The sequence below is a fragment of the Pseudomonas sp. CDFA 610 genome (assembly GCF_021147865.1).
GTDB classification, from domain to species: Bacteria; Pseudomonadota; Gammaproteobacteria; order Pseudomonadales; family Pseudomonadaceae; genus Aquipseudomonas; species Aquipseudomonas alliivorans.
In genome coordinates, this window is the sequence record NZ_JAGTPM010000001.1 from 228,453 (window position 1) to 286,123 (window position 57,671).

At 59.8% G+C, this 57,671-nt stretch carries 43 protein-coding genes, 1 tRNA gene, 2 pseudogenes and 1 riboswitch (2 of these 47 cut by a window edge); of the genes and pseudogenes, 20 read left to right on the plus strand and 26 right to left on the minus strand.

All coding sequences use genetic code 11. The features are described from left to right. Positions 1-618, minus strand: partial view of a nitrite reductase large subunit NirB gene (nirB, locus tag KDX39_RS01090; RefSeq protein ID WP_231658906.1) — the 5' portion only. 1,944 nt of this gene lie to the left of the window's left edge; the window shows 618 of its 2,562 coding nt (coding positions 1-618); its start codon is at positions 616-618; its stop codon lies beyond the left edge, outside the window. A 564-nt stretch (positions 619-1,182) separates the two neighbouring features. Here nirB and KDX39_RS01095 point away from each other — a divergent pair. Beyond that, positions 1,183-1,707 carry a GNAT family N-acetyltransferase gene (locus KDX39_RS01095; RefSeq protein WP_184323015.1) on the plus strand — a complete coding sequence of 175 codons (525 nt, stop codon included), beginning with the start codon at positions 1,183-1,185 and terminating at the stop codon, positions 1,705-1,707. 27 nt (positions 1,708-1,734) lie between these two features. Here the strand turns inward: KDX39_RS01095 and KDX39_RS01100 are convergent, their stop codons facing one another. The 5 genes from KDX39_RS01100 to KDX39_RS01120 form a co-directional block, all read right to left on the minus strand. After that, on the minus strand, positions 1,735-3,741 hold the full coding sequence (locus KDX39_RS01100; protein WP_210043395.1) for a peptidase U32 family protein: 2,007 nt from the start codon (positions 3,739-3,741) through the stop codon (positions 1,735-1,737). A 118-nt stretch (positions 3,742-3,859) separates the two neighbouring features. Continuing rightward, on the minus strand, positions 3,860-4,651 hold the full coding sequence (locus KDX39_RS01105) for an ABC transporter ATP-binding protein (protein WP_231658907.1): 792 nt from the start codon (positions 4,649-4,651) through the stop codon (positions 3,860-3,862). Beyond that, a complete protein-coding gene (locus tag KDX39_RS01110; RefSeq protein WP_231658908.1) occupies positions 4,648-5,670 on the minus strand; it encodes a FecCD family ABC transporter permease in 1,023 nt (340 codons plus the stop codon). Before KDX39_RS01110 ends, KDX39_RS01105 begins: the two co-directional genes overlap by 4 nt. After that, the gene (locus tag KDX39_RS01115; RefSeq protein WP_231658909.1) at positions 5,667-6,680 is read right to left on the minus strand and encodes an ABC transporter substrate-binding protein; all 1,014 of its coding nucleotides are present in this window, start codon (positions 6,678-6,680) and stop codon (positions 5,667-5,669) included. Before KDX39_RS01115 ends, KDX39_RS01110 begins: the two co-directional genes overlap by 4 nt. 133 nt (positions 6,681-6,813) lie before the next feature. Continuing rightward, positions 6,814-7,010, minus strand: a riboswitch (cobalamin riboswitch). Positions 7,011-7,028: 18 nt separating this feature from the next. Continuing rightward, complete coding sequence (locus KDX39_RS01120; protein ID WP_210075721.1) at positions 7,029-7,745, minus strand: FadR/GntR family transcriptional regulator; 717 nt, start codon at positions 7,743-7,745, stop codon at positions 7,029-7,031. A 108-nt stretch (positions 7,746-7,853) separates the two neighbouring features. Here KDX39_RS01120 and KDX39_RS01125 point away from each other — a divergent pair, with 108 nt between their 5' ends. Beyond that, complete coding sequence (locus KDX39_RS01125) at positions 7,854-8,588, plus strand: FadR/GntR family transcriptional regulator (protein WP_099226609.1); 735 nt, start codon at positions 7,854-7,856, stop codon at positions 8,586-8,588. Positions 8,589-8,792: 204 nt separating this feature from the next. Here the strand turns inward: KDX39_RS01125 and KDX39_RS01130 are convergent, their stop codons facing one another. The 9 genes from KDX39_RS01130 to KDX39_RS26330 all read right to left on the minus strand — a co-directional run bounded on the left by KDX39_RS01130 (position 8,793) and on the right by KDX39_RS26330 (position 17,179). Beyond that, positions 8,793-9,515, minus strand: coding sequence for an oligogalacturonate-specific porin KdgM family protein (locus KDX39_RS01130; RefSeq protein ID WP_184323011.1), 723 nt, complete (start codon positions 9,513-9,515; stop codon positions 8,793-8,795). Positions 9,516-9,641: 126 nt separating this feature from the next. After that, a complete protein-coding gene (locus KDX39_RS01135; protein ID WP_231658910.1) occupies positions 9,642-10,406 on the minus strand; it encodes an ABC transporter ATP-binding protein in 765 nt (254 codons plus the stop codon). A gap of 10 nt (positions 10,407-10,416) precedes the next feature. Then, the gene (locus tag KDX39_RS01140; protein ID WP_004881922.1) at positions 10,417-11,256 is read right to left on the minus strand and encodes an ABC transporter ATP-binding protein; all 840 of its coding nucleotides are present in this window, start codon (positions 11,254-11,256) and stop codon (positions 10,417-10,419) included. A gap of 20 nt (positions 11,257-11,276) precedes the next feature. Further along, complete coding sequence (locus KDX39_RS01145; protein WP_025993532.1) at positions 11,277-12,182, minus strand: ABC transporter permease; 906 nt, start codon at positions 12,180-12,182, stop codon at positions 11,277-11,279. Next, on the minus strand, positions 12,182-13,219 hold the full coding sequence (locus tag KDX39_RS01150; protein ID WP_231658911.1) for an ABC transporter permease: 1,038 nt from the start codon (positions 13,217-13,219) through the stop codon (positions 12,182-12,184). Before KDX39_RS01150 ends, KDX39_RS01145 begins: the two co-directional genes overlap by 1 nt. A 41-nt stretch (positions 13,220-13,260) precedes the next feature. Continuing rightward, positions 13,261-14,883, minus strand: coding sequence for an ABC transporter substrate-binding protein (locus KDX39_RS01155; RefSeq protein WP_231658912.1), 1,623 nt, complete (start codon positions 14,881-14,883; stop codon positions 13,261-13,263). A 91-nt stretch (positions 14,884-14,974) separates the two neighbouring features. Then, positions 14,975-16,129, minus strand: coding sequence for a mandelate racemase family protein (locus KDX39_RS01160; RefSeq protein ID WP_210043387.1), 1,155 nt, complete (start codon positions 16,127-16,129; stop codon positions 14,975-14,977). A 252-nt stretch (positions 16,130-16,381) separates the two neighbouring features. Further along, entirely contained in the window at positions 16,382-17,041 is a 660-nt protein-coding gene (locus KDX39_RS01165; protein WP_269439792.1) for an SbmA/BacA-like family transporter, read from the minus strand. Between the two features lie 3 nt (positions 17,042-17,044). Next, entirely contained in the window at positions 17,045-17,179 is a 135-nt protein-coding gene (locus KDX39_RS26330) for a hypothetical protein (protein ID WP_257108365.1), read from the minus strand. A 436-nt stretch (positions 17,180-17,615) separates the two neighbouring features. On the opposite strand from KDX39_RS26330, the gene KDX39_RS01170 reads away from it, so the two are divergent. The 3 genes from KDX39_RS01170 to KDX39_RS01180 are packed head-to-tail and all read left to right on the plus strand — an operon-like array spanning position 17,616 to position 19,796. Beyond that, on the plus strand, positions 17,616-18,227 hold the full coding sequence (locus KDX39_RS01170) for a histidine phosphatase family protein (RefSeq protein WP_231659345.1): 612 nt from the start codon (positions 17,616-17,618) through the stop codon (positions 18,225-18,227). Continuing rightward, entirely contained in the window at positions 18,194-19,063 is an 870-nt protein-coding gene (locus tag KDX39_RS01175; RefSeq protein ID WP_231658914.1) for a phosphatase PAP2 family protein, read from the plus strand. Before KDX39_RS01170 ends, KDX39_RS01175 begins: the two co-directional genes overlap by 34 nt. A 16-nt stretch (positions 19,064-19,079) precedes the next feature. After that, a complete protein-coding gene (locus KDX39_RS01180) occupies positions 19,080-19,796 on the plus strand; it encodes a response regulator transcription factor (RefSeq protein ID WP_231658915.1) in 717 nt (238 codons plus the stop codon). Here the strand turns inward: KDX39_RS01180 and KDX39_RS01185 are convergent. Beyond that, the gene (locus KDX39_RS01185; protein WP_231658916.1) at positions 19,783-20,820 is read right to left on the minus strand and encodes an AraC family transcriptional regulator; all 1,038 of its coding nucleotides are present in this window, start codon (positions 20,818-20,820) and stop codon (positions 19,783-19,785) included. The genes KDX39_RS01180 and KDX39_RS01185 overlap by 14 nt on opposite strands. 8 nt (positions 20,821-20,828) lie before the next feature. Then, positions 20,829-21,743 (minus strand): GGDEF domain-containing protein, encoded by a 915-nt coding sequence (locus tag KDX39_RS01190; protein ID WP_099226621.1) that lies wholly within the window; start codon positions 21,741-21,743, stop codon positions 20,829-20,831. 393 nt (positions 21,744-22,136) lie between these two features. Between KDX39_RS01190 and KDX39_RS01195 the strand changes: the two genes are divergently transcribed. The 5 genes from KDX39_RS01195 to KDX39_RS01215 all read left to right on the plus strand — a co-directional run bounded on the left by KDX39_RS01195 (position 22,137) and on the right by KDX39_RS01215 (position 28,720). Next, the gene (locus tag KDX39_RS01195) at positions 22,137-24,653 is read left to right on the plus strand and encodes a TonB-dependent receptor (protein ID WP_231658917.1); all 2,517 of its coding nucleotides are present in this window, start codon (positions 22,137-22,139) and stop codon (positions 24,651-24,653) included. A 63-nt stretch (positions 24,654-24,716) separates the two neighbouring features. Continuing rightward, positions 24,717-26,633: a phytase gene (locus KDX39_RS01200; RefSeq protein ID WP_231658918.1), complete on the plus strand. Its 1,917-nt coding sequence runs from the start codon at positions 24,717-24,719 to the stop codon at positions 26,631-26,633. Between the two features lie 87 nt (positions 26,634-26,720). Beyond that, positions 26,721-27,419 carry a protein TolQ gene (gene tolQ, locus KDX39_RS01205; RefSeq protein ID WP_231658919.1) on the plus strand — a complete coding sequence of 233 codons (699 nt, stop codon included), beginning with the start codon at positions 26,721-26,723 and terminating at the stop codon, positions 27,417-27,419. A 9-nt stretch (positions 27,420-27,428) separates the two neighbouring features. After that, complete coding sequence (gene tolR / locus KDX39_RS01210; RefSeq protein WP_099226625.1) at positions 27,429-27,875, plus strand: protein TolR; 447 nt, start codon at positions 27,429-27,431, stop codon at positions 27,873-27,875. Positions 27,876-27,880: 5 nt separating this feature from the next. After that, the gene (locus KDX39_RS01215) at positions 27,881-28,720 is read left to right on the plus strand and encodes an energy transducer TonB (RefSeq protein WP_231659346.1); all 840 of its coding nucleotides are present in this window, start codon (positions 27,881-27,883) and stop codon (positions 28,718-28,720) included. Here the strand turns inward: KDX39_RS01215 and KDX39_RS01220 are convergent. From KDX39_RS01220 to KDX39_RS01230, 3 genes are all read right to left on the minus strand, one after another. Further along, a complete protein-coding gene (locus KDX39_RS01220) occupies positions 28,705-29,517 on the minus strand; it encodes a DUF6615 family protein (protein WP_231658920.1) in 813 nt (270 codons plus the stop codon). The genes KDX39_RS01215 and KDX39_RS01220 overlap by 16 nt on opposite strands. Positions 29,518-30,149: 632 nt before the next feature. Next, a complete protein-coding gene (locus KDX39_RS01225) occupies positions 30,150-30,479 on the minus strand; it encodes a sigma factor (RefSeq protein WP_231658921.1) in 330 nt (109 codons plus the stop codon). A 156-nt stretch (positions 30,480-30,635) separates the two neighbouring features. Further along, positions 30,636-32,261, minus strand: a complete 1,626-nt coding sequence (locus KDX39_RS01230; protein WP_231658922.1) for an NADP-dependent glyceraldehyde-3-phosphate dehydrogenase — start codon at positions 32,259-32,261, stop codon at positions 30,636-30,638. 173 nt (positions 32,262-32,434) lie between these two features. Between KDX39_RS01230 and KDX39_RS01235 the strand changes: the two genes are divergently transcribed. The 3 genes from KDX39_RS01235 (at position 32,435) to KDX39_RS01245 (ending at position 34,748) form a co-directional block, all read left to right on the plus strand. After that, positions 32,435-32,510: transfer RNA gene (locus KDX39_RS01235), tRNA-Asn, on the plus strand. 193 nt (positions 32,511-32,703) lie between these two features. Next, complete coding sequence (locus KDX39_RS01240) at positions 32,704-34,065, plus strand: MATE family efflux transporter (protein WP_231658923.1); 1,362 nt, start codon at positions 32,704-32,706, stop codon at positions 34,063-34,065. A gap of 32 nt (positions 34,066-34,097) precedes the next feature. Then, positions 34,098-34,748: a TetR/AcrR family transcriptional regulator gene (locus KDX39_RS01245; RefSeq protein ID WP_231658924.1), complete on the plus strand. Its 651-nt coding sequence runs from the start codon at positions 34,098-34,100 to the stop codon at positions 34,746-34,748. Between the two features lie 15 nt (positions 34,749-34,763). Here KDX39_RS01245 and KDX39_RS01250 read toward each other — a convergent pair whose 3' ends face one another. Then, positions 34,764-37,490, minus strand: a complete 2,727-nt coding sequence (locus KDX39_RS01250) for a beta-glucosidase (RefSeq protein ID WP_231658925.1) — start codon at positions 37,488-37,490, stop codon at positions 34,764-34,766. Beyond that, positions 37,487-37,729: a hypothetical protein gene (locus KDX39_RS01255; protein WP_231659347.1), complete on the minus strand. Its 243-nt coding sequence runs from the start codon at positions 37,727-37,729 to the stop codon at positions 37,487-37,489. Before KDX39_RS01255 ends, KDX39_RS01250 begins: the two co-directional genes overlap by 4 nt. Before the next feature lie 569 nt (positions 37,730-38,298). Here KDX39_RS01255 and KDX39_RS01260 point away from each other — a divergent pair. Beyond that, the gene (locus KDX39_RS01260) at positions 38,299-38,634 is read left to right on the plus strand and encodes a hypothetical protein (RefSeq protein ID WP_231658926.1); all 336 of its coding nucleotides are present in this window, start codon (positions 38,299-38,301) and stop codon (positions 38,632-38,634) included. Positions 38,635-38,648: 14 nt separating this feature from the next. Here KDX39_RS01260 and KDX39_RS01265 read toward each other — a convergent pair whose 3' ends face one another. Both KDX39_RS01265 and KDX39_RS01270 read right to left on the minus strand, forming a co-directional pair. Continuing rightward, positions 38,649-39,521, minus strand: a complete 873-nt coding sequence (locus KDX39_RS01265; protein ID WP_231658927.1) for a glycoside hydrolase family protein — start codon at positions 39,519-39,521, stop codon at positions 38,649-38,651. 168 nt (positions 39,522-39,689) lie between these two features. Continuing rightward, positions 39,690-41,363 carry an AMP-binding protein gene (locus tag KDX39_RS01270; protein ID WP_231658928.1) on the minus strand — a complete coding sequence of 558 codons (1,674 nt, stop codon included), beginning with the start codon at positions 41,361-41,363 and terminating at the stop codon, positions 39,690-39,692. A 250-nt stretch (positions 41,364-41,613) separates the two neighbouring features. Here KDX39_RS01270 and KDX39_RS01275 point away from each other — a divergent pair, with 250 nt between their 5' ends. Continuing rightward, complete coding sequence (locus KDX39_RS01275) at positions 41,614-42,855, plus strand: M20/M25/M40 family metallo-hydrolase (protein ID WP_231658929.1); 1,242 nt, start codon at positions 41,614-41,616, stop codon at positions 42,853-42,855. Positions 42,856-42,864: 9 nt separating this feature from the next. On the opposite strand, the pseudogene KDX39_RS01280 reads toward KDX39_RS01275, so the two are convergent. Then, positions 42,865-43,038: pseudogene (locus tag KDX39_RS01280) on the minus strand (ATP-binding protein); the annotation flags it as partial. 2 nt (positions 43,039-43,040) lie between these two features. On the opposite strand from KDX39_RS01280, the pseudogene KDX39_RS01285 reads away from it, so the two are divergent. Beyond that, positions 43,041-43,331, plus strand: a pseudogene (locus KDX39_RS01285) (efflux RND transporter permease subunit); the annotation flags it as partial. A 151-nt stretch (positions 43,332-43,482) separates the two neighbouring features. Here KDX39_RS01285 and mapR read toward each other — a convergent pair. Continuing rightward, entirely contained in the window at positions 43,483-44,892 is a 1,410-nt protein-coding gene (mapR, locus tag KDX39_RS01290) for a GntR family transcriptional regulator MpaR (RefSeq protein WP_231658930.1), read from the minus strand. 147 nt (positions 44,893-45,039) lie between these two features. Here mapR and KDX39_RS01295 point away from each other — a divergent pair, with 147 nt between their 5' ends. The 4 genes from KDX39_RS01295 to KDX39_RS01310 form a co-directional block, all read left to right on the plus strand. Continuing rightward, on the plus strand, positions 45,040-45,666 hold the full coding sequence (locus KDX39_RS01295; RefSeq protein ID WP_231658931.1) for a glutathione S-transferase: 627 nt from the start codon (positions 45,040-45,042) through the stop codon (positions 45,664-45,666). Between the two features lie 131 nt (positions 45,667-45,797). Then, on the plus strand, positions 45,798-46,574 hold the full coding sequence (locus tag KDX39_RS01300) for a thioesterase family protein (RefSeq protein ID WP_231658932.1): 777 nt from the start codon (positions 45,798-45,800) through the stop codon (positions 46,572-46,574). 170 nt (positions 46,575-46,744) lie between these two features. Next, positions 46,745-48,421: a ShlB/FhaC/HecB family hemolysin secretion/activation protein gene (locus KDX39_RS01305; protein WP_269439793.1), complete on the plus strand. Its 1,677-nt coding sequence runs from the start codon at positions 46,745-46,747 to the stop codon at positions 48,419-48,421. A 39-nt stretch (positions 48,422-48,460) separates the two neighbouring features. Next, positions 48,461-57,671, plus strand: the 5' portion of a protein-coding gene (locus KDX39_RS01310; RefSeq protein ID WP_231658935.1) for a two-partner secretion domain-containing protein. Its footprint extends 6,602 nt past the window's final position; only the first 9,211 of its 15,813 coding nucleotides appear in the window; the start codon lies at positions 48,461-48,463; its stop codon lies beyond the right edge, outside the window.

Genomic DNA, 57,671 nt, shown 5'->3' on the forward strand with positions numbered 1-57,671 from the left:
CGCTTCGATCCGGGCCTTCAAAGCAGCGCCGCCCAGTTCGTCGAGCTGGACGGGCATCAGGCGTGGTGCGAACTCCACGACATGGGCTTCAAGGCCCAGGGATTTCAGGGCGTTTGCGGCTTCCAGCCCCAGCAGGCCGCCACCGACCACCACGCCACGACGGGCTTTCGAGGCCGCGTAACGGATGCTGTCCAGGTCTTCCAGCGTGCGGTACACCAGCTTCGAATTGCCCTGCGCGCCTTCGATGGGCGGTACGAACGGGTAAGAGCCGGTCGCCAGAACCAGCTTGTCGTAGCTGAAGCAGCCTTCAGCGGTGATGATTTCGCGGCGGTCGCGGTCGATTTCCAGCACCGGCACGCCCAAGTGCAGGGTCAGGCCAGCCTGTTCGTAAAGCGCCATTTCGCTCATGGCCAGTGACTCGGCATCGCGTCCGGTGAAGTACTCGGACAGGTGCACACGGTCGTAGGCACGCTGCGCCTCTTCACCGAACACATGAATGCGATAGCGCTCAAGCGCGCCGCCTGCGATCAATTGCTCGACGCAATGATGACCGACCATGCCATTGCCGACGACGATCAGGGTTTTTACATCGTTGTGGGGGAAGACTGTGGTGTTCATGGCTAATCCCGGCCGAGGCCAATCAGGTTTTTTGAAGCAAAAAAAAAGCGCCCGGAACCTTTCGGTTCCAGGCGCCTTTGCCTGTTCTCTTATGGGTGTTCAAGGGTGCGGATCGAGCCACGTTGCCGGATGCACCTGATAGCCCTGTGGTCTCTGTGAGACTGGCGATCTGCGTCGATCAACCGGGGCGGCCCGACCACATTGAAGGCGGGGTTGTCTGGAATAATGCAGGGGTTGTGCCAGCTTGGCGTCGATCGTTGATGAGTGACCCCGAGCCTCGTGTTTCCGGGTGTCTGGCGCGACAGCAGGGATCCGGAGCGTGTGTCAGGGTGGCTTGGCAGGCTGCATTGCAATGGTGCGCAGCGGGCGGGTTGCGCTGTAAAGGTGTGCATGGAGGAGGATGGTCGGGGGGGTATAGAGCGTCGCTGGATCTATTCCCACGCGGAGCGATGGGCACGATCCTTACCCAAAAGACGCGATCAAGAGGTCTGCACGTTCGCCGCTCCCCTGAAGCTGGCGCATCATTTGTATTACCCTGCGCCTTCATTCACAAGATCCGTTGCCATGACCTTTACTATCCAGGAAGTCACCCGCGCCGAAATCCCTGAAACCATCGACTTCGCCATGCGTGCCCGGGCCGAGGTTTTCCCCATGCTCGATGCCACCGTGTTCCCTGCCGACCTGGCAGCTTTCGAACAGGTGTACCTGAACGGCAGCAGAGGCAAATTCCTGACTGCACGTCACGACGGGAAGATCATTGCTGCTGTCGGCTATCTGCCATTCGATCATCGCTTCCCACAACTGGACTATACCGGTCGCGATACGGTGGAGATCGTGCGCCTTTACGTCATGCCTCAGTTCCGAGGGGACGGGCTGGCCAGTCGCTTGTGTGAGGCGCTGTGGGCGCACGCCGAAGCCAGCGGGATAGAGGTTTTGTACCTGCACACCCATCCATTTTTGCCCGGCGCGATCCGCTTTTGGGAAAAACAGGGTTTCGCCGTGACAGACGTAGAAACCGACCCGGTGTGGAAAACCACGCATATGGAGTGCGTGCCTGACAGGCGGCACCGGAGTTCAGAGGGCAAGTAAGCGCCTGCCCTCAGGACGTGATTGACGTCAGCGCGGAGCGCGCTGGCGTGCGGTTTTCATCAGGTCTTCAGGCGTGATATGGCCGACGACCGCCTTGGCCGCAGCACTGCCCGGCAGCGGCAGGTCCAGAATGTGGCCTTTCATCTTGCCCACCACGTGCATTTCACACGGCTTGCAATCGAACTTCAGGGTCAGCACTTCGTCACCCTGAATCAGTTGCATCGGTGCGACCTTGGTGCGCACGCCGGTCACGCCCTTGGCCTGTTTCGGGCACAGGTTGAACGAGAAACGCAGGCAGTGCTTGGTGATCATGACCGGCACTTCGCCGGTTTCTTCGTGCGCTTCATAAGCCGCATCGATCAGTTGCACACCATGGCGGTGGTAGAAATCACGCGCTTTCTGGTTATAGACGTTGGCCAGAAACGACAGGTGCGACTCAGGGTAAACCGGAGGTGGCGTGGTTTCAGCCTTGCGTCCGCCCTGTGGATGCGCCTTGACGCGCGCTTCGGTGAGCGCTTCGATGGTGTCGCGGCGCAGGGTCTTGAGCTGGGAGTTGGGCACGAAGAATGCCTGGGGTGCGTCCAGCCTGATGTCCTGGGCGTGATAGATCGTGGTGCCCAGTTGGGACAGCAGATCGCGCAACTGGTCCAGCGCCTGTTCCGGCTTGTTCGCCGCGCCAAACGGACCGTCCAGATGAGTCGTGACGCTGACGCCCTCTTCGCTGGTCGCGGTCAGGTTCAGGCGCTCTTCGCGCAATTCGACCTGCCACTGAATGCCGATCCGGCGTTCGGCCGAGGTCTTCAGCAAGGCCTGTTGCCAGTTATGGTCCAGGTTACGGCTCAGCGGATGATTCGGACGCAGACGGGAGAGGGCGGCCGGCATTTCGTTGGGCTCGACGCGATAGCGCCAGCGTTTCTCACCGTCTTCCTCGAATTCGCCTTTGAGCTCCGCGACGTTGGCGCGGAAACCCACCACTTCACGTTTGATCAGCACGTTCAGCCCGTCGCCGTTGGACAGCGGCTCGTGAGTGACCGCGATCAGGTCGCGCTTGCCCAGTTTCTCCACGCTGCCGACCAGCAGGCCGGTGAAGGTCGGCGTGTCGAACGCACCAATGTCGATCTTGCGGTCGCTGACGAAGTAATCGGTGCTGCCGCGGTTGAAGGTCTTTTCCGGGTCAGGCACGAAGAAGTGTGCGGTACGGCCGCTGGAGGCACGCGCCAGATCCGGGCGGTCCTCCAGAATGTCGTCCAGACGCTGGCGGTAGTACGCGGTGATGTTCTTGACGTAGCCCGCATCCTTGTAACGGCCCTCGATCTTGAACGAGCGCACGCCCGCTTCAACCAGCGCGCGCAGGTTGGCGCTCTGGTTGTTGTCTTTCATCGACAGCAGGTGCTTTTCGAAGGCCACGACGCGACCCTGATCATCCTTGAGGGTGTAGGGCAGACGGCAGGCCTGGGAGCAGTCGCCGCGGTTGGCGCTGCGGCCGTTCTGTGCGTGGGAGATGTTGCACTGCCCGGAGAACGCCACGCACAACGCGCCGTGAATGAAGAACTCGATGGCCGCGTCGGTTTCGTCGGCGATCTCGCGGATTTCCTGCAGGTTCAGCTCACGAGCCAATACCAGCTGCGAGAAACCTGCCTGATCGAGAAACTTCGCCCGACCCAGAGTACGGATGTCGGTCTGGGTGCTGGCATGCAGCTCGATGGGCGGAATGTCCATGTCCAGAACGCCGAGGTCCTGCACGATCAGCGCATCCACGCCTGCATCGTAGAGCTGGTGGATCAGCGTGCGGGCCGGTTCCAGCTCGTCGTCATGCAGGATGGTGTTGATGGTGGTGAAGATGCGCGCGTGGTAGCGATGGGCGAATTTCACCAGTTCGGCGATATCGCTGACCTCGTTGCAGGCGTTGTGTCGTGCGCCGAAGCTTGGCCCGCCAATGTACACCGCGTCGGCGCCATGCAGGATGGCTTCACGGGCGATGCTCGTGTCCCGTGCGGGGCTGAGCAATTCCAGATGGTGTTTGGGTAGGGACATGGCTACGGCATCCGACGGCGGGCAAAGCGCGCATTGTAGTGCCATGGGCCGCGCTGCGCACCTGCGCTGATCGCTGCGGCGGCATTTACTGACTGTCGGTGGGGTTGAGAAGGGGGCTTCAGGGCGAGCGCAGACGCAGAATCCGTGAGCCATCGAACGGGTCGGTCAGCCAGCGGCCGATCACACCGAAGGTGTCCAGCAGCCGCTCGGGCGTCAGCACCTCGGCGGGTGCGCCCAGTGCGACCATGCGGCCTTTTTCCATTACGGCCACCCGGTCACAGTCCAATGCCTGATTCAAATCATGCAGGGCGATGACCGTGGTGACCGGCAACGCCTTGACCAGACCGAGAATGGTCAACTGATGCTGGATATCCAGGTGATTGGTCGGCTCGTCCAGCAACAGGATTCCCGGCCTCTGTGCCAGCGCCCGGGCGATATGCACCCGTTGCCGTTCGCCGCCCGACAAGGTATGCCAGGCGCGCTTGATGAAGGGCAGCATGTCCACGTCCACCAGCGCCTGACGAACGATCCGGTCATCGTTGTCACTCCAGGGCGCCAGCGCCGACAGCCAGGGCGTGCGGCCCAGTTCCACGGCGTCCAGTACAGTGATCGCGTCACTTGTTTCGGCCTGTTGCTCGACCACCGCCAGCGCCCGGGCGACGTCGCGCCGGTTCAGGCTCGACAGAGGACGTTCGCCGATGGTTACCTGACCGCTGGACGGCTTGTGGATGCCGGACAGCAATTTGAGCAGCGTCGATTTGCCAGAGCCATTCGGGCCCACAATACCCAGTGTCTCGCCTTGGGCGATGCTCAGGTCCACGTCGCGCAGCAGGGTCGCGCCGCGAACCGAATAGCCCAGTCCTGTGCAACCGAGCACCGAGGTAGCGACATCGGGACTGAAGGCGCTCATCGTGTCCTGTTCCCCTGAATGAGGATCAATGCAAACACAGGTGCGCCGATCAGGGCGGTGATCACCCCGATCGGCAGCGCCTGGCCTTTGATCAGCGTGCGCGAAAGAATGTCGGCCGCGATCAGGAATAGTGCACCGCTCAAGGCGCTCAGCGGCACCAGCCGGGCATGGCGTACGCCGGTGAGCATTCTTACCGCATGCGGAATCACCAGACCGACGAAACCGATGGACCCTACAATCGAGACCATCACCGCTGTCACCAGCGCCGCAGTGGCGATCAACACGATCTGCACCCGTCGCACGGCGATGCCGAGTGAAGCAGCGGAGTCGCTGCCAAAGGTGAACGCATCCAGCGCGCGACGATGCCAAAGGCACACCAGCATACCGAACAGAGCTGCGGGCACAGCCATCCACACCGAGGGCCAGCGTACGCCACTCAGATTGCCCAGCAACCAGAACATGATGCCGCGTGCCTGTTCGGAGCTGGCCGACTTGGTGATCAGGAACGAGGTCAGCGCGTTGAACAGTTGCGAGCCGGCAATACCCGCCAGAATGATTTGCCCGGCGGCCGTGTTGCCCCTCGATGAGTGGGCGAGCAGAGCGACCAGAGAGAACGCCACCAGCGCGCCGACGAAAGCGCCTGCCGACATGGAAATGACCCCGGCACCGAAACCCAGAATCGCCACCATGACTGCGCCGGTCGAGGCGCCGGCTGAAATGCCCAGCAGATAAGGATCGGCCAGCGGGTTGCGTAACAGCGACTGCAGCACCACGCCACAAATAGCCAGCCCCGAACCGCAGGCAGCGGCTACGATGGCGCGGGTCAGGCGGTAATTCCAGACAATGCCTTCATCGATGGGATCAAGCACATAGCCCGCCGCCCACAGCTTGTTGGCCAGTACCTGAAACACCACCTGCAGACTGATCGAGGTTTCGCCAATCGCGGCGCCGAGGATGATGGCCAGCACCAGCACCGCCGAGACCCAGATCACATGGCCGAGTGCGACAGGCAATCTCATTGAGTGGCATTGAAACGGTTGGCGGCAGCGGACAGCTCTTCGATGCCGGTGAACAGACGCAGGCTGGCCTGCATGCCTTCTGCGTCGATGATCACGATGCGGTCGTGCTTCACAGCGTCCATGTTGCGGGTCACCGGGTCAGACTTGAGGAATTCGATTTTCTTGCGGTAGTCGTCGGCCGGGAAGCGGCGGCGGTCCATGCGGGCGATCACCAGAATGCTCGGGTTGGCCTTGGCGATGGTTTCCCAGCCAACGGTCGGCCATTCTTCATCGGACTGGACGATGTTGCGCATCCCCAGATTATTGAGCATGAAGTCCGGAATACCCTTGCGGCCCGCGACGAAAGGATCGGCTTTCAGATCGGAGCTTGAGAACCAGAACACCGCCGACACGTCCTTGGCATGGTTCTGCTGGACATTGGCCACAGCAGCGCTCAGGCGGGCCTTGAGGTCGGCGACCAGCTTGTCGCCACGATCCTGCACATCAAAGATCTGCGCCAGTTGCTCGATGCTCTTGTAGATGGTCTCGATGCGGAACGCTTCGAGGCGCGTGCCGTCGGCGCCGACCAGATTGTCTTTGCCTTCGCAGTCAGACGGCATCAGGTAGGTCGGAATCTTCAGTTCGTGGAACTGCTCCCGCGTGCCGACTGCACCTTGCTTGCCGACCATCCATTCCAGTTGCACGGCAACCAGTTCGGGGCGTTTGCCGATCACGGCCTCAAAGCTGGGTTCGTTGTTGGCCAGACGCTCGACCTTGTCGTTCTGTTCCTTGAAGCGCGGCAGTACATCGTTGAACCACAGGGAGGTACCGACCAGCCTGTTGCCCAGGCCCAATTCGTACAACATCTCGGTGCCCGATTGCCCAATGGTCACGGCCCTGGCTGGCGCATGAGCGAAGGTCAGCGAGTAGCCGCAGTTTTCAATAGTCAGCGGATAGTGGGTCGGTGCGGCGAGCGCCAGGCTTGAAAGGGTCAGGCTGGCAGCGAGTGCGACAAGGCGGGGCAGTGACATGGAATGCGACCTCGATTCGAACGTGTGTCAGGGCGCATGCACAACAGGAAAACACATCCCGGTCTGCCGGAAACAGCAGCAACTGGCGCAATAAGGCCATGCGCGGATGTCCTTCCCGGACACCCCGCCGGTTAGTGATTGATTAAGGTCGGCAGGTCTCCTGACTGGCATGTCATCGCCTGGCTCCGGCCTTCCCGGGTATCACCCAGTGGCAGTGGTGGAACTGGCTCAATGCCTACAGTTGCGGGGGCAGTTTCGTTTCGGCTCGTGGCGCGAGGCGGGCGAATTCCCTGTTAGTTCCTCTCGGAAACCGACGGGCGGCATGGTAAACGATAAGGGATGGGCTCGCTACGGCTTTGCACGCAGGCGTTGCAGGCTGTTGAGCAGATGCAGGCGCATGGCGGCCCGGGCGGCGTCGCGATCCTGATGGGCGAGGGCGTCGAAGATCTGTTCCTGCTCACGCTGCTGAATATGAGGATCGTCTTCCATCTGCAACGACGCGATGTTGCCGAAACCACTGCGCGCGCGCGGCAGGATGCTGCTGCCCAACTGGTTCATCACGTCGGTGAAGAAGCTGTTGGCGGTGCACAGGGAAATGCGCCGATGGAATTCGTAATCGGCCTGCAGGGTATCCTGGCCGGTCCGGACGCAGCGGTGCAACTCGTCGAGGGCCTGACGAATGGCGCTCAATTGTTCAGGCGTGCGACGTTGTGCAGCCAGCGCGGCAGCTTCGGGCTCAAGGCTCAGTCGCAGTTCAATGATTGCCACGGCGTCGCCGGGCGTGCCGATGGACAGCTCGTCCGACTGATCGGCCCTGGCCTGGGAGGCGTCGACGACGAAGGTGCCGATGCCATGCCGGGTTTCGACCAGCCCTTCGGCCTGCAGGCGTGACATGGCTTCACGGACAACGGTACGGCTGACCCCGGTTTCCCGAATGATCACCTGCTCGGTGGGCAGCTTTTCGCCGCTCTGGATCTCGCCTTCGCGAATTTTGCGGGCGAATTCGGCGACCAATTGCTGGGTCAGGCTGGAACGGCGGCCTTTCGGGGATGCGGTAGGTTCCATGGCGGGTGATCAGGTCCGTATCGGGGCGCTGAGTATAACCTCACTCAGGGCGTGTTTTGTGCGGGGATCGCAGCCTATACTCGGGTATTCGATAGACATGAGGCTGCAATGTCGGACAACGCGCTTTCCTCGCAAAAGAATCATCGCCGCCTGGCTGAAACCCTGGTCGACCGCTTTGCCCAGCGCATGCGTGACGGTGTGCTTCAGCGTGGCGAAAAGTTGCCTTCGGAGCTTCATATCATGGAAGCCGAGGGCGTCAGCCGCACGGTGGTGCGCGATGCGTTGTCGCGGATGCAGGCGGCGGGGCTGGTCGAAACGCGTCATGGGGTCGGAACCTTTGTGCTTGATATGCCGCCGCCGGAGGGTTTTTCCGTCGGGCCTGCCACCATTGTCACGGTGGCGGACGTGCTGAACCTGCTGGAGTTTCGTCTGAGCCTTGAGGTCGAAGCGGCGGGTCTGGCCGCCCAACGACGCAGTCCTGAGGCATTGCTGGAGCTCAAACGGGCCTTCGACGCGCTGCTGGAAGGCCCGCAGAAGTCCGGAACGACCATCAATGCCGACTTTCAGTTTCACCTCAAGATTGCCAAGGCGTCGGGCAATGCCTACCTGATCGATATCATGAAACACCTCGGCACCAAGCTGATTCCCCGCACCCGCATGAACTCGGCCTACACCGGCCAGAGCGATCGACATGCCTATCTGGCCGGCATCAATGCCGAACACCGACAGATTTACAACGCCATCGCCGAAGGCAATGTCGACGCCGCCCGCTCTGCCATGTACCTGCACCTCAACGGCAGCCGCATGCGCCTGCGCAGAACCCAGGCGCTCTACAGCGACTGACATCGAAGGGACGCTGAGCGTCCCGTTCTGCTGTCATGTACAAATCTTGTAGCCCTCAACGAGCTGTGGGAGGCGGCGTCCCGGCGATGCATTTTCTGATGCGACTTTTCAGTGACTGAACTGACGTCATCGCCGGCAAGCCGCCTTCCACGGGTCATGCGTTCAACGGGATGTCATCGTTCCGGCCTTTTTGCGCTTCAACCCTCAAAGAAAGTTGTACTGCACCCCCACCCGCAACCTCAGTTGGCGCTTGTCGTCCTCGGCGTTGACCTTGATGTCGCCCACTTCGAAAAACGGCACCCAGTTCTTGTCCCATTTGTACTTGAAGGCGGCGTTCTGTTCGTAGTCGGTCTTGTCATTGTCGTAGCGGATATAGTCGGCATCGAAATAGGTGAACTGGTACTCGTATGACCAGGGGCCTTTGGTGGCGTAGTTGACCCAGACGTCGTAGCGGTTGATCGACTGATCGTTCATCTGATTGTCGGGCATGTCCTTGTTGATCTTGTCCCGGTCGAGCTTGATCGAGTCATAGCGATAGCGACCCGAAAGCGTCAGTTGGTCGGTCACTTTGTAGCCGACCTTCAACCCCATTTTGTAAGCCGTGGAGCGCTCGATGCTTTCCAGCGCAAGGGAAGGGGTCAGCAGCCATTTGTCATTGAGCTTGTGCTGATAGCTGACCGTCAGCTCGTGGCCGTTGCCCACGGTGTTGTCGAAGGCAACGTCCTGACGATCACCTGCCGTCTTGTATTTCAGTTCGCCCTCAAAGCCCCAGCCGCTGTCCAGGCGCGTGCCGAACTTGACCCGGTCGGCGTGCATGCGGGTACTTTCTGCGTATTGGTGGCGGTAGTTGATGTAGGCGCTGTCGGCATGGGTCCATGCGCTTGGGAACAGGGCGGCCAGAGAAAGCAATGCGATTGATTTTTTCATTTTTTTATTCTTGTTCGAGTGAGAAAAAAGGTGTTTTGGGCAAATCGCAGGCAGCCGGATCCGATGGCCGGTTCGGCCAGGGATCACGCTGTCAGCCAGGTTTGGTGGTAGGCGGACCTGCAGCGGTCATCCGCTCGGGCGCATGTCCATGTCTCGACTGGCCTGGATCAGCAGTCGTGAGTAGTCGTGCTGCGCCTGATCGTTGCTCAACTGGCTGCTGTCGAGGGTTTCCACGACCTGGCCCTGTTGCATCACTGCAACCCGGTCGCACAGGTGCGCGACCACGCCCAGATCGTGGGTCACCATCAGGTAGGTCAGGCCCTGCTGCTGACGAAGGTCAGCCAGCAGGTTGAGGATTTCAGCCTGCACCGAGACGTCGAGTGCCGACGTCGGTTCATCCAGCAGCAATACGCGCGGCTCCAGAATCAGCGCCCTGGCAATCGCAACGCGCTGGCGCTGGCCGCCGGACAGTTGATGCGGATAACGGAAGCGGAAACTCTCGTTGAGGCCGACGCGGTTAAGCACGTCGCAGACGCGTCGGTCACGCTGATCGATCTTGTGGATGCTCAGCGGTTCCTTGAGGGCCGCGTCAATGGTGTGACGCGGGTGTAACGATGCGTAGGGGTCCTGGAACACCATCTGCACGGTGCGGTAATGGCTGGCGTCGAGCTTGCGGCCGACTTTCTGGCCCGCCACGCTCAAGGCACCGGTCCAGTGGTGATACTGCCCCGCCAGGCAGCGCAGCACGGTGGTCTTGCCCGACCCCGACTCGCCGACCAGCCCGAACGACTGGCCTTGCTCGACCTGCAGGTTGACGTCGCGCAGCACCTGATTCAAAGCAGTGCCCGTGCCGAAGCTCAGGTTCAGTGAGTTGACTTCAATCATTGCCATGGGAGCGTTCTCAGTGAGTGAGCCAGAGGGGATCGCGCTGCAATACCGGCAGGCTGGCGCGCGGGCGATCAAGGCTGGGCAGTGCGGCCAGCAGGCCTTGGGTATAGGGGTGACAGGCTTGATCCAGTTCATCGGCCTTGAGTGATTCCACGACGCGCCCGGCATACATCACCAGCACGCGGTCGCAGAAATGCCGCACCATGTTCAGGTCGTGGCTGATGAAGATCAGCCCCAGGTCCCGCTCGCTGACCAGTTCTTCGAGCACATTGAGCACCTGGCGGCGTACCGACACGTCCAGCGCCGAGGTCGGCTCGTCGGCGATGATGACCTGCGGATCGGTGATGACCATCATGGCGATCATGATCCGTTGCCCCATGCCGCCCGACACCTCGTGCGGGTACAGCTCGTAGACCCGGGCCGGTTCGCGGATATGGACCTTGGCGAGCATGTCCAGCGTGCGTTCGCGGGCTTCCTTGCGCGATACCCGGTGATGCGCCAGATAGGCTTCGGCGATCTGCTCGCCGACCTTGATCACTGGATTGAGCGAGTATTTCGGGTCCTGCATGATCATCGACATGCGTCGGCCACGAATGCCCTGGATCTGTTTTTCACTGCATTCGAGCAGATTGACGTCACCGAAGCGCAGCGTTTTGGCAGTGATCCGCGCGCTGGCTGGATGCAGGCGCAATAGACTGCGTCCGACCGTGGATTTACCCGAGCCGGACTCGCCGACGATTGCCAGCTTTTCGCGGCCCAGCGTGAACGATACGTCGCGAACCGCCGCCGTGGTCTTGCCGGCGTTGTGGAACTCGACCCGCAAATCTTCTACCGCAAGCTTTATCTGAGACATGGTTATCGTCCTTGTTATTGTCATTCGCTGCGTGGATCGAGTACGTCGCGCAGGCCGTCACCGAGCAGGTTGAACGCCAGGCTGACCAGCATGATGGTTGCGCCGGGCGCTGCCACCAGCCACCAGCTTTCCAGCATGTAGCGCCGACCGCTGGAGATCATCGCGCCCCATTCCGGCAGCGGCGCCTGAGCGCCCAGCCCGAGAAAGCCCAGCGCGGCAGCAGTGAGGATGATGCTGGCCATGTTCATGGTCAGGCGGATGATCACCGAGGACAGGCACATCGGAATGATGTGACGACCGATGACCCGCACCGACGAGGCGCCTTGCAGCTTCACTGCGACGACGAAATCGGCGTTGCGCAGCGACAGGGTTTCGGCCCGCGCCAGACGCGCGATGGGTGGCCAGGCGGTGAGGGCGATGGCAATCACCGCATGCTCGAGGCCCGGACCCAGTGCCGCGATGAAGGCCAGTGCCAGCACCAGGCTCGGGAACGAGATGAAGATGTCGGTGATGCGCATGAACAGGCTGTCGACCCAGCCACCAAAGTAGCCCGACACCGTGCCGATCAGCAGGCCGATGGGGCCGACGATCACGGTCACCAGCATCACGATGTAAAGTGTGATGCGCGAGCCGTACACCAGACGGCTGAACACATCACGGCCGTACTCGTCGGTGCCAAACCAGTTCTGCGCGCCAGGGCTGCGCAGCGCGGCCGACAGATCCTGTGCCAGCGGATCATGGGTCGCGATCCAGGGGGCGAACAGGGCGACGATCATCAGCGTGCTGATCACGATCAGTCCCGCCAGGGTCATCGGGTTGCGCAGCAGGAAGCGCATCAGCTTTGCGCTGCTATTGGCGAAGGCCGCAAGGCTTGACGTCGGGGCCTGAAACGTCGATTTGGCGCTGCTTGTCATGGAAGTCGTCATCAGCGGGTTCTCGGGTCGAAGACTTTGTAGAGGGCGTCACTGATCTGGTTCAGGACCACGAAGATCAGGCCGATCAACAACACGCAGGCCATCACTGCATTCATGTCGCCCAGCAACAGGCTGCTGGTCAGGTACTGGCCAAAGCCGGGCCAGGCGAAGACGGTTTCGATCAGCACCGCACCTTCCAGCAGACCGCCGTAGGCGAGGGCGACGATGGTCAGCAGTTGCACGCGAATGTTGCGGAATGCATGGCCCCAGACAATGCGGCGTTGCGACAGGCCTTTTACCCGGGCGGTGATGATGTATTCCTGCGACAGCTGTTCAAGCATGAAGCTGCGGGTCATACGGCTGATGTAGGCCACCGAGTTGAAGCTCAGGATCACCGCAGGCAGCAGGATGTGGCGCAGCGCGCTGCGAAACGCATCCCAGTCGCCGGACAGTGCAGTATCGATCAGCAGCAGACCGGTGCGGGTCTCGATCAGGCCGTCGTAGGCCAGGCCGATGCGTCCTACGCCGCCCGCCCAGCCGAGCCAGGCGTAGAACACCAGAAACGCCATCATGCCGAGCCAGAAGATCGGTGTTGAGTAACCGAACAGGGTGATGACCCGGGCGACATGATCACCGGCGCGGCCCTGATGCGTTGCGGCATAAACGCCCAGTGGCAGGCCGATCAGTACGCCGAACAGAATGGCCAGGGTCGCCAGTTCCAGCGTGGCCGGGAACACTCTGGCGATGTCTTCGATCACCGGGTGGCCGGTCAGCAGGGCCTTGCCCAGATCACCGTGCAACAGGTCCTTGATGTACATCACGAACTGGGTGGTCAGCGGTTTGTCCAGGCCCAGTTCCTGGTAGGCCTGAGCGTAGGCAGCCGCGTCCGCGTCCGGTCCGACGATGGCCAGTACCGGGTCCAGCGGCATGACCCGGCCGATAAAGAAAGTGAGCAACAGCAGGCCGAACAGGGTCGCCGCCACTGATCCGCTGCGACGGGTGCCGTTGGCGACCCGACTGCTCCAAAATGAAATCGATGCACTCGACATGGTGTATTCCTGCCTTGGCTTGAGCGGTTGAACGCGTGTGTTCAGCGTTGCTTGTAGACGTCACGCAGGCGCGTGGTGGCGGCGCTGTGCCCCAGGTATTCGCGCACGTCGGCGTGAATCACCACCTCGTCCGTCATCTGCGACACCGGCATGATCGGCCCGGCTTTCTGGTCGTAGAGGGCCTGGATACGCTGGTAATCGGCCAGTTGCTGCGCGGCGTCGCGCTCGCGCTCGGCCTGCTCGATCAATTGATTGATCTCGGCGTCGTAGAACGAGGTGCGCCAGCCCTGGAAGTTGCTCAGCCTGGCCTCCTCACGGTTGTCCGGGTTGTAGATCAGTGCGCGCAGACTGGAGTGGGGATGACGTTCGGCACCGCCGCCGCCGCGACCGACCAGGATATCGAAGCGCCGATCACGCATCGCGCCGTAGATCTGGTTGCCGGTGCCGGTAATGATATTGGCGTGAATGCCGGCCTGAGCGAGGGTCGACTGCAGGCTGGTGGCGATGTTGATGAAGGGCGAATCGGTGAGCGAGCGGATGGTGATCTTGAAACCATCCGGGTACCCGGCTTCAGCCAGCAGGCGTTTGGCTTTCGCGACATTCAGCGCGTAGCCCGGATCGTCGAGGCGGGCAGGCAGACCCAATTGCAGCGGGCGCTGGTTGATCACGCCATAGTGCGGCATGACCACGTTGTTGATGCCTTGATAGTCGATCAGCGAGCGAATGGCCTGACGCACGCGAATGTCCTTGAACACGGGCTGCTCCATGCTCAGGGCAACGTAATAGATCGTGCCGCGCGCAATGGTCTGTACCGTGACCTCGTCCGAGCGGGTCAGGGCCTTGATGTCGGTGGCAGCCATGCCGCGAGCGACGTCCAGATCTCCACGCTCGACCATCAGGCGCAGGGCCTGGGATTCGGTCATGTTGCGCATGATTACCCGGCGCATTTTGGCCGGACCGCGCCAGTACTGGTCGTATCGGCTCATCAGGATCACGTCGTTGGCGCGCCAGATGTCCAGCTTGAAGGCGCCGGAACCGGCGGTATTGGTGGTCAGCCAGCCTGCGCCCAGGTCATCGCCTTTGGCATGCTGAAGTGCGGTAACGCGGTCGATGATGAAGGCACTCGGCGAGGTCGCCAGGGTGTTGAGTACCAGCATCGGGTCGGTGGCTTTGGGCAAATCGAGCACGAAGGTGGACGGGCCTTCAGCGCGCATCAACTCACTGACATTGCTGGCGGTATAGCCATAGGCTTTCCAGGTCGAAGCCAGTGCCTTGTTCAGCGTCACCACACGTTGCAGCGACCAGGCGACATCCTGGGCGGTCAGCGCGTTGCCGGAATGAAACGTCACGCCGGCACGCAAGTGAAAGGTCAGGCGCATGCGGTCGTGACTGATTTCCCAGCGCTCGGCCAGTGCCGGGATCAACTGGTCCGGTCTGGCAGCGTCCTGCTCCAGCAGCATGTCGTAGACGTTGGAATTGACCTCGGCCACTTCCAGTCCGGTTGCACCGGCAGGATCGAGTGACAGCAGGTTGATCATGCTCATGCCGACCACCAGTTGGTCCACCGGTGTCTCGCCGCGCGCCAGAGCGGGCGGGGTGTGCATGAGTGTCGCCGTCATGGCGAAGCAAAGCAGCCAGGGCAGGCGCTTGGGCCAGAGCTTCATGGGTGCGGTCCTTTTTTATAGTTATTCAGACGCTTGTTTGTCGAAACGCTTTAGCGAGGGGCGCCTCGAGCACCCCTCGTTACGCCACCGGTCAGTAGCGTTGTACGGTATGGGTCTCGATGTAGCTGAAGTTGATGTCCTCACCCAGCCCGGGCTTCTCGCTAAGGTGTACGAAACCGTCCTTGTCCATTGGGTCGACCAGCGTATTGAGGTATGCCGGTACGTCATCGTAATCGAGAAAGGGGTGCAGCAGGCCGCGTTCGTACCAGCGACAGTTGCTGATCGCGCCGACCACTGCCAGGTTGGCGGCACCGTTGCCGTGGACCTCGCAATCCATGCCGAAAGATTCCGCCAGATGCGCGACTTTCAGGCAGGGTCCGATACCGCCCACACCGGCCACGCCTGCGCGCAGGATGTCGCAGGATTTGTTGGCCACCCAACTGGCACGACTGTGGTATTTGCCAGCGATGCTTTCTGGGCCAAGGACCGGAATGTCCAGGTTGGCCGCCAGCCAGGCATAGGATTCCGCGGAATCTTCCATCATCGGTTCTTCGAACCAGGCGAAGTCGAGCTTTTGCAGCTCGCGTCCGATGTACAGCGCGTCGGTGCGGCTATACCAGTGGTAGCCGTCGAGCATAAGAGCGATGTCCGGGCCGACTGCTTCACGTACGGCGGCGCAGGCCTGAACGTCCATGCGCGGATCGGGCGCGAAGGAGATCGGGGGCATCCAGGTGTGCAACTTGATGCCTTTATAGCCGCGCTGGACCAGTTTCTCGGCGAACTGGCCGTACTCGTCCGGGGTGGACAGGCCGCCTGCCAGGTCATCGCCGCACATGGTTGATCCGTACGCCAGCACCTTGTCGCGATAACCGCCCAGCAGCTGGTGCACGGGCTGTTTCAGTACGCGTCCCGCCAGATCCCACAGTGCCTGCTCCACCAGTGCCAGGGCGCGGTCGGTGAACTGGCTGGCGCTGCCACGTTGCCAGTGGGCCAGTTCCTGCCAGATCTTTTCCCGGTTCATCGGGTTCTGGCCGACCAGCACTTTCTTGACGAACGACTCGATGATGTGGGGGCGGATCAGCTCGGGCGGCCCGAAGGAGAAGCCTTCGCTGCCGTCGTCACAGGCGATACGCAGCATGGCCATCCTGACCGGTTTTTCTTCGCCGGGATGGGCGTGGCCTGCGCTGTCTACAGCGCGTCGCGAGGGAAAGGTAAAGACGTCGACACTGACCGATGTGATGTTCATGAGAGCCTTCAGAGTTATTGTAGTTATTTGAAAATTTATAGTATGTCGTCATACAACTTTGAGCCGAGTATTTGTGCTTTTGTAGGACGATGTCAAGGGTCGTATGATGACTTTATACGTTATAAACGCTGTTTATAGGCCGTGATACTGGCGGTGGTGCGTACGAGGCTTGGCTGCAGGGTGATATGACGGCCGAGAAGTCGTCATACCTATTTTGTGGGGGATTGATTGTTCATAGGTCTTTGGGACGTCTCACCACGTCTCCGACATAGCGCTGTCCGCTCCCACAAAATCGCGTTTCTTCAGCCGGCGCGAGAACAGTCTGGCAACAGCGGGTTGATGGCTGATGCCGATGAGCAGTGTGCCCAGCAGATGACTGCCATCAGCGTGATGAATCACCAGGTTCTCAACGCGCAGCACCGTACCCTGTTCAGGTTTGACGACCCGACCGCGTGTCGCCTCGATGGCCTGCTGGAACTGGCCAAGCCGCTCGACCGTCGCGCTCCATGCCGCCAGACGCGGGTACACGTCGATGAACCAGCCCAGCGAGCCCTGCACCAGCTGAAAGGCGTTGCGGATCTGCATCAGACCGCCCAGCGTAATGGTCTTGGCGAGAAAGGCGGTGAGTGCGGCGAATACCGGAATGATCCGGCTGACCCGGTCATAGCTGACGGTGAAGAACTGCAGCTTGCGCATGCGGTTCATCAGTTGCCACCAGTTGCCCGCGATGTGTTCGACGCGTTCGCCCAGTTGCCGTTGCTCGACCGCCTCACCGCGATACAGCGCGATCTGTTCGGCATGGTCACACTTGCGCAGCAGGCTGGCGCGAAAGTCCGCTTCGTAGCGCTGCTGCTGGTAATTCAGCGGTTGCAACGGGCGCCCGATGAAGTGCGTGAAGGCGGTGCCGAGCAGGGTCTAGGCGACGGCAATCCACAGCAGGTAGCCGTGAATCGTAATGCCCTGACCGAGCACCTGAACAGTCAGCACGCCGGACAGGTTCCACAGGACCACGGCAAACGCGCCGACCTGCGCGGGAGTGTTCGGTGTCATCCCGTGTCCCTATGCGGGCCTTGGTCCGCAAACTTTGAATGAGAATTTATCTCAATGTATGTGCGAGTCAAAGGATGGAGCAGCGACAGGGATTTTCAGAAAAAACGTTAAATAGTTTTCATCCAGCGCGGCGCAGGCATTCCACGTTGAACCCCGGTTGTCCATGCAGGCCTTATGGCATGTGGCCTGCAGGCCAAGCGTCTGCGTCAGGGCATTGCCAGTCACTCGCATCCTGCAACGTCTTTTTCACATCTTCTTCACCGCCTCCGCACGAAGCCGACCCTATCTTGGCCGCAGCTGAAATCACGCAGATATCCAGTACAGGAGCGGCCACGTGGCGCGCAGTTCAACCAGCAGAGACGGGTCCGTCACCAGACCCTGGTTCTTCAGATCGACGGCCGGGAAACCGTTGTTGAGCAATCGACAGATCGCTCTGATGCTCGTCGTCGTGGCCACCGCAGCAGTCGGTGGCTGGGGCGTCAGCGCTTTCAAGGCAACCCACGTCGTCAATCTGGGGGGCAGCGGCATGTTGAAGAAGTCGGACCTTTATGCACGCTGGAAGCAGGGCGATGTGGTGGTCATGATTCGGCATGCGGAACGTTGTGATCGGTCCAGCAATCCCTGCATGGCCGACCCGCAGGGCATCACGCTCAAGGGCAGCGAGGCAGCGCTCGCAGTAGGTGCGGGCCTCAAACGGCTTGGTTTGGTCAATGCCCGAATGATCACCAGCCCGAGAATGCGCACCCAGCAGACCGCCGACCTGATCTCCGGGCATGTTGTCGCCAACGAGGCGTGGCCCAACGAGTGCAACGGTAATTTCAAGAATGCCGTGCAGGCGCACAAGGTCAAGGGCGAAAACATGATCCTGGTCACCCACAGCGGCTGCATCGATCAGTTCGAGCGCAAGCTGGGGGTGCCCTTCAATGAACGCTCGAGCGCCTACGCCGAAGCGGTGTTCGTTCAAGTGGACGGCACGCACACTCCGAAAATCCTTGGATCCCTGAATGCCAGGCAATGGGCAGATATCGACAGCGAGCAACTGAATTGAAGACACCGTCCAGCGCCCGTTACACCTTCTACCGCAACAATCTGGTGTTTCCTTTACTGTTCGGTCTGGTGGTGTTCGCCACCTTCGACCTGACCCGCCTGGACATCATGCTCAGCAACCTGCTCTACGATCCGGTAGCCGGCCATTTCCCCCTCGGGGAAAGTCATCTGTTCGAAAAGATTACCCATAACTGGGCACGGATCATTCCGAACTGGACGGGTGAGCTGGCGATCATGGGTACTTTGCTGTCGTTCGTCTGGCCCGCGCTGCAGTACCGTCCACATTCGCGTTTGACGCGCTGGGTCGGCCGCAGCCGCGGCGCAACTGCGTTGCAATTTTTCAGTCGGCATCGGCTGGACTTCCTGTTCGTGGTCGTCGCGTTCGCGTTGAGTACCGGGATGATCCATTTCCTCAAGAGCCACACCAGTATCTATTGTCCGGTCGAAACCACGCTGTATGGCGGGGTGCAGGCTCAGGTGGAATGGTTCCGCAATTTCAATCTGTGGCATGAGGCAGGGGCAGGGCGTTGCTGGCCGGGTGGTCATGCATCAAGCGGGTTCAGCCTGTTGGCCCTGTACTTCGTCGCCCGTCGCTATCGCTGGCAGCATTCGAAGCGCCTGCTGGTCGCGATCCTGCTGCTGGGCACGATCTATGGCACCACCCGGGTGCTGCAGGGCTGGCATTTCATGTCGCACACCTTCTGGGCCGGGCTCGTGGTGTGGTTGAGCACGCTGCTGGTTGCGCTGTGTTTCTATGGCCGCTCGCGGTTGCAGCAGCCCTTGTCGTACGCACCTGTTCGCCAGCCTGCCATGGCAGGTTCCGGATGGGTCAGGTAGGGACAGGAACGCTGCCATGAACATTCTGGTCATTGAGGATCACCGTGATATTCACGACAATCTGCTGGAGTTTTTCGAACTGAGAGGACACGCAGTCGAAGGCGCGCTGGACGGTCTGAGCGGGCTGCATCTGGCAGCGTCGAAGCATTTCGACGCGATCATTCTCGATATCATGCTGCCCGGCATCGACGGCAACCAGATATGTCGCAGCTTGCGTCAATACTCGCAGTCGGAAGTCGCCATCGTCATGCTCAGCGCACGCGATGAGCTGGAAGACCGCCTTATCGGCTTCAAGGTCGGGGCGGATGACTACATCACCAAACCCTTTGCAATGTCCGAGGTGCTGGCCAGGGTCGAGGCTGTCGTCGGGCGCAGGCAGCGCAAGGACAACCGTCAGATGGTGGTGGCTGATCTGGTGTTCGATCTCGATACGCTGGAAGTCTCGCGGGGCGGCCTGCCTCTTAAACTCAACCCGACCAACATGAAGCTGTTGGAATTGTTGATGCGCAAAAGCCCGCACATCGTCAAACGGGCCGAGCTGGAGGCGGTGCTGTGGGGCCGCGATGCACCGAAGAGTGACAGCCTGCGCAGCAACATCCACACGCTCAGACGGGTACTGGACAAAGAGTTCGACACATCGCTGCTGCACACCGCCCATGGGCTGGGCTACAAACTCTGCGAGCAACGGGTTCTTGGCGATCTGCCAGGCAGACGCCCGCTCAGTCGAAACTGAACAGGCGCTGGATCAGTGTGGGTGTGCTGCCGGTCCAGCGCTTGAACGCACGCCGAAAATTCGCCGGGTCATTGAAGTTCAGGTACTCGGCCACTGCCTCGTTGCTCATGCCCTTGATCTGATACAGGTACAGCGCGACATGCTTGCGCGCCAGGTCGTGCCGGGCCTGAAAGCAAGTGCCGTGCTTGTGCAGCTTGCGCTTGAGGGTGGCCGGACTCATGGCAAAGGTCTGCGCGACCTGTTCCAGGCTGGTGGCGTCGCGCACCGTGTCGGTCAGGTGTTGGTGCAGTCGGTCCAGCAGACTGGCACACATGCCCAGCGCGGCGAGCTGTGTCGCGGCTTCCCGTTGGGCGACCTGCGCTGCGATGGGCGAAGCGCCAGGCCACGGTCGCGTCAGGTAGTGCCGGGGCAGACGCATCATGTCCAGCGGTCGTTCGAACACCGTGTGTTCGCCCAGATGCACCCAGTACTGCTCGACATAACGCGGCTCCGGATGACTGAAACTGCATTCCCACGGCAGACGTTCGCCACTCAACTGCTGACTCATGGCGACCATCGATGTCATGGCCGCTTCCAGCAGAAACACCTGCTGTTCTCCTGCGCCGCAGTTATCGAGCCAGTACACGTAGGCGAAATGCTCGTCCAGCGCCAGTCGAGGGGTCAGCAGCGGGCTGAGCAGGGCGCGCTGATGAATCACGATCTCCAGTGCCTGATGCAGGTTCTGGGCATGGCGCAAGGCGTGGCTCGCGGCGCCGTAGTGGCCGGGAAACAGCCGCTGGCCGAACAGGAAACTGGTGTCGTCAGCCTCCATTTGCCGTTGCGCGTTGCCGATCAGGACAAAGCATTGTTGCGGGCTCAAGCGTGTATTGCCTGCCAGAATGTCCTCGTAAAACAGACCGGTGCCCCTGAGCAGGCGATGACTGTCCAGCCCGCGCGACAGCGCCAGATCGATCAGTGTGGCAGGCTGATAGTGGCCCGGGATGAAGCGGCTGTCGGCTTCGTACCAATCGCTTTTGATAGTCAAGGCAGGCCTCAGGCTGTGCGCGGCATTGGACGTCTGGCTCGGGCCAGCGACAGGTTCAGGCGCCGCAGCAGGTTGTCCGGCGTTTCATTGATGGCCATGACCACCGCGACACTGGCCGACAGATGAAGCCGTTCGCCCTGTTGCCGCGTCTTGTGCGCCAGGCTGGCGACTGCCTGTTGCAGCTCCAGGGCCAGCAGTTTTGCCTGGCTCTCGCCGGTATTGGGCAGCAGCACCACGAAGCGGTCGCCCGCCAGGCGACACAGCAGATCCTGACGCCGCAGATTCAGTACCAGTAGATGGCTGAGTGCCGACAGCACCTCGTCGCCCTCGGCATGGCCGTAGGCATTATTTATTGCGCTGAAGCTGTCGATGTCCACGGCCATCAGCGACAAGGGCTGCTGTTCGGTCACGCTCTGCTCAAGGCTCAACACCAATTGGCGCTTCAAGTAATCCGCGCTGCCCAGCGGCGTGAGCTTGTCGTACAGCCGATGCTCACGGAAGCCGCGTTCACGTTTTTCCATCTGCGCGCTGATCGCCAGTTGTTCCCGATGCCAGTGGTAGATACCGATGGTCAGCAGGATCAGGCCCACCGGCATCGGCCCGGACTCCAGCCAGTGATCCCACTCGATCTCGCTGGGCAGGCGGATGAATTCATCCAGTGCGTCGATCCACCACGAGAAAAACACGCAGCTCAGACCGATCGACAGGTAGTTGGTGACCCGTCCTGCCGGGCGGCTCTTGAACACCAGAAACAGCCAGACCAGCGACAGCAGCGCCGAACCGCCTTCTCCGATGATGTCCAGCCACTTCCATTCGCTGAAATACTTGATGTCGCCGAAGGCCAGGAATGCCAGCAGGCCGAGATTGGAGGCAATCAGCAGGACAGCGAGCTTCCAGCGGTGGGGTTGGATAATCCTGAACATGGCCAATGGCGCTCCTGAAGTGCTGATAGTCGGCCAGCAAAACAGAAGCGCATGACACTTGCGTGACGCGTGACACACGTCGGTCAGGGTCGAATCAGCTCACGCCTGTTGCCATCTTTCGTGGCCAAAGCCTGCATGCCACCACCCCGGAATGCCGCACTTTCAAGGCCTGATGGCCTTCTCATGATCCTCGGAAATGAAGCGCCCGGCGTTGGCCGGACTCCACAGCGAAGTCATATCAGCTCATTTCCTGATGAATCACCCCTCAAAAGCGGTCTTTCGAGCGGCACTGCGCCGTACCTGTCACAGAACCGTCATTGCACGGCTCTAGCTTGCGCCTCCAGTTGCCGGGCCAATTTGCCTGGCCCGTCGGGAATTCTGGGGAGGACTCACATGTACATGCGCCGCAGCAGGGCTCAACTGGTTGGCTTTACCTTCAGCGGGCTGGCACTGGCGATTGCCGGTGAGCGGTTGCAGGCCGCCGAAGCGGACGCCACTGAGCATGTTCAGGTGGTGGGGCAGGCGGCAAGCATCGACAACGCGCTCAAGGAACAGCGCAGTTCCGACAGCATCAAGAGCGTGGTGCATGCCGACGGCGTGGCGCAGTTGCCTGATCAGAACGTTGCCGAAGCGGTGCAGCGTCTGCCCGGCATCAGCGTCGAGCGCGATCAGGGCGAAGGACGGTTTGTGACCGTGCGCGGCCTGGCGCCGGACCTCAACAGCGTGACCATCAACGGCACGCTGGTGCCCGCCCCGGAAAGCGGTCGCCGCGCCGTGGCGCTGGACGTGCTGCCGGCCGAGCTGGTGCAGTCGCTGTCGGTGATCAAGACCCTGACACCCGACATGGACGCCAACTCGCTGGGCGGCACCGTGGATGTCGAAAGCCTGTCGGCATTCGATCACAAGGGGCTGTTCTACACCGGCAGCAGCGAAGCCAGTTATGACAAGAACACCCGCCAGACCAGCCCCAAGTTTTCCGGCGCAGCGAGTAACCGGTTCAGCCTCGGTGACGGCATCGACAATTTTGGCGTGGCGGCCGCGCTGAGCTGGCAGAAGCGCGATTTCGGCTCCGACAACGTCGAGACCGGCGGTGCGTGGGACGGTGCGCGTTTGCAGAAGTTCGAGCAGCGCGATTACGACATCAGTCGCGAGCGTGCCGGTGGCGGCCTGAACTTCGATTACAAGCCCGACGAGGTGAGCAAGTATTACCTGCGCACGCTGTACAGCCGCTTCAAGGACGATGAAGTCCGCACCACCAATGGTTTCGAATTCTCCGATGCACAGGCCGCAGGCCAGACCGGCGACGCCGAAGGCACGCGCAAGTTGAAGGCGCGTACCGAAACCCAGGAAATTCAATCCTATGTGTTCGGTGGTGAACGCATGCTCGGGCTCTGGACGCTCAGCGGTCAGGCCGGTTACAGCGAGTCCAGTGAGGACAGTCCGGGCCATATCGCCGGGGCGACCTTTAAGGGCAGCGACGACTTTTCGGACAGCGGTTTCTATGACCGCGACAAGCCACGGCCCATTGTCAGCTCAGCCTTCTACGACAATTCCAACTTCACCCTGGACAAGGTCGATTGGGAAAGGCAGTACACCAAGGACACGGAAAAGAACCTGCGTCTGGACCTGGCCCGCGACTATGATTTCAGTGGCTACGCCTCGCAATTCAAGTTCGGTGGCAAAGTCAGTCGCCGCGACAAGACCAATGACCTGGAAGTCTGGAAATATCAGGACTTCGACGATCAGGGCATCAGTGACAACCAACTGAACCTGACGCAATTTCAGAAGGGCAACATCGACTACCGGCTGGGCAACTTCGGCAGCGGTATCAGCCCCGGTGCAGTCAAGGGGCTGATTGGCGGCCTCGATGCAGCCACCGCATACGACCCGGCTGAATCCCGCGCCAACGACTTCGACATCAGCGAAGACATCAACGCCGGTTATTTCATGAATACGCTGGATGTCGACAAGTGGCGCTTCATCGCCGGGCTGCGCTATGAAGGCACCGAGATGAACGCCAAAGGCACCGGCGTGCGCGACGGGCAGTTCGAAACCAGCGACACCGAACGCCGTTATCACCACTGGTTGCCCGGCCTGCATGCCCGTTATCAGGTGGACAAGAACACGCAGGTGCGCGCAGCGTGGACCAAGACCGTGGTGCGCCCCACCTTCGGTCAGTTGGCGCCGGGTTTCGTGATCGATGACGACGAGGCGTCGTTTGGCAATCCGCAACTCAAGCCGCTGGAATCCAGCAACCTGGACCTGGGTATCGAGCACTTCATGGGCCGTGCCGGTACGGTCTCGGCGTTCGTGTTCTACAAGGACATTCAGAACTTTGTCTACAACACTGACCTGGCGGGTACGGGCCAGTGGGCGAATTTCTCCGAAGCCAACACCTTTGCCAATGGCGACAAGGCCAAGCTGTACGGGCTGGAGCTGGCGTACTCACAGAAGCTCGACTGGTTGCCTGCGCCCTGGAATGGGTTGCTGCTGGGCGCAAACGCCACCCTGAGCCGCTCCGATGCCAGCATCAACGGTTTCGACCAGAGTTCCGGCACCAACCGCAAGCGCGATATCGATTTGCCGAGCCAGTCGAAAACCGTTGGTAACGTCATGCTCGGCTGGGAGGACGACAAGCTCAGTCTGCGTCTGTCGGCCAACTACAAATCGTCCTACCTCTACGAACTCGCCGCGATTGGCGACAAGGACCACGACCAGTACGTCGATGCGCAAACCTTCGTCGATTTCAGCGCCCGCTATTCGCTGACCAAGAACCTCAAGGTCAGCTTCGAGGCGCAGAACCTCACCGACCAGCCGTACTTCGTATACAGCGGCCATCGCGCCTACAACGGCCAGTACGAAGAGTACGGCCCGACTTACAAGGTCGGTCTGACCTTTACCCACTTCTGATCAATGCGATCGCGCCGTTGTGGCGGAGCGGTCGCGCGGACTCATTCAAGGATTCGACCGTTGATGATGATTTCGGTATTACCCAAGACCCTGTGCCTTGCGTTGCTCTCGGGTCTGATGGCTTCGACTGCGCAGGCCTCGCCACCTCTGAACCTGACGCGCTGGGCCGAAAACCAGCCATTCAAGGCGCAGTCACTGGCCTTTGTGCCAGGCAGCGACGGTACGCAGCGTCTGGCAGCGAGTGTAAAGAGCGGTCTGTTGGTGCTTGATGCGCAGGGAAAGCAACTCGCGCAATTGCCAGGCGCCTTTCAAGGACTGGACAGCCGCGCCTTGGGTTCACAGGTATTGGTCGCGACGCTGGACAATGCCCGGCAACAGGCGATGCTGACCCGGCTCGATGCTGACCGGCACAGCTGGTCAAAGCCGGTGTATGTACCGGCCCGCGACTATTCGGTCGCCGGTCTGTGTCTGTACCGCGACGAGGCCAGCAACCTGTTCGTGTTTCTGGTCGGCGAGGAGGGCAAGGGCGAACAGTGGCTGGTAGGGACGGGCGATCAGCTCAATGACACGCCGCGTCTGGTGCGCCATTTGCCGCTGCCGCCCAATGCCGAGTTCTGTCAGGTCGACGACGCGGCGCATCAGTTGTACGTCAACGAGCAGAACATTGGTTGGTGGGCCTATCCAGCGCATCCCGAGGCCCACGTTGCGCGCCAGCCGGTGGCGTTGCGGGAGCCGTTCGGCGATGTGAAACAGGCCGCAGGTGCCATGGCGATCGTGCCCGGCGGCCTGCTGGCGCTGGACCCCAGGGGCAAGGCGCTGCACCTCTACCAGCAGCAGGCGCAGGGCTGGACGTCGGCTGGCGAACTGTCGCTGATGACCCTGAAAAAGCCCGAAGGGCTGTCGGTGAATCAGGGCAAGGACGGCCTGCAGTTGTTGGTCAATGACAACGACGGCGAGCGGCTGTATCAGGGCGCGCTGGGTTGGACGCCGACACCGGTTCCCGTCCAGGCAGCCTTGCCCGGCGTGTTGCCGCTCGCGCAGACCCAGCCGGTCGCACGCCAGGGCGATGCCGCCGATGACCCGGCGATCTGGGTTCATCCACAGAAACCGGCATTGAGTCGCGTGCTGGGTACCAACAAGAAACAGGGCCTGCTGGTGTATGACCTCACAGGCAAACAGTTGCAGTCATTGCCGGTGGGGCGCCTGAACAACGTCGATGTGCGCTCCGGCTTCATGCTTGGCCAGCGCAATGTTGATCTGGCGGTGGCGAGCAATCGTGATCGCAACAGCCTGAGTCTGTTCAGCATTGACCGAACCACCGGCGAACTGCGTGAAGCGGGCGAGATCCCGACACCACTGACGGAAATCTACGGTGTCTGCCTGTTCAAGCCTGCCAATGGCGAGCTGTACGCCTTCGCCAACGGCAAGGACGGCAGCTTTCTGCAGTACCGCCTGAGTGCGCCGAACGGCAAGGCGCAGGGGGAGCTGGTGCGTCGTTTCAAGGTCGAGACCCAGCCGGAAGGCTGCGTGGCCGACGACCAGCGTCAACGCCTGTTTCTCGGTGAGGAAGACGTGGGCGTCTGGGAAGTGGACGCCCGCGCCGATCAGCCGGCGGCCCTGTCCAGCGTGATCAAAGTGGGTGACGTGCTGCACGCCGATGTCGAGGGGCTGGCGTTCTACCAGAGCGAACAGCACGACTATCTGGTGATGTCCAGCCAGGGCAACGACAGCTACGTGGTGGTCGATGCCGAGCCGCCGTATGCCCTGCGCGGCGCGTTTCGGGTCGGGCTCAATGCACAGGCCGGGATCGATGGCAGCTCTGAAACCGACGGCATCGAAGTGACATCCGCCAACCTGGGCGGTGCCTGGAACCGCGGCATGCTGGTGGTACAGGACGGTCGCAAGCGCATGCCCGAGCAGGCGCAGAACTTCAAATTCGTCCCGTGGGCCGATGTGGTGAAAACCCTGTCGCTGCCGTAAGTCGTTTGTCATCGAACGGTGATAGACAGTCGATTCATCCCGCGTGCCGACCGCAACCGGACGGCACTGCAAGACGAGGAAAGACCGATGCACGCAACCCTGGAACACATGACCCTGTGGAGCCTGATCAGCGACGCCAGCCTGCTGGTCAAGGCGGTGATGCTGACCCTGCTGCTGGCTTCGCTGCTCAGCTGGTACCTGATCGTTCAGCGCAGCCTTGCGTTGCGCCATTACGAGCGCACGCTGGGCCGCTTTCAAGCACGTTTTCGCAGTGAGGCCGATCTGGCTCCGCTGTATGCCGAGCAGGATCAGGACGATGGCGTCGGCCAGGTGTTTCGCGCCGGGTACGCCGAGTACGTTCAGCTCAAACAGCGTCCCGGTGCCGAACCGGAAGCCATTTTGTCGGGCGTCGAGCGTTCCTTGCAGGTGGCGATCAGCGAACAGGAATTGCAGCTGGAAAAAGGCCTGCAATTTCTCGCCACGGTCGGCTCGGTCAGCCCTTACATCGGCCTGTTCGGCACGGTCTGGGGGATCATGAATGCCTTCATCGGCCTTTCGCAGGTGCAGCAGGCCACGCTGTCCACCGTCGCTCCTGGCATCGCCGAAGCCTTGATCGCGACCGCCATCGGCCTGTTCGCAGCAATTCCTGCAGTCATCGCCTACAACCGCTTTGCCGCGCGAGGCCATACGCTGGCAGCCCGTTACTACAGTTTCGGCAACGAATTGCAGGTGCGCCTGAACCGCATTCTGCAGGCCACGCCACGCAACATGGCCGCTGCGGCCTGAGGACTTGCCATGCTGGTCAAACCGCAACGCAAACACGGCCCTAAAGCCGAAATGAACGTGGTGCCCTATATCGACGTGATGCTGGTGCTGCTGGTGATCTTCATGGTCACCGCGCCGATGCTGACGCAGGGTGTGAAGATCGAGCTGCCCAGAGTTGCGAGCGAAGCACTCGCCAGCGATACCAAACAACGCATCGTGACCCTGTCGGTCAAGGCAGAGGGGGGGTACTACTGGAATCTGGGCGACACCGTCGACACCCATGCGCAGACCGACACTGCCGCCAGCCTTGAAGATATGCAGGGACGTATCGCACAACTGGTGACCGAGCGACCGGACACTCAAGTGTTCATTCGCGCTGATGACAAGGCCGATTACGGGCGTGTGGTCGCGGCCATGGCGGCCTTGCAACACAGTGGCGTCACGCAGTTGGGGCTGGTCACAGAGGCGCCGCAATGACTTCCATGACCTCGATGCCCTTTCACTGGACTGACTCCCGGCCCGAGACCTTGAACAGGCCCCGGTTACGCAGCCATGGGCTGGCGGTCGCGATTGCATTGGCCCTGCACGGCGTCGTGCTGGCGGCGCTGATGCAAGGCTGGGTTGCCGAGCAGAAACTGCCGGAACCGGTGAAAACCCTGACCACCCAGTTGCTGATTCTGCCACCTGCACCTGCACCTGCCGCGCCGTCGCCCGAGCCGGTCGTTGAACCTGTTCAGGCAGCGGCACCGGTTGCCGAGCCTGAACCGATTTTGAAACCCGTCGACGTACCCGTGCCGCAGCCGGACACGCAGCGTCAGGCGCGGCAGGTCGAGCAGGCTGCATTGGCGCGCAAGCGGGTCGAGGAGCAGAAACGTGACCTCGAACAGCGCCGTAACGAGCAGCAGAAAAGGGCCGTCGAGCAACAGAAACTGGCCGAGCAACAACAGTTGCAGGATCAACAGCGCCTCGCCGAACAGCAGCGTCAGCAGGCCGAACAGACCCGGCAGGCCGCTGAGCGCGCCCGGCAGTCACAACAGGTGGCCGCGACGGACAACAGTCAGTATCAGCCCTTGAGCAAGGAAGCGCCGGACTACCCCGAACGTGCGCTGGACAAAGGAATCGAAGGCGACTGCACCGTGGTCTACGACGTCTCGCCCCAGGGGCGCGTCGTCAACCCGCAAGTGCAGGGCGCCTGCCATCCACTGTTCATGCGTCCGTCAGTGGCGGCTGCCGAAACATTTCGCTATCAGCCACGCATCGTCGACGGCAAGCCGGTGACGGTGTCAGGCGTGAAGAACACGTTTCATTATCGGATCAAGTGAGTCGATATCATGTCCTCGGGCTCTTTGCATTCTCTAAAAACAGTGATGCGTTTAAGGCGATCGTCGCCCAGTTCAAACAACTCGGTGCTCGAATCGGATAGCAGCAACCGAGCGACATGCGCGGGAGGAGCATCCTTAAGATATGACTCGTCATGAATTGCATCGGCCTGAAGCAGTTCTGCGCCGCGAAGCCATCCCAATGCTCTGTTAGGCAAATCGCCTGAGGAAAATCCAGAGCAGCAGAAAATGCAGTGCATTGGACGCAATGACTGGATGATTTTCTCTAAGCGTGTTTCTTTGCTGGTTTGCAGACTTTTCACCACATCAGGGTTCAATACTGCTGTTCCATAATGACGCACTGTGGGCTTGTAGGTCTTGCACATCCAACTGGCTTTATATCTTGCAGTGTCCCAGTTGGTATAGAGGCAATAAAGCGGTATGGCAGCGCTGGCGTTGGCGCTGTTGATTAGCAGGTCTACTTGCGCGCCATTTTTATTTTTGTGATGCAAATGTTCGTATTTACCGGATTTCAGATTCAGCACCTTGGCTTGAACACGCATCCCCAGCCATTTACCGGTTGGTCCGGTGAACCACCATTCCCAGTCTGAACCGTTCAGTGACTCTTCATGCTTGGTGAAGTCCTTGATCAAAATCTTTCCGGCTCCCCACTTTTTGATGTTGTGAACGAGCAAGTCAGTGATGGTTTCCTCACGCAGTTGAGAGTCCAAGGCTCTTGCTTCACGCAACGTGTTCCACGCCCACGCCGAATTTTTTATAGAGAGCTCATCCAGCGCCATATCAACCTGCTTCCATTCGTCAAATCACTGAGAACACCAAATATACACAATTTGCCACTATGTGGGGGTTCAAGTGCGGGTGTGTAGCTTATCGACATGACGTCTACGTGGATGGATGTTCATCTCTGTTTATCCTGAGCGCTGGAAGCTAAGCGAGATTAGTATTGAGCCGGTTACTAAAGTTTGACTTTGCCTGACTTGTGATTGGTCATGTGCGGGACGTGGTCAGGTCGCGATTCAGCGCTATGGTACAAACCCAAGGCCAACTAGGGGCATTGATTGTGCCATCCCCGGCGCCTCAGGATCTCGGTTGTCATAAACGCCCGTAATACACAATTCAGCGAGTTGCTGGTCCTTGAGCCAGACCTTGCCGGGCAAATAGTGCTGCAGTTCGTCCACCATGTCGCCGAGGCGAGCATTGTCGGCGATCAATTGGTTATTGCGTCAGAGGGCGACACGACGGGCTGGCGGTGGCGAAGTTGACGCTGAAAGCGTGCGCTGAACATTGGATCAGCGGCAACTACCAGAAAGGCAGCGAACGTGCCGCCAACCGCCCGGCTCAGGGTTCTGTGCGTCGTCTTTATCGGAGGCCAAATCCAGCCGCCGACGGAGATGCCCAGTACATCGGCGACCTATCGCCGCTCGTCCCGTCCGACCACTTCCTGCTCGGGCGATGCGGTGACAGCGGCCAGCTCGGCCAGAACGGCGTCGCTGTCGGGCTGCCGCTTTTCGGTGGACATGCTGCGCGTAACGTCCAGCGAAAGATTTCGTACAATGCGATACAGGTAGCCGACCGGATTGTTGATCGACAGGCTCTGGTCCTGGCGTCCGTTGAATCGCAGCCAGGCTTCCTGAACGACATCTTCGGAACGCGCACGGCAACCCACGATCGGCGTGGCGTAGTCCACCAGTGCCGAACGGTGTGCGAGATAGAGGTCAAGTTTGCTGGCGGACGAATCCACGGGGGATTGATGCTCGTTTCGTGGGGGAAGAAGCGATATGTCCTACCCGGAAACACGCATGCTACCTGTTTTCGATAAACGTTATCAAATGCGATCTGAAGTCGTTAACCTGGGTTCGCGGGCGCGGCATGGGCTGCACCCGCGGGTTTCAAGGCTTCAGAAAATATAGTCAGTGGTCAGAAAGCTCGACTCGCGGTTGCGAATGATGTCACTGACCAGTTGCTTGTTGCTCTCTTGAAACTTCGTCGCCACCAGCGTGCGGATCGAGAACACCCGTAGCGCGTCGTGAACAGACAGGGTGCCTTCTGCCGAGTTCTTGCGTCCGTTGAACGGGTATTTGTCCGGGCCGCGCTGGCACTGGGCGTTGAGGTTGATCCGGCCGACCTGGTTGGCGAACGCGTCCACCAGCCGTCCAACCTGCGCCGAGTCGTTGCCGAAGATGCTCAGCTGCTGGCCGAAATCTGAATCCAGTACGTAATCAATCACGCTGTTCAGGTCGCGGTAAGGCACGACGGGAACAACCGGGCCGAATTGTTCTTCGTGATAGACGCGCATTTCAGGTGTAACCGGATACAGCAGAGCAGGGTGGAAGAACGATTCGCTGACCTGCGCACCGTTGTCATTGATGATCTTTGCGCCTTTGCCGAGTGCGTCGGCCACCAACCCTTGCAGGTAATCGGTCTTGCCCGGCTCGGGCAGCGGTGTCAGCGAGACACCGGGCTCCCAGGGCATGCCGGGCTTGAGCTGGGCCAGCTTCTCCTGGAATTTCTTGAGAAAGCGTTCGACCACGTCTTCATGTACGAAGAAGATTTTCAGGGCCGTGCAGCGCTGGCCGTTGAAGGACAGCGAGCCGGTAACCGCTTCGCTGACGGCGTTGTCCAGGTCCACATCAGGCAGGACGATGCCCGGGTTCTTTGCATCCAGACCCAGGGCCGCGCGGAGGCGGTGAGGGCGTGGGTGGAGTTTTTTCAGGTCACTGGCGGCCTTGTTGGTGCCGATGAAGGCGAACACGTCGATCATGCCGCTGGCCATCAGCGCGCTCACCGTGTCACGACCGCTGCCATAGATCACATTGATAACCCCGGCCGGAAAGCTGTCCCTGAACGCCTCAAGCAGTGGACGGATCAGCAGTACGCCGAACTTGGCGGGCTTGAACACCACGGTGTTGCCCATGATCAGCGCAGGGATGAGCGTAGTGAATGTCTCGTTCAGCGGATAGTTGTAAGGCCCCATGCACAGCGTGACACCCAGCGGCACGCGGCGGATCTGCCCGAGCGTGTCCTGTTCCAGCTCGAAGCGACTTGAGCGGCGGTCAAGTTCCTTCAACGCGTTGATGGTATCGACGATGTAATCGCAGGTGCGGTCGAACTCTTTTTCCGAGTCCTTGAGGTTCTTGCCGATCTCCCACATCAGCAGATTGACCACTGCCGTGCGCTGCTCACGCATGCGCTTGAGAAACGCCTCGACATGCTGAATACGCTCGGCAACGCGCATCGTCGGCCAGCGGCCCTGGCCTCTGTCCCAGGCGCTGACCGCCGCGTCGAGTGCCGTCATCGCGGTCGCCGCGTCGAGCAAGGGCGTGCTGCCCAGAATCATCGGTTCAAGACCGGTGCTGCTTCTGATGCACACCGGACTGCGCACCGGCGCCAATGGACCGTTCCAGGTCTGCAACCGGCCATCAACCAGATAGTCGCGTTGCTCGATGGGCGGGCCTGGGCGGTACTGCTCCGGAATGTCATCGGCAGTGGGGAATAGCGTTTCAAGATGGCTATTCAATGGCATCGGCTTTACCTCGAAAATGGTTGCGTCAGGTCAAGGGCCAATACACTACGCCACCTGTGGCACGCTAATGAACCCGTCTTACGACAAGCGAGCGTTCTTACATCGGACTTTCAGTGAAAAAATTTCAGCCGCTCGCTTGACTTCGTTTTGCGAATCAGTAACATAGCGCTCATTCCGCGATAGCTCAGTTGGTAGAGCAAGTGACTGTTAATCACTGGGTCCCTGGTTCGAGTCCAGGTCGTGGAGCCAGACCAGATTTCAGAGAAAACAAGTCTTTGGAATCACTCAAGAAACCCGCCTGACTGGCGGGTTTTTTGTTTGTGCCTGATTTGTACCGTTGTCCACTACGAAGACTACCTGTAACGCCACAACCCGAATGGAATCGCCGCCTCGCTGAGCCTTCGCCTGAAGCGCTCAGCCCCAGTCCGTTCAGGGGAGCGTCATGGCTGCAGCCAGCGCGATATTTACCGAAGGTCCCGTATCACGCCATGTCATGGTGACGGCCAGCACCAGCGCCTTGAGTCTGTTCGCCGTGTTTCTGGTCGACATCCTCACGCTGGTCTACGTTTCCATGCTGCACGACCCGGTGTTGCTGGCGGCGGTTGGTATCGCCAAGGTGATGATGTTCATCAACATGTCGCTGGCCAGCGGTTTCATCATCGCGGCCACGGCGGTGTTGTCGGCGCGCATCGGTCATCGGGTGACGAAATCGGTGGCGCGGCTCTGCGCCAGCTTGATGCTGATGATCATTGTGGTGTCCGGTGTTGCAGCGGTGCTGCAACTGGTCCTGATGGTGCCGATTACCCACTGGTTGGGTGCTGAGGCAACGGTTTACGAGGCGGCGCGCGGGTTTATCCGGCTGGCGTTGCCCGCGACGGTTTTGCAGGCCGTGATGCAGATGGCCGCGCAAATGCTCAGGACGGCGGGCGATAACCGCCGTGCGCTGGGTGTGGTGCTGTCAGGCGCCGCGACGCTCGCGGTGGCGGATCCGTTCTTTATCTTCGGGCTTGGTCTGGGGCTGGAAGGTGCGGGGCTGGCGTTCGCGCTGTCCGGTTGTGTGTCGGCCTGCCTGGGCGTGTACTGGGTGCGCAGGCGAATCGGCCTGACGTTCTCCCGCAACCTGAAACGGCTGCGCAATCACGCAGGCCGGACCTTCAAGCTGGCGCTGCCAGCCATGGCCGCCAATCTGGCGACGCCGGTCGGACTGGCCTATCTGGTCGCCTCGCTGTCAGCGTTCGGCACCTCGGCGCTGGCGGCCATGAGCGTGATGGATCGCGTGCTGCAATTTTCCTACTGTGCCTTTTTCGCGCTGCCCGGCGCGTTGGCGCCGATACTGGGGCAGAATATCGGGGCACAACGGGACGACCGGGTTCGTTCGGCCATCGTGTTTACCCGCAGGCTGGTGGTCGGCTACGGATTGGCGGTCTGGCTGGCGCTGCTGGTGTTCAGCGGTACTATCGCGGATATCTATCAGTTGGAAGGCGAGGTTCGCGCGGTCTTTTTGAATTATTGCCGTCTGGGTGGCGGGCTCTGGGTGATCATTGGCCTGGACTTCGTCGCCATCGCGGTATTCATGACCATGAACCGGTCATGGCTGGTGGCGGTTTTCGCCTGGCTGCGCGCGACGCTGGGCACTGTGCCGTTCGTGTATGTCGGGGCTCACTGGTTCGGCGGCAGCGGTGCGGTGCCGGGGATGTTTGCCGGTAATGCCGTGATCGCCTCGATCTCCATCGTCACTGCATCAGTGACCGCAAAACGGTTTTTCATGCGAAGGGCCCAGGCTTCAGGCACTGGGAAATATTGAAGACGCATCGGCTCAAGGTGTTATCAGGTTTTATGTCAGTTGAAGACTCAGGGAATGAATCCGAAGAGATCGTGCAGCCCAAACGCCGCCGCGCACCCAAGGGTGACATGCGCAGAAAGGCCTTGCTGGATGCAGCGACACTCGTCTTCGCTCGCAATGGCTATTCGAGCGCCTCGATGCGTGACGTCGCAACGCTTGCAGGTATCACCACGGTAGGGTTGCTGCACCATTTCCCCAACAAGGAAGCGTTGCTCAATGCGCTGCTGGAGCGCCGCGATCAGCGGGTAGTGTCCAGATTTCAGGACCTGATCACCGAGCCGACGCTCGAAGGCTTTATCAAATTCATCAAACTGAGCATGAGTTTCAGCATTGAGGACGCCGCAGAGTGTCAGGCGGCTCTGCTGATGAATACCGAGAGCCTGTCGCCTGAACATCCGGCCTGGACCTGGCACAACGAACGCTTTCATCTGACCCATCAGCACGCGCGCGGCCACTTGAACGCATTGAAAGACGCGGGTGAGATTCGCGCGGATATCGACGTGCAAGCCCTGGCCCAGGAGATCTTCTCGGTCATGGACGGCCTGCAGATTCAGTGGCTCAGGTGCCCTGAAGAAGTGGACGTGATGGCGGTCTTCGACATTTACGCGCAGCGATTGGGAAGGGACATCCAGGCTCGTCCATGAGCCTTGACGCTTACATCAGTATTTCTGTGAAGCCGACACCTGCACGGCCTTGCGCAGAGGCAATGGCAGCGGGTTGCTGTCGCGGGTCGTCAGTTTTTCCGGGTACAGGGTGATCAGGGTCCGGTTGAGCGTCAGATTCTCCGAATCCGCGCCGACCAGAATCTTGTACTTGCCCGCATCCACATCCCAGCTTGCAGTCTTGTCGACGTAGTAAGCCAGCGAACGCGAGTCTATCGGGATGCTGACGGTCTTGCTCTCGCCCGGCTGCAGGTACACCTTGGTGAAGCCCTTGAGCTCTTTTTCCGGACGATCGACGGCGGGTTTCACCGGCTGCACATAAAGCTGCGCAACTTCGAAACCGGCCTTGTCACCGGTGTTGGTCAGGGTGAATTTCACGTCGATGGTGGAGCCCGGGGTCAGCACATTGGTCGACAGCTTGAGGTCGCTGTAGCCGAATGTGGTGTAGGACAGGCCGTAACCGAACGGGTAGAGCGGCTTGGCGTGCTTCTTGTCATAACCGCGATAACCCATGTACAGGCCTTCGCTGTAGGTCATTTCAGTCAGGGCCTTGTCGCCACGGTAAGCGGCTGGATCCGGATACGACGCGTAGCTGGGGTTGTCTTCGATCTTCTTGTCGATGGTGATCGGCAGCTTGCCCGACGGGTTGACCTTGCCGAACAGAATCTCCGCAAGCGCCTGACCGCCTTGCTGGCCTGGGAACCAGGCTTGCAGCGTTGCGCCGACCTTGTTGGCCCACGGCTGCATGTTGGCCACGCCGCCGCCATGCATCACGACGATGGTGTTGGGGTTGGCTTTGGTGACGTAGCTGACCAGCTCGGCCTGTTGGTCCGGCAGGTCGAAACCGTGGTCGGAGCCTTCGCCTTCGTTTTCATAGGTGGTGCCAGTGGCAACAACCACCGCATCGTATTTCGACAGATCCTTGGGCGGACGCAGTGAAGCCCAGCTCATCTGCACGCCAGTGACGCCACCAAGGGCCGGAATGAAGTTGCCCTGCACGCGCTTGTATTCAAGCTTGACGCTGTAGGACTTGCCCGCTGTCAATGCGGCGGTCTTGCCGGAAGTGGTCAGTGCGTTGACCACGTCGGACGAGTACGGAACGCCGTCGCTTTCCACGACCAGTTCGTCGTTGACCCATAGCTTGTAAGGGCCATCCGCACGCACCTTGAAGACCTGCGGGCCGGAAACCGTTGGCTTGATGACCGACGTGAAACGCGCCGAGAACGAGCCGGGTGAAGGACTGAAACCGGAAACGGCGGTGGTGCCTGCGTCGGTGATGTTGGTGCCGGTGGTCCAGTTCAGGTTCACGCCAGGCTCGACCCGGGTCAGCGCAGGATCACCGGAGAACGTCGTGTTGGCGAAGTACTCGGCCTTGATCCCGGAATTGCTGATCCCGTTATTGCCGGCTGCAGGCTGAAACCAGGCCGAGCTGGCCGGGTTCAGACTCAGTTCCGGAAGGTAGGTCACACTGGCGCTGCTGGACGCCAGTTGCTGCAGGCCGCTCAGTTCTGTCACGTAGCTGTTGGGTGGCGAGTTGGCGGTGCCGAAAGGCGAAGCAGGGGCGTCGTGTGCCCAGTTGCCGATCACGGCAATCTTCGCGGTCCGCGCCAGTGGCAGCAGCGGTTTGCCAGCAGCGGTGTTTTCGTTGCGCAGCAGGACGATGGATTCACGCGCAGTGTTCAGCGCCGCACGCATGCCGTACTCGGGATGGTCCAGGGTCTTGGCGGTGTTGAGGTTTTCCTGGAAGTCGTAGCTGACGATGGCGCGCAGGTTGCGCTTGACCTTGTCATCGATGACGTTCTGGGTCAGTTGACCGCTCCACAGGTAGGGCAGCAGGTTGGCTTCGGTGAATTGCAGGCCGGACGGCATATCGATATCGGTGCCGGCCCACGCACCTTTGAACGCATCATGAATGGCGTTGAAGTCGCTGATGACCGTACCCTGATAACCCCACTCGCCTTTGAGCACTTCGGTGATCAGGTGATGGTTTTCACAGGCGTAGTCGCCGTTGATCTTGTTGAAGCCACACATGATCGACGCGACGTTGGCGTTCTTGACCATCGATTCGAAGCCCGGCAGGTACAGCTCGCGCAGGGTACGTTCATCGACGTTCACGTTGAGTGCCTGACGGTTGGCTTCCTGCTCGTTGGCCAGGTAGTGCTTGCCGCTCGCCTGAATGCCCTGCACCTGAATGCCGTTGACGATCGCCGGTGCCAGCACCGCGCCCAGGAACGGATCTTCACCGCTCACGTACTCGGCCGAGCGTCCGTTGAATGGCGTGCGGTAAAGATTCGCACCAGGCGACAGCATCTGCTGACCGCCGGAAATACGGGTCTCGTAGGCAATCGCCTGTCCGAACTCCTTGGCGCGGTTGATGCTCCAGGTCGCCGCCAGCGCAGATTGCGAAGGGTATTGCGCGCCGAAGGTGGCATTGTTGACATGCACGCCCATGGATGAGTCGTAGGCAACCGTGCCCTTGATGCCCCACTTGAGCAGCGATGGGATCATGTGCCCGTCATTGACGCGGGTGAAGTTGATCTTTTCCGACGTGTTCATGTTGTCGAGAATCGAGCTGACCCGCGCTTCGACTTCATTGCCGGTGGCGGGCGTGACAGCGGCCAGCGCAAGATTGGCCTGCATGATGCCGAAGGCCAGCAGGCTCAGGCTCAGCGTATGTCTGATGAACGACAGTGCAGGCGACGGTTGAAAGTTGGAGGGGGTCATGGGCGTTGCTCCTGAGCGGGAGCGTCATCGGTTTTCACAGGTTCATCGAGCAGGGTCGAGGCGCCTTTCTGCGCGGGGGCGGTGATCTTGTCTGCGCCGGAAATCTGGTCGCGTCGAGATTCGACCTGCAACCTGACTTGCGCGTCGGAAGTTCCGCTTTTCGCAGTGGAAGTTGTTTCCGCCGCCAGGGCGGAGAAACTTTGCGCGCACAAAAGTACAGCGCCAAAAACAGGCAGCATGGTTCTGGTCATCAATGGCATCTCGATTGATGGTTTCAAGGGGGATCAATGAACGGTAAAAAGCGACATACCTGTCAGCCGAACGTTAAGTCCGGAAAGTGCGCTGAAAGTTCAGCTGTTTTATAAAGTATTTGATCAGCAGGATTTATTAAATAATGGCACATGGCTATGCGTCAGGTTTTGGGTTTCTGGCGATGGCCCGGAGGGGATGGAACCACGATTAAGCAGGTGGAAATGACCAGTTTTTATAAAATAACTTTATCTTTTGGTTTTTAATTGCCAATTATTAATATTTATAGCTATAAATAACCAATTTACTAAACCTAGCTGTGGTTAGGTTTAGTGATCTGCTACCATGTGTGTCCATTCAGAATTGCAGATGTTTTGCGGGCGTTCCGGTCAGGGTTGTTTATTCGGATTTTGCCAATTGCTTGCGCGTTTCAATGCGGTGGTTATTGTCAGTGGTTAATAATGACTGCCTGTCCGAAAGGGTTTTTGCGCGCGTGTGTTTAATATTTTCCAATGTAATTCTGGGTTTTTTTCCCGCCTGAAACAGTGTGTGTTCCGTTATGACGTCCGACAGTTTCAAGAGTGAATCCGAACGAATCGATGTCGCCCTGTTGAGCGTTGTCAGGCGCCTGAGCCCTGATCGCACGCGAAGGCTCACCTTCGGCCAGATCTACATGGAACTGCTCAAGCGTTCTCCACGTGTCTGCCCCATCATCGAGTGCGTGCTGGCGGTCAATGTGCTGGCAAGTGAAGGGTTGCTGATATCGGAAAGAGTGCTGGAAGTCGATCCGTCCTTTCCTTACACGCAGCACCTCATCAGCGGCCTGAGCGATGTAGGCGCCGCCTCACTGGATGAGCGTGAAGCGCCGTCAGCCAGAAGTCGCTGCTTCGGCTGATCCGAGCCCGTCGTTCATTCGTTGTACGGCAGCGAGATGTAATACTGACCCAGCTCCGTCAGCCTTCCCTCGACATCCAGCAGGCTCGAAAAATGCGGATCCGGCGTCATTCGCCCGGTGAACCAGGCGTACCTGAACACATCCGTGCGTCGCTCCAGCATCGCGACCATCTCGGCCATCTGCTGCTTCTGTTTTTCCAGCGAGTCAATCTGCAGTCCGTCATCGAGCGTGTGCCAGTTGGCGAATTCTGTCACCCAGAACGGTTTGCCGTATCTGGACAGGCGGTCAAGCATGCTGGAGAGGCCGTAGTCGTACCAATGAAAGGCCAGGTAATCGATCTGCGGGTCGCGTCCCTGATGCGCTGACGCATAGGCTGCATAAAACGCGTCAAGCCAGGCCACCGGGTCACCGTAGCCAGCCATGGTTCCCCAGTTCATCGCAGGACCGACCAGTTTGACCCCGGTCTGGGCCGATATCTGCTCCAGGCGTGGCCACAACTGCGCAACGGCCTGGGGTGTCATGTTGGCCTGATCGACCAGATTGGGTTCGTTGATGACCAGCAGATAACGAATGCCGGGGTGCGCCAGCAGATAGAGCTTCAACTGACCGTCATCGAGATTGGCGTTCCAGACCATTGGTACGAAATCGACGTTGTACTGACCTGAGTAGTCATAGGAGGCCAGACGATCATGCGGCCTGGGGCTCCAGTTGTACCACCAGCTCACGCCAGTCGACAAAGCGCTCAGGTCCGCTGACGAGGCGACGTCATATGCGACGCCGCGCTTCGTACTTTTGGTGGCCGTCCAGGCGGACTCGGAGAGCACGCTCAGCAACAGGGTCAGGACGATCAGTGCATAGCGTCTTTCAAGGGCCTTTCTCAAGATCATGATTCGAACATCCCTGGAATCAATGGCTGATGATCTGGCAGTCCCTTTCGTGCGAGATGGGCGTTATAGGTGTTGTGGTTGCTTTCCCGAATGTCTGTTTCCAGCCATTACAACGATTGGGTAACAAGCCCGGACGTTACCCCAATCGTTGATCAATGTCTCTGCGCGTCAGTCACGGGCCTGACGCAAACGCTCCATGCTGATCTCCCGCAGGCGAAATTTCTGCACCTTGCCGGTGACCGTCATGGGGAATTCGTCGACGAAGAAAAAGTGCCGTGGCACCTTGAAATGCGCGACGCGGGCGCGAAAGAAATCGCGAAGCATCGGTTCTTCACAGGTGTGACCGGGATGCAGCCTGACCCAGGCCACCAGGTCTTCGCCATAGCGTTCACAGGGGATGCCAACGACATAGGCCTCGGCGACGTCGTTGTGTTGTAACAGCAGTTCTTCGATCTCACGCGGGTAAATGTTCTCGCCACCGCGAATGATCATGTCCTTGCTGCGGCCTACGATGGTCACGTAGCCGTCAGCGTCCATTTGCACCAGATCACCGGTGTGCATCCAGCCCGCGGCATCAATGTCTCTGGCGGTGGCTTCGGCATCCTGCCAGTAACCCAGCATGACGCTGTAGCCACGGGTGCAGAGTTCACCGACCTGACCGCGCTCCAGCGTGTTTCCATCGGCGTCTATCACCTTGTGTTCCAGATGCGGCTGAGTGCGGCCAACGCTGGTCACGCGCAGTTCCAGCGGGTCGTCATTGGCCGTCTGCAGGGAAACCGGGCTGGTTTCGGTCATGCCGTAGGCGATCTGCACACCGCTCATGTGCATCTGGTCGATGACCTGACGCATCACCTCGATGGGGCAGATGCTGCCCGCCATGATTCCGCCCTTGAGGCTGGAAAGGTCCAGAGTCTGTCGTTCGGGAAGATCGAGTTCCTTGATGAACATGGTCGGCACGCCATACAGGAACGTCGCCCGCTCGCTGGCGACCGCCTCGAGTGTCGCCAGAGGTTCGAACGACGGCGCCGGATAGATCATCGTCGCGCCATGGGTCAGGCAGGCGAGGTTGCCCATCACCATACCGAAGCAGTGGTAAAGCGGCACTGGAATGACCAGCCGATCCCCGGAGCCGAGCCCCAGGTTGTAGCCCACCATGTAACCGTTGTTGAGGATGTTACGATGACTCAGTGTGGCGCCTTTTGGAAAACCGGTGGTGCCCGAGGTGTACTGGATGTTGATAGGGTCGTTCACCTCCAGGCTGGCAGCACGCAGTTCGAGGGCGTCCGGGGGCGTCGATTCAGCCTGCGAATGAAGCGCCCCCCACGCCAGCATGCCGGGCGGCGGATTGTCGGCCAGGCTGATCACGCCGCGCAGTTCAGGCAGGTCCTGGCTGCTCCAGGTTTCAGGCGGCCGATTCAACAATTGCGGAACGAGCTGGCCAAGCATGGCGTGGTAATCCGAGTCCTTGAAGCGGTCTGCTGTCACCAGCCACGAACAGCCTGAACGTTGCAATGCGTAGGTCAGTTCCGAGGTGCGATAGGCCGGGTTGATGTTGACCAGCACCGCACCGACCTTCGCGCTGGCCAGTTGTGTGATGCACCATTGTGCGCAATTCGGTGCCCAGATGCCGATCCGCTGGCCCTTTTCGATACCCAGAGCGAGCAGGGCGCGGGCCACGGTATCGACTTCACGCCCAAGGTCGCGCCAGCTGTAGCGAACGCTCTGGAACGGTACGATCAGCGCGTCCTGCTCCGGCCAGCGGTTTACGGCTTCGGACAGGGCGCTGCCGATCGTTTGTTCAAGCAGGGGCGGGTGTTTCAATCCAGCGGAGTAGCTCAGCATGTCGCATCCTCGATCTTTTTATTGTTGAGATGTGATGACTGCGAGTGAAGGTTGCCGCTTACGTTAACGTCATGGCGAAACGCTGTCCAGTTCCTCCCGGCGGGCATCGCTGGCTCACCTTATCAGCAGACTACAGCGCCGTTTCTGCCGATGATTGCCTGATCCGGTTTCATGAATGCCTGTTCCGACGCGCTGGCTTGAGGTAGGTTCTTGAAAACTTTTTTCGATCACTCTCATGGATGGATTGCGCATGCGCTTGTTTTCCCGCTCACCCCTGGCGACTCGGCTCGGTCTGGTCTTCGTGCTTGCTGCCCTCACTCCGCTTGCCATGGCCGAGCCCCATCAGAAGATTAAGGCCGATGCCGAGCAGTATCAGGACGAGGCTTTGAAGCTGCTGGAGCGACTGGTGAACATCGATTCAGGTTCCGGTTACACCCAGGGACTCGGTCAGGTCAGCGACATCGCCATCGAAGAACTGAAAAAGCTCGGCGCCACCATCGAACGGGTCCCCAATACGCCCGAGGCCAGCAATCATGTGCTGGCCACGATCAAAGGCACTGGCAAGGCAAAGATTCTGTTGATGGCGCACATGGACACTGTGTTCAAGGAGGGCACCGCGGCCGAACGACCCTTCCACATCAAGGATGGCCGCGCTTATGGCCCCGGTGTGATGGACGACAAGGGCGGAATCGTGGCGGCAATCTACGCGCTGAAAGTGCTGCAGAACCTCAACTTCAAGGATTACGCGCAGATTACGGTACTGCTCGACGCCAGCGAGGAAATCGGTTCGACGGTCGGCACCGAGCTGATCAAGAAGACCGCCAAGGCCCATGACGTCACCCTCAATCTGGAACCGGGTCGCCCGGCCGACGGGTTGGTGGTGTGGCGCAAAGGGGTTGCCACAGCGCTTGTGGAGGTCAAGGGCAAGGCGTCCCACGCGGGTGTTGCACCGGAGTTGGGACGCAACGCGGCCAGCGAGGTTGCCCATCAGATTCTGCAACTGGGCAAGCTGGGCGACGAGGAGAAGAAGACCACCATCAACTTCACCGTTCTCAAGGCGGGTGACCGCACCAACGTGATCCCCGATCAGGCCAGCGCCAAGGCTGATGTGCGTGCGGTATTGCCAGAAGAGTTTGATCGCATCGAGCAGGACATGGCCAAGGTGTCCGCCAATAGACTCATCCCTGACACCGAGGTCAAGACCAGTCTGGTACGCGGTCTGCCACCCATGCCGCAGACGCCGCAGTCCGATGCATTGGTAGCCATGGCGCAGGGCATCTATGGCGAACTGGGGCGCACGCTGACCATCGAAGGCAGCGGCGGGGCGGCGGACTCGAGTTTGTCAGCCAGCGTGGGTACACCAACGCTGGACGGTTTAGGCATCGTCGGCGGCAATATTCATACGCCTGAGGAATACGCAGAAGTCGCAAGCGTCGCGCCGCGTATCTATCTGCTGTCGCGGATGATCATGAAAGTTGCCGGAGCGAAGTAGTTATCCGGCTCAGACCGGGATCACCCGGCGGATCACCGATCCGCCGCCCGGTTTGTTCTGTGCGCTGATGACTGCAGCGTGCTCAAGACAGATGGCCCGGGCGATGGAAAGTCCCAGCCCGCTGCCACCCGAGTAGCGGGCCCTGGAGCGCTCGGCGCGCCAGAAACGGTCGAACACCTGTTGTGGAGCGACAGGAAGGGGTTTCGGTGCGCGAAGCGGTCGTCAACGCCGCCGTGAAACGATTACGTCCCATCGTCATGACCAAGCTGACCTGCATCATCGGCCTGGTTCCATTGATGCTGTTTGCCGGTCCGCTTTGGGAGGGCATGGCAATCACCATCATGGGCGGGCTGGCCTTGGGAACGCTGGTGACCCTGGGCCTGATTCCCACCCTTTATTGGCTGTTGTTCGGCAGGTTTGACAGTTCCGGCCTCACGAAGGCGGTATCGTCCCGAGCAGGCCGACTGCAATCGTGAATGCCAGAAATGCCAGTAAACCCAGTGCCATCTTGCCCATGAGAACCTCTTCGTTGATCTGTGTGGATCGCAGGGCAATTATCGAGCGCTGGCAAATTCTGGTACAGATTCAGAAAGCGTAAAAAAACAGGGATCAGTTTCGGGGGCGAGGTCAGAATGAGGCGAGAATCTCGCCCAGCGTCGCCATGGCCTGCTCGCAGCGGTCATCCCAGGGGCTGCCGTGGTTCAGGCGTGCGCAATTACGAAACCGCTGCGAGGGCGAAAAGATCGGTCCCGGCGCCAGGCTGATGCCTTGCGCCAGGGCTTGCTGAAACAACAGAAGCGAATCCACGTGTTCAGGAAACTCGAACCACAGAAAGTACCCGCCGGCCGGTTTCGTGACGCGAGTGCCGGTCGGAAAGTAGCGAGCCGCTGCGGCAAGCATGGCGCCTTGTTGAATTTCCAGCGTATCGCGCAACTTGCGCAGATGTCGGTCATAGCCGCCATGGTTGAGATAATCAGCAATCGCCGCCTGCGCGGGCACCGAAGGTGAAATCGTGGTCATGAGTTTCAGGCGATTGATCTGCTCGGTATAGCGTCCGCCCGCTACCCAGCCAACCCGGTAGCCTGGCGCAAGCGTCTTGGCAAACGAGCCGCAGTGCATGACGCGGCCGCTGCGATCCAGGCTCTTGACCGGCTGCGGCGCGGTGGTTCCGTAATACAACTCGGCATACACATCGTCCTCGATCAACGGGACGTCGTGAGTGTCCAGCAGCTCATACAGCCGGGTCCTCTTTTCCGGCGTCAGGCTGGCCCCCAGCGGATTCTGAAAGCTGCTCATGAACCAGCAGGCCTTTATCGGCAATCGGCTCAGGCTGTCATGCAGCGAATCCAGGTCCACGCCGTCACGGGGATGCACCGGGATTTCCACGGCTTTGAGTTTCAGGCGTTCCAGAACCTGCAGGCACGCATAAAAGGCAGGCGCTTCGATTGCAACCAGATCGCCAGGCTCGGTGACGCATTGCAGGCACAGGTTCAACGCTTCCATGGCGCCGTTGGTGATCACCAGTTCGTGTGCCGGCAGGCGTACACCGCTGATCATGTAGCGCAACGCAATCTGCCGACGCAGCTCAGCGTTTCCCGTGGTCATGTCATTGATGATGGTGGCCGGGGTCAGCGCTCTTGCGGCGATGCCCATGGATTTCGCCAGTCGTGGCAACGGATAGAGATAAGGGCTGGGAAACGCCGAGCCGAATGGAACGGTGTCCGGGTCCTTGAGCGACGCCAGCACCGAAAATATCAGGTTGCTGACACTGACCTCGGTCCCTTCGCTGACATGCCTGACCAACTCGGGCTCGGTCATGGTCTGCGGGCCGTACTCGCGCACGTAATAGCCCGAACGGGCACGCGCTTGAATGAGTCCTTTGTCTTCCAGCAAATAATAAGCCTTGAAAACCGTCGTCGGACTGACCGAATAGGTGCGGCTCGCCACACGCACGGACGGGACTTTTTCGCCGGGTGGCAGAATCCCGCTGCGGATCATTTCAGCGATGTCGGCGGCGAATTTTTCGTAGCGTTTCATGGAAGGCATCGAGAAGAGGGCGGTGGCATGATGCGTGAAAGCGGGTTGTTGCCACAACGCTTCTAGCGTTTGATCTGGTCGCCGAGCGGGTCTGCACAGCTTCCTGATGTCAGCTAGGCTTGAACTTCTTTGTGAGGAACATCAGCCATGTACACGCTCTACGGTGCCAGGGGCTGCGGTTCGGCAGCCATCGAGGTCGCGCTTGAGCTTTGCGCAACACCCTACACGCTGGTCGACGATCACGCTTGGGAAGAGGGACCGGGCAGGGAAGCGTTGAAACAGGTCAATCCCCTGATGCAAGTGCCTGTTCTGGTGCTGCCCGACGGAACCGTCGTAACAGAGAGTGCGGCAATCCTGATTCACCTGGGGCTTGAGTTCCCGGAAGCCGGCCTTCTGCCGCGTGCAACGTCCGAACGATCACAGGCGCTCCGGGCACTGGTCTATATCGCCACCAACTGCTATGTGCCCAGCGCCATTATCGACTTCCCGGAGCGCTGGTTACCCGACAGTGACCAAAAGACTCACAAGAAGCTGGAGGCCGGCGCGCGGTTGCGCCTTTACTGGCACTGGCAGATGTTCAGCGATCTGTTCACCCAGCCGGGAAGTTGGCATCCCGAAGCACCCGGCGCGGTCGAGATCCTGGCCAGCATCGCAAGCCGGTGGAGCGGGGCGCGTGACGACCTGCATGGTTCGCGACCGACATTTCATGCTTCTCTGCTGCAGATCGATGCTCATCCCGTCGTTGATACGGTAGTTCAGCGCCACTGGCCTTGAGTTGTGACGTTGAATCTGGAGAAGGGTGTGTTCAGCGCTCGTCCATTCAGCCTGTTCAGGTAAGCTCGACACCACCCTCATTGGGCGTTTGTGCTGAGTTGATCCCGATTGATGTGATTCAGGAGAAGACGATGACTTCACTTGCACAGATATTCCAGAGCTTCGACCCCTCCACACCCTTCAACGCCCCCGAAAACTGGCTGCAAGGCAGAACGGTTTATGGCGGACTGACAGCTGCGCTCGCGTTGCATACTGCGATACAGGCGGGCGGTCCCGAGCTGCCGCCGTTGAAGTCTGCCCAGATCACCTTCGTCGGTCCTGCCATGCTGGAGCAGACCTTCAAGCCAACCGTGTTGCGTCAGGGAAAGTCAGTCACGGTGATGACCACCGACTGCTTTTCATCAGCGCAGTTGGCGCTGCACATGACCATGGTGTTTGCCGCTTCGCGTGACAGCCGGATTCTTCACGATTATTCACAGCGACCCGCCGTCGGCCGGCCCGACGATTATCCAGTGTGGGATGCAGGACCGCATGCTCCCAATTGCGTGCACAACTTCCAGAAACGACCTGCCGGTGGCACCTTGCCTTTCTCCGGCGCCGCCGAGCCCGAACTGCTGATGTGGGTCAGGCATGAGGAAGCGCAAGGCATCAATCCAATGGTGGCGCTCATGGCACTGGCGGACGCGCTGCCCCCGGCATCCATCACCACCCTGACAACAAACGTCCCGCTCAGCACAATCACCTGGACACTGGATATCGTCAACGCGCCTGCGCAGGATCAGTGGTTTTTGCTCAAAGCCTCAAGCCATGTGGCGGCTGACGGCTATTCGTTTCAGGACATGGAAATCTGGAATGAACGCGGAGAACTGGTGCTAAGGGGACGGCAGACGGTTGCGATTTTTGCGTAGCTAAATCCTGTTCGTTTCAGTGCTCAAGGGCACGTTTGGCCTCGGTGATAAGACTCTGTACAAACTTGTACAATTATTTGACGCCATCATAATGGCGAACTAATATCGCGCCCGAATTTAATATCAATGTGATATCGCAGGGACGCGTCGTGTATCTTTTCGCTTCAAGATTGGCCGTGCTGGCGCTGTTGGCTGCCGCGCCGCTGTCTGTTTTAGCCGCCACCACACCCGGCGAGCAGGACTTCATCCGAGATCGTCAGGATCGCCTGCTTGAAGAGCAGCGCCGCCGTCTCGAAGACCTCAAGGATCTGCCGGGCAAGCAAGCGGAGCCTGCTGCTCCGGTCGCGCCTGCCGATACACGCTGTTTCACGATCAATCGCATCGAACTCAAGGGCGCGGATTCGCTTTCAGCCGCTGAGCGCGACAAGCTGATCCAGCCTTATATCGGGCAATGCCTGGGCGTACCCCAGCTCAACGAGCTGCTCAAGGTCATCACCGATCACTACATCGAAAAAGGTCTGGTGACGACGCGGGCGTATCTGCCGCAGCAGGATCTGTCCAAGGGCGATCTGCAGGTGCTGGTGATTGAAGGCAAACTCGAGAAACTGCGTGGCGCTGCCGACAGCGGCCTGTCGGCGCGTGAGCTGGCCATGACCTTTCCAGGTCAGGAAGGCACGATGGTGAATCTGCGCGAGATCGAGCAGATGGTCGATCAGCTCAATCGCCTGCCGTCCAATCAGGCGCAGATGGAACTGACACCTGGCGAGGCGGTGGGTGGCAGCGATGTGGTGGTCAAGAACACGCCGCAAAAGCCCTGGCGAGCAAACCTGTCGCGTACCAACGAGGGGCAGCGCAGTACCGGTGAGCAGCAATGGAACGCCGGGCTTGAGTGGGACAACCCGCTCGGCCTGGCCGATCAGTTCAGCCTGCGCGGCGGACATGATGCGATCAGCGATCGCCAGAAAGCTTCTCGCAATGCCTCGCTGTCGTACAGCATGCCCTGGGGCTGGTGGACTTTCAGTTACCTGTACAGCACCAGTGAATATCGCTCGGTGGCCCAGGCGTCCAATATCGACTTCAAGCAGGACGGCGACAGTCAGAACCATCAGTTCAGGGCTGAGCGGGTCGTGCACCGTGACGCGCTGAGCAAGACGTCGCTCAATGCCGGTCTGGCGTACCTGCGCACGAACAATTATGTAGAAGACAGCAAGCTGGCGCTCAGCAGCAACCGTATCACTGAGGCGCAGTTCGGCATCAACCACGGACGCCGGATAGGCTCGGCGTTTCTCAACATCGACCTGGGCATGCAGCACGGCATTGGCGCCCTGGATGCTCAGGGCAACCATGACCCGGGTCCGGGCGAAGCCGATGCGCGCTACCGCAAATACACCGGCACCCTCAGCTACCTGCAGCCTTTTCAGTTATGGGGCGAAAAGCTGACGTTCACCAGCCTGGCCACCGGACAGCGCAGTGAAGATGTGCTGTTTAGTCCGCAGCGCCAGAGCCTGGGTGGCTCGTCGTCGGTACGCGGTTACAAGGACCAGTTTCTGTCAGGCGACAGCGGTGGTTACTGGCGCAACGAAGTGCGTCTGACTCGTCCGGTCACCCTCGACTGGATGCGACCGGTCTTCGCCGAGTATGGTGCCGCGGCGGGTTACGACCAGGGCGTGATCCGAGGCGACCGTTATAACGGCGACCAGCATGGCCGCCTGTCCAGCCATTCGTTCGAACTGTTTACCCGTGGCCAGCATGTCGCCGCGTCGGTGACCTTTGCCCGCTCCCTGGAACGTCCCGATGTGATCGAGCGCGAATCGCCGATCTACGTCCGCGTGGATTTCTTCCTGTAACCCAGCCTTTTTCATCTTTCCCGTTTCGAGGTCACGTACATGGACGTTCACCAGTTGGCTCTGCTCGCCCGCCAGCCTTCCGCGGCGTTGACCGAGCGTCAGCATTTCTGGGGAATGCCCAAGCGTGGCCTTGCGCTGATTCTGGCCAATGCCCTGTTCTGGCAGCCGCTGCTGGTCCAGGCCGAAGGCATCGCCGTCAGTGGCACGGGGACCACGCTGGGTCAGGCCGGTAATGGGGTGCCCATCATCAACATCGCCACGCCCAATGCCAGCGGCCTGTCGCACAACCAGTTCCAGCAGTACAACGTTGACAGTCAGGGCGTGATTCTCAACAACTCGACCAACCAGACCCAGAGCACCCAGTTGGGCGGCATCATCGTCGGCAACTCCAATCTGCGTGGCACAGCGGCCAGCACGATTCTCAACGAAGTGGTGGGCGCCAACGCCAGCCAGCTAAGGGGTTACACGGAAGTGGCGGGGCAGGCCGCACGCGTCATCGTCGCCAACCCGTATGGCATCAGTTGCAATGGCTGCGGGTTCATCAATACGCCGCAGGTCACGCTGACCACCGGCAAGCCGGTTCTCGACGCCAGTGGTCAGTTGCAGCGCTTCAACGTTCAGGGCGGCAGCATCTCGATTGACGGCGTGGGACTGAACGCCGACAACGTCGACCAGTTCGACATCATCACCCGCAGCGCGAAGATCAACGCCGAACTGCACGCCAAACGCCTCAACGTCATCACCGGTCGCAACGACGTCGATGCACAGACCCTGAACCCGACGGCACTGGCAGACGATGGCAGCAGCAAGCCGGAACTGGCGATCGACAGCTCGGCCCTGGGCGGCATGTACGCCGGTGCCATCCGGCTGGTCGGTACCGAAGCGGGCGTCGGTGTCAGGCTCGCCGCAGACCTGGCGGCCAGCGGCGGCGATATCCAGATCGATGCCAACGGCCACCTCAACGTCATGCAGGTGGCGGCGAGCGGCGCGGTAAACGTGCGGGCCAACACCGCAGAGGTCAACGGGCCGGTTTACGCCGGTTCCTCACTGGCGATGACCACTGGCGGTGATCTCACAACCCGGCAGAACGTCGCTGCCCGAGATGCGCTGACCCTGTCCGCTGGCGGCCAGTTGCGCAACACGGCCGTGATCGAAGCGGGCGTCAACGCGGACAACAGCCGCAACGCGTCGGGTGATGTGACCTTGTCGGCCAACGGCCTGACCAACAGCGGCAGCATCACTGCCAGCCGTGCCTTGCAGGCTACCGTTACCCAGACGCTGAACAACCAGGGCGCAACCTTGAACGGTCAGGCCAGCGCATGGGTCGCTGCGGGTGTGATCGACAACCGTCAGTCCGGCCGTATTCTGAGCCAGGGCGGCAACGCAGACATCAACGCCTCTCAAGTACTGAACGCACAGAGCGGGCTTATCAGCAGCAGCGGCAATCTGAACATTACGGCCCAAACGCTGGATAACAGCCAGCAAGGCAAACTGTCCAGTGGCGCTGTGCTGACTGCGCGCATCTCCGGCCAGGTGCTCAACCAATTGGGCATCATCAACGCCGCAGGTGGCCTGCTGCTGAACACCGGCACCGTTGACAACCGCACCGGTGAAATCTCCAGCCTGGGCAACCTGACCGCCACGCTCGTTCAGTTCGACAACAGCAGCAGCGGTCGCCTGTTGGCCAACGGCACCCTGCAACTGACGGCCGACACGCTGGACAACCAGAACGCCGGTTCGATATCAGGCCAGCAGAACGTACAACTGACACTGGGGCAACTGACCAACACCGGCAAGGGCAGCGTTTACGCCAGAAACACCCTGGGCGTGAATGCCACCAGGGCCGTGAATAACGATCAGGGCGTGCTGCGCAGTGACGGCCCCCTGAACCTGAGCGCGGCGAGCCTTGCCAACAGCGGCGGCAGCGTCACCAGCGCCGGAACGGCCTCGATTACCACCAATGCAACCGTCGTCAATCAGGGCGGACAGATTCTCAGTGATGCCAGCCTGACGCTGACCAGCGGCTCGCTGGACAACAGTCAGAGCGGTCGCATTGCGGCCAACGGCGTTACTGTCACCACGGGCGCATTCGATAACCACCAGGACGGCCGTCTTACGAGTACCGGCACCCTCGGGCTGACTGCTGCTCAGGTCAACAACACCGAGGCAGGCCGCATCGCCAGCGCCATGGCCCTGACGGCGGTGGTTACAGGTCTTGATCAGACCAATGATGGTCGTCTTTACAGCAACAGCGACGTAAGCCTGGATCTGAACAACGGCGTACTGAACAACCAGGATGGATTGATCAACGCACCCGGCCAACTGCTGCTGAAAAACCTGAACGTGGTGAACAATCAGAGCGGTGAGATTTCCAGCGCCAACGGCTTCTCGCTGTCGGCCACTTCGCTGGACAACACCGAAGGTTCGCTGCTGAGCGACAAGATGCTGATCCTCCGCGTGAACCAGTTGCTGACCAACCTGCGCGGGCTGGTATCTGCCAACGGCCTCGAGCTGCACGCGGCAACCCTGAACAACCAGAACGCAGAAATTTCCAGCCTCGGTGCGTTCACGGCAACGGTCGGCCAGTTCGATAACAGCCAGAAAGGCCGTGTGATGGCCAACGGTGCGCTGCAACTGACGGCCGACAATCTGGATAACCAGGATGCTGGATCAGTGTCTGGACAGCAAAGTGTGCAACTGACACTGGGGCAACTGACCAACACCGGCAAGGGCAGCGTTTACGCCAGAAACAACCTAGGCGTGAACGCCACCAGAGCAGTCAATAACGATCAGGGCGTGCTGCGCAGTGACGGCACCCTGAGCCTGAGTGCGGCGAGCCTTGCCAACAGCGGCGGCAGAATCACCAGCGCCGGAACGGCCTCGATCACCACCAATGCAGCCGTCGCCAACCAGGGTGGACAGATTCTCAGTGATGCCAGCCTGACGTTGACCAGCGGCTCGTTGGACAACAGTCAGGGCGGTCGCATCGCGGCGAACGGCGTTACTGTCACCACGGGCGCATTCGATAATCACAATGACGGCCGTCTTACGAGTACCGGCACCCTCGGGCTGACTGCTGCTCAGGTCAACAACACCGAGGCAGGTCGCATCGCCAGCGCCATGGCCCTGACGGCGGCGGTTACCGGCCTTGATCAGACCAATGATGGTCGTCTTTACAGCAACAGCGACGTAAGCCTGGATCTGAACAACGGCGTACTGAACAACCAGGATGGATTGATCAACGCACCCGGCCAACTGCTGCTGAAAAACCTGAACGTGGTGAACAATCAGAGCGGTGAGATTTCCAGCGCCAACGGCTTCTCGCTGTCGGCCACTTCGCTGGAAAACACCGAAGGTTCGCTGCTGAGCGACAAGATGCTGATCCTCCGCGTGAACCAGTTGCTGAACAACCTGCGCGGGCTGGTATCTGCCAACGGCCTCGAACTGCACGCGACGACCCTGAACAACCAGAATGCGGAAATTTCCAGCCTCGGTGCGTTCACGGCAACGGTCGGCCAGTTCGATAACAGCCAGAAAGGCCGTGTGATGGCCAACGGCGCATTGTTGCTGACTGCAGACAGTTTCGACAACCAGGCCAACGGTGTGGTCTCCGGGCAGCAATCCGTCCAGTTGAATCTGGGGCAATTGACCAATACCGGCAGCGGTCGGGTTTACGGCAAAAACAGCCTGGGTTTCAACATTGCCGGTGCATTGAACAATGAACAGGGCGTTATCCGCAGCGATGGCACGTTATCGCTTACGGCCGCATCGCTGAACAACACCAGCGGCAGTATTTCCAGTGCGCAAACTTCCACGATCACTGCCGCCGGAGCTGCCGTCAATAATGGCGGTGAGGTGCTGAGCGACGCCAGTCTTACGCTTACGACAGGTAGCCTCGATAACGCTCGCAAAGGGCGAGTCGCCGGCAACGGCATTGTGTTGACCACTGGAACGTTCGAGAACCAGAACAGCGGTAGCCTGATCAGCAGCGGAGTCATGCGTCTGACTGCCGGACAGGTCAACAACAGTGAGGCGGGTCGTATCGCCAGCGCGATGGCGTTGACTGCCGTGGTGACTGCCCTTGACCAGACCAATGATGGACGGTTGTACGGCAACGGCGATGTCAGCCTCGATTTGAGTCACGGAGTATTGAATAACCAGGGAGGACTGATCACCGCTCCGGGTCAGTTGATTCTGAAAAACCTGACCACCGTCAATAATTCGGACGGTGAAATCTCCAGCGCCAACGGTTTCATGCTGACGGCCAACTCAATGGATAACACCGACGGTTCGTTAATTAGCGACAATGCACTGACCGTGCGCGTCGACAAGCTCCTGAACAACCTGCGCGGTCTGATTTCTGCCACAGGTCTCGAGCTGAATGCCGCGACGCTGAACAACCAGAATGCAGAAGTCTCAAGCCTGGGTACGCTGACGGCAACAGTGGGTCAATTCGATAACAGCCACAAAGGCCGCTTGCTGGCCAATGGTGCCCTGCTGCTGACGGCCGACAGCCTCGATAATCAGACGGCAGGCGTCGTCTCAGGGCAGCAGTCTGTACAGCTCAATCTGGGCAAGTTGACCAATACGGATAGCGGTCGGTTTTATGGCAAAAACAGTCTGGGCTTCAACGTTACCGGTGCGCTGAACAATAGTCAGGGCGTCGTTCGCAGCGATGGTACGTTGGAGCTGAAGGCTGCATCGCTTAACAATGCTGGTGGCAGCATCACCAGCGCTGACACTTCCCTGCTGACTGTTACCGGAGACGTCGTCAGCCTGGGCGGTGAAATATTGAGTAACGCCGACCTGACGGTTAAAAGCGCAAGTCTGGATAACAGCAAGAACGGACGTATCGCAGGCAAAGGCGTAACGGTCGATACAGGAGCGTTCAACAACCAGCAGGGCGGTCGCCTGACCAGCACGGATGTGCTGGGTCTGACCGCCGCTCAGGTCAACAACAGTGAGGCAGGCCGTATCGCCAGTGCGAAAGCGCTGACAGCGTTCGTCACCGGCCTTGACCAGAGCAAAGACGGTCGGCTTTACAGTAATAGCGACGTCAGCCTCGATTTGAACAACGGTGTGCTGAATAACCTGGGCGGTTTGATCACCGCCCCTGGCGAGCTGTTCTTGAAAAACCTGACCACAGTCAATAACCGGAACGGCGAAATCTCCAGCGCCAATGGTTTCACGCTGTCGGCCACTTCGCTGGACAACACTGACGGTTCGGTCATCAGCGACCAGGCACTGATCGTACGCGTCGATAAGTTGCTGACCAACGTGCGCGGTCTGGTTTCCGGCAAGGGGATCGATTTTAGTGCCAATGAACTTAACAACAACGGCGGCAGCGTCAGCAGTGACGCCGATCTGATCATTGATGTTAACGGCGATCTGTCAAATCAACTCGGTGAACTGACCAGCGCCGGCAAAACCGATTTGGCTTCCCTGAGCCTGGACAATACCCAGGGTCAGGTCATGGCCGATAAGTTTCTGAACATGGTCGTTGGCAAGGCGATCAACAATCAGGCAGGCACCTTGGGGTCAGGGCAGGGCGTCGATATTCACGCGGTGAGCCTGGACAACAGTCAGTCTGGATCGGTAGTGACCGACGGCAAGCTTTCTCTCGTTCTGACGGGAGCACTGGACAATCAAACCGGGGGCAGTCTGCAGGCCAAGGGTCTGATGGATCTATCCAGCCTCTCAGTGGACAACCGTGGCGGCAGCATCGTCGCCAGGGATCTGCTGATCGTACAAAGCGATGGTGTCGCCAACCGCGGCGGAGCCATCCGTGCTGAAAAAGGCATGCAGCTGTTCGTCGATCAACTCGACAACAATCAGGCAGATCTGGCGGCAAAACAGAAAGGCGGTATTCAGAGTAACGCCGGCCTTGAGTTGAAAGGCACGTTTCTGGATAACCGGAGCGGCCTGCTCAATGCTGCTGATCTGATGAAATTGCAGGTGACAACAGCGCTCAACGACTTGGGACGTATCGCCAGTCAGGCTGATCTTGTTGCTGAAATCGACAGCCTGACCCAGAAAGGCGGTGAGCTGGTTGCGCAAGGTGATCTGACCTTGGTCGGCAAGACGCTGGATAACCGATCGGGTGGTCTGGTAGGCGCAACAAAAGCGCTGAAACTCAACGTGGACGATATCGACAACCGCAATGGTGAGATATCCAGCCAGATTGGCGTAGACATCACTGCCAAGATGCTCGAGAACAGTAACGGCGGTAAGGTTCTGGCCGGTACTGCGCTGGAATTGAAGGTGGCGCGCATCATCAACCTGAACAAGGGGTTGATTTTCGGCAACACCTTGCATCTGGACGGCGCGCGCCTGGACAACGCGGGCGGTACGCTGGCCAGTCAGAACAACCTGACAATCCTGTTGACCGACGCATTGGACAACACAGGCGGCCTGCTCAGCAGCGAGGCTGCACTGAGTGTGACAGCCGACTCGCTGCAAAACGCCAAAGGCAGTCTGTCCAGTGCCGATGCACTGGAGATTGATACAAAGGGCGCGCTTTCCAACCAGTCCGGCTCTGTGACCACGGATTCGACGCTCACGATCTCCAGTGCCAGCCTGGACAACAGTAAAGGTGGAGCACTGTCGGGCAAAGGTGCGACGAAGGTTACTGTAACTACCGGCACATTCGATAACAGCCAGAAAGGGCAGCTGACCAGCAGCGATACGCTTGACCTGATCGCAGGCAAGGTCATCAACCAGAGTGCCGGGCGCATCGCCAGCGCACTGGCGTTGACCGCCACGGTTACCAGTCTTGATCAGCAGGCAGGCGAGATGTTCAGCAACACCTCGTTGAGTCTGGACCTCAGCAACGGCCAGTTGAACAATCAGGGCGGCCTGATCAATGCCTCCGGCCTGTTGCTGCTGAAAAACCTCAAAGGTGTTGCAAACCAGAACGGCGAAATATCCAGCAATCAGACCTTCACACTGAAGGCCGACAGCCTTGATAACAGTGGCGGCAAGTTGCTGAGTGGTCAGAAGTTGACGCTGGTTATCGACAAGGCGCTGGCCAACGTCAAAGGCTCTATTTCTGCTGCTGCGCTGGATATGCATAGCGCAGGGCTGGACAACACCGCAGGCTTGATCAGCAGCCGCGGTGCGTTGGACCTGACTGTCGATACCGCTCTGAACAATACGAAAGGCGTGGTGATTGCCGACGCAGACGTCGTACTGAATGCTGCTTCCGTTAACAATCTGGAAGGTCAGCTTGCCAGCAAGAAAAACCTCGTTGCGCACATAGGCAACCTGCAGCAGCAAGGCGGCCAATTGATCGCGCAGGGCTCTCTGGCGCTGACCGGTGATGCACTGACTAACAGCAACAAGGGCCTGATTGGTGCAACCCAGGCGCTGGTTATCAATGTTGCTGACATTGATAACCGTGGTGGCGAAATCTCGGGTCAGGACACGATCACACTGACCGGCGCCAAACTGAATAACGGCGACAGCGGCCAGATCCTTGCGCAGAAAGCCCTGAAACTGAACGTGACCCGGACTATCAACCGGAACGATGGCCTGCTATCCAGCACAACAGGCCTGACGGTCGTCGGTACTGCTCTGGACAACATTGGCGGAACGTTAAGTGGGCTGCAGGACATCAATATCGATTTGTCCGGGCTGCTCGATAATACAACGGGCCTGGTCAGCAGTGAGGGTACGCTGACCCTGAAGGCTGGCAGCCTGACCAACAACGCTGGCAATGTTTCCAGTGCTGACACCCTGTACCTGCGTAGCGCTGGAGCATTCGGTAATCAGGGCGGCAAACTGGTGACCGATGGTGCGCTCGATCTGGGGAGCAGCGTCCTCGACAACAGTCAGCGCGGCACCATCAGCAGCAAAGGCTTGCTGAAGCTCAATACAGGCGATTTCGATAACAGTCAGAATGGGCGTGTCAGCACGGGTGACCGACTGGAACTGACTGCCGCGAAACTCACCAACAGCAGTGGCGGCAGCATCGGCAGCAGTCAGGCGATGACCGCAAGCGTCAGCCGTCTGGATCAGCATAAAGGTACTCTTTTCAGCAACACCTCACTCAGCCTTGATTTGAACAATGGCCAGTTGGACAACCAGAGCGGACTTATCAATGCCCCAGGCACCCTGCTGCTGAAAAATCTGGGTGTGGTGTTGAACCAGGGTGGGGAAATTTCCAGTGGGCAAGCTTTCACGCTGTCTGCAAATAGCCTTGAAAACAACGGCGGCAAGGTACTCAGTAATCAATTCCTCACTCTGCGTATTGCCAATGCACTGAATAACGTTAAAGGCATGGTCGCCGCAGCAGGCGTGGATGCCAAAGCCGGTGCGCTGGACAACACCGGCGGGACCCTGACCAGTCGCAACGATCTGGAACTGACGGTTACCGGAACGCTGACCAATCGCGAAGAAGGTCTCATCAACGCGAACCAGTCTCTTAAATTGGGTTCAGGCGTCCTTGATAACCAGGCAGGCCAGTTACTGGCTAAAACGGGTCTGACGCTGGACGCAACAACGATCAATAACACCGCCAACGGCTTGATCAATAGCGGTAGTACGCTGGTTCTGACAGCCAACAGTCTGAATTCGGGCAATGGTGGTGAAGTGTCGGGATGGGGCGCGATGAGCGTCACGCTTGATGCGCTGTCACTCGACTCTGGACGTTTGATGGGCAACACCAGTCTGTCCATTGATCTGAAAGACGCTGATCTGAATAACCGTAGCGGACTGATTTCTGCCAAAGGTCCTCTGACCTTCAAGCGCGTACGCGACTTCATTAACCAGTCAGGCGAAATCTCCAGCGCGCAAGGCTTTGAGCTGAACGGCCGTGCGCTCGATAACACAAACGGCAAGGTCATCAGCAGCGACGTACTGACAGTCGCAACCGACAGCATCAATAACCAGAACGGCCTGATTTCCGGTTGGCAACGTCTGGACGTTCACGGCAAAAGCCTCGACAACCGCAATAACGGTACGCTGTCCAGCCGCAACGGCTCTGTTGGCGTTGACCTGAGCGGTGCGTTGCTCAACAGCGGTGGCGGGGCACTGGTCAGCCAGACGGCACTGACTGTCACATCTGACAGCCTCAGTAACAGTGGAGGCATCCTGTCCAGCGGTGCTGGCCAGACTCTGACCGTTACCGGTCGGTTGGACAACAGTCAGAAAGGCTTGATTGACAGCGGAGCCGGACTGACGATCAAAGCCGCTACGCTTGATAACACCGCTGGCAATCTGACGGCCGCGCAGGACCTGAGTTTCGAGGGCG

Bases quoted from the DNA above. Each gene is read 5' to 3' on its own strand.
- KDX39_RS01095 (WP_184323015.1), top strand. From the start codon at position 1,183: ATGACCTTTACTATCCAGGAAGTCACCCGCGCCGAAATCCCTGAAACC.
- KDX39_RS01100 (WP_210043395.1), bottom strand. From the start codon at position 3,741: ATGTCCCTACCCAAACACCATCTGGAATTGCTCAGCCCCGCACGGGAC.
- KDX39_RS01105 (WP_231658907.1), bottom strand. From the start codon at position 4,651: ATGAGCGCCTTCAGTCCCGATGTCGCTACCTCGGTGCTCGGTTGCACA.
- KDX39_RS01110 (WP_231658908.1), bottom strand. From the start codon at position 5,670: ATGAGATTGCCTGTCGCACTCGGCCATGTGATCTGGGTCTCGGCGGTG.
- KDX39_RS01115 (WP_231658909.1), bottom strand. From the start codon at position 6,680: ATGTCACTGCCCCGCCTTGTCGCACTCGCTGCCAGCCTGACCCTTTCA.
- KDX39_RS01120 (WP_210075721.1), bottom strand. From the start codon at position 7,745: ATGGAACCTACCGCATCCCCGAAAGGCCGCCGTTCCAGCCTGACCCAG.
- KDX39_RS01125 (WP_099226609.1), top strand. From the start codon at position 7,854: ATGTCGGACAACGCGCTTTCCTCGCAAAAGAATCATCGCCGCCTGGCT.
- KDX39_RS01130 (WP_184323011.1), bottom strand. From the start codon at position 9,515: ATGAAAAAATCAATCGCATTGCTTTCTCTGGCCGCCCTGTTCCCAAGC.
- KDX39_RS01135 (WP_231658910.1), bottom strand. From the start codon at position 10,406: ATGGCAATGATTGAAGTCAACTCACTGAACCTGAGCTTCGGCACGGGC.
- KDX39_RS01140 (WP_004881922.1), bottom strand. From the start codon at position 11,256: ATGTCTCAGATAAAGCTTGCGGTAGAAGATTTGCGGGTCGAGTTCCAC.
- KDX39_RS01145 (WP_025993532.1), bottom strand. From the start codon at position 12,182: ATGACGACTTCCATGACAAGCAGCGCCAAATCGACGTTTCAGGCCCCG.
- KDX39_RS01150 (WP_231658911.1), bottom strand. From the start codon at position 13,219: ATGTCGAGTGCATCGATTTCATTTTGGAGCAGTCGGGTCGCCAACGGC.
- KDX39_RS01155 (WP_231658912.1), bottom strand. From the start codon at position 14,883: ATGAAGCTCTGGCCCAAGCGCCTGCCCTGGCTGCTTTGCTTCGCCATG.
- KDX39_RS01160 (WP_210043387.1), bottom strand. From the start codon at position 16,129: ATGAACATCACATCGGTCAGTGTCGACGTCTTTACCTTTCCCTCGCGA.
- KDX39_RS26330 (WP_257108365.1), bottom strand. From the start codon at position 17,179: ATGACACCGAACACTCCCGCGCAGGTCGGCGCGTTTGCCGTGGTCCTG.
- KDX39_RS01170 (WP_231659345.1), top strand. From the start codon at position 17,616: ATGCTCGTCGTCGTGGCCACCGCAGCAGTCGGTGGCTGGGGCGTCAGC.
- KDX39_RS01175 (WP_231658914.1), top strand. From the start codon at position 18,194: ATGGGCAGATATCGACAGCGAGCAACTGAATTGAAGACACCGTCCAGC.
- KDX39_RS01180 (WP_231658915.1), top strand. From the start codon at position 19,080: ATGAACATTCTGGTCATTGAGGATCACCGTGATATTCACGACAATCTG.
- KDX39_RS01190 (WP_099226621.1), bottom strand. From the start codon at position 21,743: ATGTTCAGGATTATCCAACCCCACCGCTGGAAGCTCGCTGTCCTGCTG.
- KDX39_RS01195 (WP_231658917.1), top strand. From the start codon at position 22,137: ATGTACATGCGCCGCAGCAGGGCTCAACTGGTTGGCTTTACCTTCAGC.
- KDX39_RS01200 (WP_231658918.1), top strand. From the start codon at position 24,717: ATGATGATTTCGGTATTACCCAAGACCCTGTGCCTTGCGTTGCTCTCG.
- tolQ (WP_231658919.1), top strand. From the start codon at position 26,721: ATGCACGCAACCCTGGAACACATGACCCTGTGGAGCCTGATCAGCGAC.
- tolR (WP_099226625.1), top strand. From the start codon at position 27,429: ATGCTGGTCAAACCGCAACGCAAACACGGCCCTAAAGCCGAAATGAAC.
- KDX39_RS01215 (WP_231659346.1), top strand. From the start codon at position 27,881: ATGACCTCGATGCCCTTTCACTGGACTGACTCCCGGCCCGAGACCTTG.
- KDX39_RS01220 (WP_231658920.1), bottom strand. From the start codon at position 29,517: ATGGCGCTGGATGAGCTCTCTATAAAAAATTCGGCGTGGGCGTGGAAC.
- KDX39_RS01230 (WP_231658922.1), bottom strand. From the start codon at position 32,261: ATGCCATTGAATAGCCATCTTGAAACGCTATTCCCCACTGCCGATGAC.
- KDX39_RS01240 (WP_231658923.1), top strand. From the start codon at position 32,704: ATGGCTGCAGCCAGCGCGATATTTACCGAAGGTCCCGTATCACGCCAT.
- KDX39_RS01245 (WP_231658924.1), top strand. From the start codon at position 34,098: ATGTCAGTTGAAGACTCAGGGAATGAATCCGAAGAGATCGTGCAGCCC.
- KDX39_RS01250 (WP_231658925.1), bottom strand. From the start codon at position 37,490: ATGACCCCCTCCAACTTTCAACCGTCGCCTGCACTGTCGTTCATCAGA.
- KDX39_RS01255 (WP_231659347.1), bottom strand. From the start codon at position 37,729: ATGCTGCCTGTTTTTGGCGCTGTACTTTTGTGCGCGCAAAGTTTCTCC.
- KDX39_RS01260 (WP_231658926.1), top strand. From the start codon at position 38,299: ATGACGTCCGACAGTTTCAAGAGTGAATCCGAACGAATCGATGTCGCC.
- KDX39_RS01265 (WP_231658927.1), bottom strand. From the start codon at position 39,521: ATGATCTTGAGAAAGGCCCTTGAAAGACGCTATGCACTGATCGTCCTG.
- KDX39_RS01270 (WP_231658928.1), bottom strand. From the start codon at position 41,363: ATGCTGAGCTACTCCGCTGGATTGAAACACCCGCCCCTGCTTGAACAA.
- KDX39_RS01275 (WP_231658929.1), top strand. From the start codon at position 41,614: ATGCGCTTGTTTTCCCGCTCACCCCTGGCGACTCGGCTCGGTCTGGTC.
- mapR (WP_231658930.1), bottom strand. From the start codon at position 44,892: ATGAAACGCTACGAAAAATTCGCCGCCGACATCGCTGAAATGATCCGC.
- KDX39_RS01295 (WP_231658931.1), top strand. From the start codon at position 45,040: ATGTACACGCTCTACGGTGCCAGGGGCTGCGGTTCGGCAGCCATCGAG.
- KDX39_RS01300 (WP_231658932.1), top strand. From the start codon at position 45,798: ATGACTTCACTTGCACAGATATTCCAGAGCTTCGACCCCTCCACACCC.